Below are 49,161 nucleotides of genomic sequence, written 5' to 3'. Positions count from 1 at the left end.
GGGTGGAGCAGCCCGGTAGCTCGTCAGGCTCATAACCTGAAGGTCACAGGTTCAAATCCTGTCCCCGCACCCAAGACCCCAAAGCGAAGCTTCTGAACGCATGCCGACGTGTGGCGCGAATGCCACTTCCGGTGGCGTTTCGGCCGCTATCGACCCGTGTCACGCGAAAATTTATCGCCCGGACCGGCCTTGGCTTGAGATTCTGCAATGAAACCCCGTAGCGCGTTCCTCGGATTTGCGTCATGAGAGCAGGATGGAAGGACGCGGGTCGGCAACTGGCCCGCTGAATGAGGTTTTGAGGATAAGATGGCGAACGGTGTCGTTAAGTGGTTCAACCCGGCCAAGGGCTTTGGTTTCATTCAGCCCGAGGACGGCGGCCAGGACGTGTTCGTCCACATCGCCGCGGTTGAACGCTCGGGCCTGTCGGGCCTGAACGAAGGTGACCAGGTGGCTTACGAGCTGGAAGAGGATCGCCGCTCGGGCAAGACCTCGGCCGGCAATCTGCGCGTGACCGGCCAAGGCGCCGCTCCGTCGGCTCCGCGCCGTCCGGCCCGCGACTTCGGTGGCGGCGGTGGCTCGCGTGGCGGCTATGACGCTCCGCGCGGCGGCGGCTATGGTGGTGGCGGCGGCGCCGGCGAAGCCGGCACCGGCGTGGTGAAGTGGTTCAACAGCACCAAGGGCTTCGGCTTCATCCAGCCGGACAACGGCGGCGGCGACATCTTCGTGCACATCTCGGCCGTCGAGCGCGCCGGCCTGCGTGGCCTGAACGAAGGCCAGCAAGTCGGCTACGAACTGGAACAGGATCGCCGCTCGGGCAAGACCTCGGCCGGCAACCTGCGCATCCTCTAAGGATCGATCCGGGCGCGGAGCGCCCGATCGCCTCCTGAAGGACGAAAATCGGGCCCCGCCGGGGCTCCTCCTCCGTCGCAGAGACGGAGCGGGAGCTTCTGCGGGGCCTTTTCGCGTTCGAAATCGTCCCTTCCGACCGGCGGAGAGCGTCCATGCAAGCCGTAGCCTTCGTCGACGCGATGGGCCAAGCGATAGTGGAAGGGATCGTCGGGCCGGTGCCGTGGTGGAGTTTCACCAAGACGGTGCTGGCCATCGCCGCGTTACGCTTGGTCGAGCGCGGAGACCTGGCGCTGGATGCGCCGCTCGCCGGCCCGCCCTACAGCCTGGCGCAGTTGCTGCGGCACGAGGCGGGCCTGCCGGACTATGGCGGCTTGGCGCGCTATCACCAGGACGTGGCGGCGGGACGGCTGCCCTGGCCGGTCGAGCGCCTGCTGGCGGCGGTCGAGGCCGATCGTCCGCGTTATGAACCCGGCCAAGGCTGGGCCTATTCCAACATCGGCTATCTGCAGGTGGGGCGCCTGGTGGAGGCGGCTTCGGGCCGCGACCTGGCGGGCGCCCTGGCCGACCTGGTGTTCGCGCCGGCGGGCCTGGCGACCGCGCGGCTGGCGACCAGGCCGGAGGATCTGGCCGAGGTGAGCATGGGCGCGGCCGCCGGCTATCACCCGGGCTGGGTCTATCACGGCTTGGTGGTCGGCGAGGCGATCGACGCCGCCCGCCTGCTGCGTGCCCTGCTGACCGGCGTCTTGCTGCGCCCCGAAACCCTGGCGCGGATGACCCAGGGGCGGGCGCTGCCCGAGCATCGCGACGCCCTCTATCCCGATCCGGCCTACGGCCTGGGCCTGATGCAATGGGCGCATGACCCGTGGGCCCATCCGATGGGCCACACCGGTGGCGGGCCGGGCAGCGACATCGCCGTCTACGGGCGGGGCGGCCGCGCCTGCGCCGTCTGGAGCGACGCGGCGACGGGACCCGGACCTGTGGTGACGGCGGCGTTCGAGCGCCTGGCCGCCGGGCCGACCTAGCCCTTCCGCCCCTCGCGCTCGACGGCGGCCTGGTTGACGGCGATGGCGGTCATGTTGGCGATGCCGCGCGCGGTGACGCTGGGCGTCAGCACGTGGACCGGGCGGCTCATGCCCAGCAGGACGGGACCGACCAGCAGGCCCTCGGTGGCGGCGCTAAGCAGGGTCAGGGCGATATTGGCCGCGTCCAGGGTGGGCATGACCAGGAGATTGGCCGAGCCCTTCAGGGCGCTGTCGTGCACCAGGCGGTCGCGCAGGGCCTGGGAGAGGGCGGCGTCGGCGTGCATCTCGCCGTCGACCTCAAGTTCCGGCGCGCGCTCGCGCACCAGGGCCAGGGCGTCGCGCATCTTGCGCGCGGTCGGCGAGTTCGAGGCGCCGAAGCTGGAGTGCGAGAGCAGGGCCGCCTTGGGCGTCAGGCCGAAGCGGCGCACCGATTCCGCCGCCAGCAGGGTCATCTCGGCCACCTGTTCGGCGGTCGGGTCGACATTGACGTGGGTGTCGCAGAAGAACAGCGTGCCGTTGTCGAGGATCAGGGCCGACAGGGCGTAGATGCGGCCGACGTTCTCGCGCTTGGGGATAATCGGCAGGACATAGGTCATGTGCTGCCACCAGTCGCCGCTGCCGCCCACCAGGGCCGCGTCGACATGGCCGGCCTGCAGCAGCATGGAAGCGGCCACCGTGCGGCGGTTGGCCACCCGGCGCTCGGCGGCCAGGGGCGGCACGCCGCGCCGGTTGACCAGGCCCTGATAGCGCTCGACCAGCGGGGCGAAGAGCTCGCGGTCGGCCGAGGGATCGAGGATCTCGACGCGCTCGCCGAACCGCAGGCCCATCTGCTCGGCCTTGGCGGTGATCGCCTCGCGGCGGCCGATCAGCACCGGTTTGCACAGGCCCTCGTCCAGCACGGTCTGGACCGCGCGCAGCACGCGCTCGTCCTCGGCCTCGGCATAGGCGACGCGCACGCCACCCGACTCCTTGGCCGCCTTGGTCGCCTTGCGGGCCCGCTCGAACACCGGCCGCATCAGCTGGCCCGAGCGGTAGACGAACAGCTCCAGCTCCTGGCGATAGGCGTCGAAGTCGGCGATGGGGCGAGTGGCCACGCCGCTGTCCATGGCCGCGCGGGCCACGGCCGGGGCGATCTGCAGGATCAGGCGCGGGTCGAAGGGCTTGGGAATGATGTACTGCGCGCCAAACATCGGGGCGACGCCGCCATAGGCGCTGGCCACCACTTCCGAGGCTTCGGCCCGGGCCAGTTCGGCGATGGCCTCGACGGCCGCCACCTTCATGGCCTCGTTGATCTCCGAAGCGCCGACGTCCAGCGCGCCCCGGAAGATGAAGGGGAAGCACAGGACGTTGTTGACCTGGTTGGGATAGTCGCTGCGGCCGGTGGCCATGATGGCGTCGGGGCGCTGGGCGACGACGAGCTCGGGCAGGATCTCCGGCTCGGGATTGGCCATGGCCAGGATCAGCGGATTGGGCGCCAGCAGCGGCAACCACTCGGCCTTGAAGACGCGGGGCGCCGAAAGGCCCAGGAAGATGTCGGCGCCGGGCAGCACGTCGGGCAGGGTGCGCGCGTCGGTCGGCCGGGCGTAGCGGGCCATGTTGTCGGGCATGTCGGGCTCGCGGCCGGCATAGACCACGCCCTTGATGTCGGTCAGGGTCACGTTCTCCACGGGCAGGCCCATGGAGACCAGCAGGTCCACGCAGGCGAGAGCCGCCGCGCCGGCGCCCGAGGTGACCAGCTTGACGTCCTTGAGGGTCTTGCCCTGCACCACCAGGGCGTTGCGGACGGCGGCGGCGCAGACGATGGCGGTGCCGTGCTGGTCGTCGTGGAAGACCGGGATGTTCATCCGCTCGCGCAGCTTGCGCTCGATGACGAAGCATTCCGGAGCCTTGATGTCCTCTAGATTGATGCCGCCGAAGGTGGGCTCCAGGGCCGCGACCACCTCGATGAAGCGGTCGGGATCCTCGGCGTCGACCTCCAGGTCGAACACGTCGATGCCGGCGAACTTCTTGAAGAGCACCGCCTTGCCTTCCATCACCGGCTTGGACGCCAGCGGGCCGATATTGCCCAGGCCCAGCACGGCGGTGCCGTTGGAGATCACGGCCACCAGGTTGCCGCGGGCGGTGTAGTCGCGGGCGCAGTCGGGATCGGCGGCGATGGCCTCGCAGGGGGCGGCCACGCCCGGCGAATAGGCCAGCCCCAGGTCCCGCTGGGTGGCCATCCGCTTGGTGGCCTCGATGGCCAGCTTTCCGGGCCGCGGCAGACGGTGATAGTCCAGGGCGGCTTTACGGAAATCCTCGTCCATCGGTCGTTCCTCGGTCTGCGCAAGGTGCAAGCGGCGCGGGTCGTCTTGTGTCGACTGCGACCCGTCAGGGCCTAGCTACCGGTGTTGGCGCGGCATTTCCAACCTTACGCCAAGGGTTTCGGCGTTTTTTGCGCATCAGGGCGCCTGACGAGCGATCGAGGATGGCTCCATAAGTAATAAAAGACTTATATAACGCCCAAGCGACGGGCGCCGGACGCCTGGGTCCCGGGCGGTCGCGGGTCTTCCGCGCGAGCCGGGCGCGCCGGACTGGACTTGCGGGCGAGGCGGTTCCAGCATCGTCCGTGAGCCCCTGGGTCTGGAACGGCCCCCGAACGAGGAACGACGACAGCATGAGCGGCCTGACCACCCATATCCTCGACACCGCCGCGGGGCGTCCGGCGGCGGGGGTGGTCGTGCGGGTCTCGACGCGGCGCGACGGCGTCTTCGGCCTGCTGGGCCAGGTGCGCACCGACGCCGACGGCCGGGCGCGGCTGATCGAGGGGCAGGACCTGACCCCCGGCGGCTACCGGCTGGAATTCGCCGTGGCCGACTATTTCAAGGCTTCGGGCGCGAGCCTGAGCGATCCGCCGTTCCTGGACGTGGTGACGATAGACTTCGCGGTGGCCGATACGGCCCAGCACTATCACGTGCCGCTGCTGGTCTCGCCGTTCGCCTATTCCACCTACCGGGGCAGCTGATGGCCGGAACCGTCCGCTTCCTGCTGAACGGCGAGGTGGTCGAGGCCAAGGGCGTCGATCCTACCCGCACCCTGCTGGAACATCTGCGCGGCGACCTGCGGCGCACCGGGACCAAGGAAGGCTGCGCCGAGGGCGACTGCGGCTCGTGCACCGTGCTGGTGGGCGAGCTGGACGGGCAGGGCGACACCGCGTGGCGCGCGGTCAACAGCTGCATCCAGTTCGTGCCCATGCTGGACGGCAAGGCCTTGATCAGCGTCGAAGGCCTGGCTTCCGACAAGCCCCATCCCGTCCAGGCGGCCATGGTCGAGCATCACGGCTCGCAGTGCGGCTTCTGCACGCCGGGCATCGTCATGTCGCTGTACGGCCGGGCCGTGGCGGCCAAGGGGACGGACGCGCCGGTCGACGAGGTGCTGGCCGGCAACCTGTGCCGCTGCACGGGCTATGGCGCGATCATCGCGGCGGCGGGTGACATTCCCAGCGAGGCCGCGCCCGACGTGTCCGAGGGCCTCCTGGCGCTGCGGCGCGAGACGATGCTGGAGCTGGAGCACCGGGATGTCGTGGCCGGCGTCACGCGACGCTGGTTCGCGCCCCAAAGCGTCGACGAGCTGGCCCAGACCTATGCCGCCCATCCCGACGCGACCCTCGTGGCCGGGGCGACCGACATCGGCCTGTGGGTGACCAAGCTGCGCAAGCCGCTGAAGACCCTGATAGACATCGGCCGGGTGGGTGAACTGAAGACCCTTGTCCACGAGGACGGCGGCGTGCGGATCGGCGCGGGCGTACGCTATGTCGACGCCCTGGAGACGCTGGCGGGGCTCTATCCCGACCTCGGCAGGATGATGCGGCGGCTGGGGTCCACCCAGGTGCGCAACAGCGGTACGATCGGCGGCAACATCGCCAACGGCTCGCCCATCGGCGACATGCCGCCGGCCCTGATCGCGGCGGGCGCCCAGCTGGTGCTGCGCCAGTGGAACGCGCGGCGCACGATCCCGCTGGAGGATTTCTTCCTGGCCTATGGCAAGCAGGACCGCCGGCCCGGCGAGTTCGTCGAGGCGGTGATTGTGCCCGAGCCGAAGCCCGAGACGATCTTCAAGGTCTACAAGCTGTCCAAGCGCTTCGACCAGGACATCTCGGCCGTCTGTGGAGCTTTCGCCATCGAGGTTCGCGACGGCGTCGTGGCTTCGGCCCGCATCGCCTTCGGCGGCATGGCCGGCACGCCCAAGCGGGCCACGGCCTGCGAGGATCGGTTGATCGGCGAGCCCTGGAAACCGTCCACCATCGACGAGGCCGTGAAGGCCCTGGCGGGCGATTTCACGCCCCTCAGCGACGCCCGCGCCTCGGCGGCCTATCGCGCCCTGGCGGCCGGCAACATGCTGCGCAAGGTCTTCATCGAGTCCGCCCAGCCGGAGGTGGCGACCCGCGTGCCGGAGGCCGCGCATGGCTGATTCCGGAACCACGGTGATCGAGCCTGTCGTCTTCCAGGGCGTCCACGCCTCGCTGCCGCACGACAGCGCCCTGCGCCATGTCTCGGGCACGGCGATCTATGTCGACGACATTCCCGAGCCGCCCGGCACGCTGCATGTCCATCTGGGCATGAGCAAGAAGGCGCACGCGCGGATCGTGTCGATGGACCTGTCGGCCGTGCGCGCCTCGCCCGGCGTTGTGATCGTTCTGACGGCGGCCGATATCCCCGGCGAGAACGACGTCAGCCCGGTGATCCACGACGACAAGCTGTTCGCCGACGGCGAGGTGGTTTGCGTGGGCCAGAGCCTGTTCGCCGTGGCCGCCACCTCCATCGCCGCCGCCCGCGCCGCCGCCGCCAAGGCGGTGATCGAATACGAGGACCTGCCGGCCGCCATCGACATCGCCGCCGCCCGCGCCGCCGACCTGAAGATCGAGGCCAGCCAGCGCATGGCGCGCGGCGACGCGGCGGCCGCCCTGGCGGCCTCGCCCCGGCGTCTGCAAGGCGGCTTCGCCATCGGCGGCCAGGACCATTTCTACCTCGAGGGCCAGGTGGCCCTGGCCACGCCCCGGGAAGGCGGCGATGTCCACGTCTGGTCGTCCACCCAGCATCCCAGCGAGGTCCAGCACCTGGTGGCCCACGTGCTGGCCGTGCCCAGCAGCGCGGTGACCGTCGAGGTGCGCCGGATGGGCGGCGGGTTTGGGGGCAAGGAGACCCAGGCCTCGCTGTTCGCCGCCGCCGCCGCCCTGGTGGCGGTCAAGACCGGCCGTCCGGCCAAGGCCCGTCCCGACCGGGACGAGGACATGGTCATGACCGGCAAGCGGCACGACTTCGAGGTCGGCTACGACGTCGGCTTCGACGACGAGGGCCGGCTGACGGGCCTGAAGCTGGAACTGGCGTCGCGCTGCGGCTGCAGCACCGACCTGTCGATGGCCATCAACGACCGGGCCATGTTCCACGCCGACAACTGCTACTTCCTGCCGGCCGTCGAGATCGTCTCGCACCGCTTCAAGACCCACACGGTGTCCAACACCGCCTTCCGGGGTTTCGGCGGGCCGCAGGGCATGGCCGCCATCGAGCACGTGATGGACGCCGTCGCCCAGGCCATGGGTCTGGACCCGCTGGAGGTGCGCCGCCGCAACCTCTATGGCGGCGAGGGCCGGAACCTGACGCCCTACGGCCAGACTGTGGAAGACAACGTCGCGCCGCAGCTGCTGGCCCAACTGGCCGCCTCCTGCGACTACGAGGCTCGCCAGCGCGACATCGACGCCTTCAACGCCGGCAGCCCGATCCTGAAGAAGGGCCTGGCCCTGACGCCGGTGAAGTTCGGCATCTCGTTCACCACCACCCACCTGAACCAGGCCGGGGCCCTGATCCACCTCTATGCCGACGGCTCGATCCTGCTGAACCACGGCGGCACCGAGATGGGGCAGGGGCTGTTCGTCAAGGTGGCCCAGATCGTCGCCGAGGCCTTCAAGGTGCCGGTCGACCAGGTGAAGGTGACCTCCACCGTCACCGACAAGGTGCCCAACACCTCGGCCACGGCGGCCTCGTCGGGCACGGACCTCAACGGCATGGCGGCCCTGAACGCGGCCAACACCATCAAGGCGCGGCTGGTCGAGTTCGCGGCCAGGAAGTGGGGCTGCGAAGAGGCCGAGGTCGAGTTCACGCCCGAGGGCCTGCGGGCCGGGACCGAGCTGGTGCCGTTCAACGTGCTGTGCCGCCAGGCGCATCTGGGCCGGGTCTCGCTGTCGGCGACCGGCTTCTACGCCACGCCCAAGATCCACTACGACCGCAAGACCCATACGGGCCGGCCGTTCTACTACTACGCCTATGGCGCGGCCTGCAGTGAGGTGCTGATCGACACCCTGACGGGCGAGATGAAGGTCACCCGGGCCGACATCCTGCACGACGCCGGGCGCTCGCTGAACCCGGCCATCGACCTGGGCCAGATCGAGGGCGGCTATATCCAGGGGATGGGCTGGCTGACGACCGAGGAGCTGGTCTACGCCGCCGACGGCCGCCTGCTGACCCACGCCCCCTCGACCTACAAGATCCCCACCTGCGGCGACCGGCCGGCGGTGTTGAACGTCGAGCTGTGGGAGGCGGGCCGGAACGTCGAGGAGACGATCCACCGCTCCAAGGCCGTGGGCGAACCGCCCCTGATGCTGGCGCTGTCGGTGCTGTCGGCGGTGAGCCGGGCGGTGGCCAGCGTGGCCGACCACAAGGTGTTCCCCGACCTCGACGCCCCGGCGACACCGGAGCGGATTCTGATGGCGGTGGAAGACGTCAAGCGGCGGGCCGCGTCGTGAGCAACTGGGCCCGCCAATCCCTCGCGCGCCTGGCCGAGGACCGCCCCGTCGCCCTGGTCACCATCCTGGCCACCGAGGGCTCGGCCCCGCGTGACGCCGGGACCAAGATGGTGGTCTGGGCCGAGGGGCAGGCGGGCACCATCGGCGGCGGCAATCTGGAGCACCAGGTCGCCGACCAGGCGCGCAAGCTGCTGGCCTCGCCCGTGCATTTCGCCCTGCAGGACTATCCGCTGGGCCCGCTGCTGGCCCAGTGCTGCGGCGGCCGGGTGCGGCTGCTGATCGAGCGGCTGGACAGGACGGCCGTCGACTGGCTGACCGAGGCCGCGCGCCGGCTGGACGCGGCCCAGCCCTTCGAGGTCCGTACCCGCTTCAATCCCGGCGCCCTGGTCAAGACCATCGCGCCGGTCACCGCCCTGCGCCCCGACGGCGCGCCGATCACCCTGGCGGGCGAGCCGGCCACGGCGCGCGGCGCGCGACCGGCGGTGGGCGACGAACTGGTCGAGCCCCAGGATCTGCCGCGTCCGCCGGTGCTGCTGTTCGGCGCCGGCCACGTGGGCCAGGCCGTGGCGCGGGCCATCGAGCCGCTGCCGTTCCGCCTTCAATGGTACGACACTCGGCCCGAGACCGTCGACCTGCCCGGGGTCACCATCGGCACGGCGGCCGAGCTGGCGGCGGCGGCCATGGGGGCGGGCCAGGACGCCTATGTCCTGATCATGACCCACGACCATAATCTGGACTACGCCCTGACCTCCTCGGCCCTGGCCGGCGGCGGGTTCGGCTATCTGGGCCTGATCGGGTCCGACACCAAGAAGGCCCGGTTCCTCAGCCGCCTGCGCAAGGACGGCTTCGGCGAGGGGACCGTCGGGCGCGTGACCTGCCCGATCGGCCTGCCGCACCTGAAGAACAAGGCCCCCGAGGTGATCGCCGTCTCGGTGGTGGCCGACCTGCTGCTGCGGCTTGAGGCCGCTCGGCGTGAACACTCGAAGGAACTAAAGATTGCAAGCCTATAGGGCGTCGATCCTCCATCTGGAGGCCGACCCGAGCACCACCGACGGAGAGGCGCACGCCTTCCACGCCGACGGCCTGCTGCTGGTCGAGGACGGCCGCGTCACAGCCTGCGGCGACTACGCCAAGCTGGCCGACGAGCTGGGCGACACGCCGGTGGAGAACCTGACCGGCAAGCTGATCGTCCCCGGCTTCGTCGACACCCATATCCATTTCCCGCAGGTCGACATCATCGCCGCCCATGGCGAGCAACTGCTGGACTGGCTGGAGCGCCACACCTTCCCGGCCGAGGCCGCCTTCGCCGATCCGGCGCATGCGGAGGAGACCGCCGAGTTCTTCGTCGAGGAGCTGCTGCGCAACGGCACGACCAGTGCCCTGGTGTTCGGCTCGGTGCACAAGGGCTCGGTCGAGGCGCTGTTCGCTTCGGCCCTGAAGCGCGACATGCGGGTCATCGCCGGCAAATCGCTGATGGACCGCAACGCCCCGCCGGGCCTGACCGACACGGTCGAGACCAGCCGCGCCGACATGCTGGACCTGATCGCGAACTGGCACGGCAAGGGACGCCTGGGCTACGCCGTCACGCCGCGTTTCGCGATCAGCTGCAGCGACGAACAGCTGACCATGGCCGGCGAGATCCTGGCCGAGCACCCGACGGTGTGGATGCAGACCCACCTGTCGGAGAACCTGCGCGAGATCGTCGATACGGCCCGGCTGTTCCCGGAGGCCGAGGACTATCTGGACGTCTACGACCGCTTCGGCCTGGTGGGGAAACGCTCGATCTTCGCCCACTGCGTCCACCTCCAGGGCGACGCCTTCCAGCGACTGGCGGGGGCGGGCTCGGCCATCGCCTTCTGCCCGACCTCGAACCTGTTCCTGGGCTCGGGCCTGTTCCCGCTGGAGACGGCCTGCGCCCATGGCGTGAAGGTGGGGATCGGCACGGACGTGGGGGCGGGGACGACCTTCTCGATCCTCCACACCCTGGGCGAGGCCTACAAGGTGGGCCAGATGCGCGGCGAGGCGCTGGACCCGTTCCATGCGCTTTACCTGGCGACGCTGGGCGGGGCGCGGGCCCTGGGGCTGGAGGACGAGATCGGCAGCCTGGAGGCCGGCAAGATCGCCGACTTCCTGGTGCTGGACCTGGCGGCCACGCCGCTGCTGGCGCGACGGATGCCGGCGGCGAAGAGTCTGGAGGACCGGCTGTTCGCGCTGACGGTGCTGGCGGATGACCGGGTGGTGGAGAGGACGTACGTGGCGGGCGTGGAGCGGTATCGGCGTTAGTGGGCGCCCACTTGCCCCCACCTGACCGCTGCGCGGTCTGTCCGCCCCCGTAGGGGGCGGAGGACGAAAACTCCGCATCCTCTTCCCCCTCCGGGGGAAGGAGGGCCGAAGGCCCGAAGGGGGCAAGTGTTAGCCGCCTCAGGCCTTCATCGTCTCCGCATACAGCTTCAACAACCCAGCCTCGTTGACCCCAACGGTGATCGCCTGGATCGGCTGGTCGTCCCAGGCGCTCGGCCCGAACAGCTCGCCTTCGACCTTCTGGCAGGTCTGGCCCAAGGCGATCCCATCCGTGACCACCCGGATCGACCCACGCCGAACCTCGAACAGCGACGGATCGATCACATAGGCCACGGCCGCCGCGTCGTGCACGCAGCAGCCGACGATCCCGTCGCGCCCGCCGTAGAAGGCCGCGTAGGGCTTGGAGATGGCGTTGAGGAAGGCGCCGGCCGGACCAGCCTTGGCTTCCAGATCGTCCATATAGGCCGGGCTCATCACCACCTGGGTGGTGACGTCCAGGCTGACGGCGGTGACGAACCAGGGAGCGGTGAAGACCAGGTCCGCCGCCTCGGGGTCGTTCCAGATGTTGGCCTCGGCCACCGGCGTGACATTGCCCGGCTTGCCGGCCACGGCGAAGGCGCCGCCCATGATCACCACGCCCTTGAGCAGCTTGGCGACCTCGGGATCGGCCTGCAGCGCCAGGGCCAGGTTGGTCAGCGGCCCCACCGCGACCAGGGTGATCTCGCCGGGGTTCTCGCGGGCCAGGTCGATGATCGCCTGGTAGGCGGGCTTGGCCTCGGGCTCCGCCGGGACCAGGCCGGTCAGCTCGACGTCGCCCAGGCCGTTCTCGCCGTGCACGAAGGTGGGTGAGGGGTTGCGAGGCCGGGTCAGCGGCTTGTCCGTGCCCTTGAAGACCGGGGCCTGCAGGCCGAAGCGGTCCTTCAGATAGAGGGCGTTGCGGGTGGTGGTGTCGATGTCGGCGTTGCCGAACACCGTGGTGACGGCCACCAGATCGAGCGCGGGGCTGGCCTCGATGAAGAGCAGCGCCATGGCGTCGTCGATGCCGGGATCGGTGTCGAAAATGATCTTTTGCGTCGTCATTCGAAGGACTTATCTCATCGTGGGATGGAGGGGGAGACCCTCCGAAACGAACCATGCTCCCGACGCGGGCCGGGAGCATGGCTGGACGATGGCAATCCTTCGGTCTTCCGCCCGGCGGTGAGGCCGGGCGGGTCTTCTTGGGATTACCGCTTGGCGGTGATCGAGATGCCGATGATGCGGGGCTCGTTCACGAAGCCGGTGTTGTTGTCGAAGTCGATGCCGCCGCGCAGGTTCACCTCGTTGGTGATGTTGCGGGCGAACGCGGCGATCTCGTAGCTGCCGTCCTGCTTGGCGTAGCCGAGCTTCAGGCCGCCTTCGAAGTCGCCGTTCGTGTAGTACTCCTTGCTCTCGTAGAGGAAGATGTTGGTGTAGCCCTGGCGGAACCAGTCGGTGTAGGCGAACAGTTCGCCGTCGCCGATCGGATAGCTGTAGCGGGCCGTGAAGGTCAGGATCGACTTCGGCGCGTTCGGGAACGGGTTGCCGTTGATCAGGGCCAGGCCGCCGGTGGTGACCGGATCGGTGACCGTGCACTGGCCAGAGCCGCAGGCGGCGGTGGTCAGGTCGGCGTCCTTGATTTCGGTGTGGTTGTAGCTGTAGCCGGCCGTCAGCAGCAGGTTCTCGCTGACCGCCCACTCGCCGTCGACTTCGAAGCCGTAGGCCTCGCCCTTGTCGGCGTTGATCAGGCGGTTGGAGTTGCTGCCGCCGCCGATGGCGCTCAGCTGCAGATCCTTGACGGTGTAGGCGAACACCGCGCCGTTCAGGCGGACGCGGCGGTCCAGGAACTCGCTCTTCAGGCCCGCTTCATACGACATGATCGTTTCGGACTGGGCGATCGAGGAGGCGCTGCCGAAGGCGATGTCGCGGCCCTGGATCGACGGACCGCGGAAGCCCGAGGCGACCTTGGCGTAGAGGCTGACGTCCGGAGCGACGTCGTAGAACGCCGACAGGTCCCAGCTGACCTTCTCGTCCGACACCGAGACCGGCGCGGGGATGCCGAACGGCGAGCTCAGCACCGACATGTCCTTGTCGTCGCTGGTGTAGCGCAGGCCGCCGGTGACCTTGAAGTCTTCGGTGAACTTGTACGAGGCCTGACCGAACACGGCCCAGGCGGTGTTCTTGTGCTCGATGGTCGAGGGCGGGGCGAAGCCGGGGTCGCTGGCGACCGAGAACTTGGACTTGAAGTAGTAGGCGCCCACCTGCCAGGTCAGCGGCGAGGCGTCGTCGCTGGCGAGGCGGATTTCCTGGGTGTACTGGTCCAGGTCGATGGCGTCCTGCGAGGCGGAGTCGAACGGGATGAAGCCCGGGCCGACGCCGGCCACGCCGCCGTCGATGTCGCCGCGGCTGTAGCCGTTGGTGGTCTCGTAGGCCGAGATCGAGGTCAGCTTGGTGCTGCCCAGATCGTAGTCCATCTTCAGCGAGGCGCCGTTGCCGTCGAACTTCTGCGGGTTGTTGTTGCCGCCGTTGTAGAAGACCTTGTCGCGGTCGAAGTTGCCGTTGATCTTGTTGCTGCCGGTCGTGAGGATGTTGGCGCGGAAGATCGCGGCGGTGCCGTCCAGCGAGCGGTTGTGCAGGTTCAGCAGGGCGCTGAACTTGTCGGTCGGCGTATAGAGCAGTTGGCCGCGGATGGCGTATTCGTCATAGCCGCCCAGGGCGTTCTTTTCGCCGTTGAAGCCGTTGTCGATGTAGTCGTTGCGGTGCTGGGCCAAGACCGACAGGCGGCCCGACAGCACGTCCTTCACCAGCGCGCCGCCGATACCGCCGTCGAACGTGGCGGTGCCGTAGGTGCCGTAGGTGGCGGTGCCGATGGCCGAGAAGTCCTGGCTCGGCTTGACGCTGTCGAACTTCACGATGCCGGCGGTGGTGTTGCGGCCGAACAGGGTGCCTTGCGGGCCGCGCAGGATTTCAACCTGCTGGACGTCGAAGATCGGGGTGCTCTTCAGCACGACGTTTTCCATGACCACGTCGTCGATGATCACCGACACCGGCTGCGAGGCGGCCAGGTCGAAGTCCACGTTGCCCAGGCCGCGGATGTAGAAGCGCGGGGCGGCGCGGCCGTTCGAGGATTCGATGTAGAGGCCCGGAACGCGGCTCGACAGGCCCACGATGTCCTCGCCGGCGGCCAGGACGTCGCCCAGCTTCTCGCCCGACATGGTGGCGACCGAGACCGGAACGTCCTGGACGTTTTCCGAGCGCTTCTGGGCGGTGACGATCACGTCGTCCAGGGTGACGGAGGCTTCCTGGGCGAAGGCGGGCGCGGCGGCGCCGACGGCCAGGGCCAGGGCGGTGAGGGCGGCGCCGCGGTGGAGGCGGCTGCGCAGCTTGGTGGCGGTGGTCATTGAAGTATCCCCTTCATGCGCCGACGGCCCGGCGCTTGAGGGTGCAATGCACAATGCCGAAGGCGAATCCAAAGGTTTGATGACGCTGGCGCCGCCGTTTGGTGAAGTTTTTGCCCGGGATGTCACTATTTGACCACGCCGCAACAAGACTGCCCAAAAGCAGATCAGAAGTCAGAGGATTATTACTTATCGTCATGGGGCGGACGATCTGTCGCTTACGGAACAAGGCGTTGGTCGACGCCGTCCTGCAGCAGCGAAACGTGGGCCGAGACGATTTTCCAGCCGATTTCGGTGCGCAGCCAGGTCTGGCTCTGGCGGCCGGTGCGTTTTGCCCCTTCGCGTTGGAATTCGACATTGGCGATTGCGAAATCTCGCCCAAACGTAGTGATTTCGGTCCTTAGGCGCGAACGCTGCGGCGACCCGCCGGCCCGACCGATTCGAAAGGCCGCGATGGCCTCGAAGCCGTAGAGGTTCTCGGCCACGCCGTAGCGCACGGTCTGGGGCGCGTCGCGGAAGAAGCCGTCCAGGGCTTCGACGTCGTTGGTCATCAGCGCCACTTCGTAGGCGTCGACGGCGGCGGTCACCTCGGCCAGGGTTTCGGGATCGTCGATGATCATGCCGTGGGCTCCGGAGGCGTGTACGCGGCGACCACGCCTGCCTGTTCCAGGCGCAGGGCGGCGGCCAGGGCCAGGTCCTCGCGCCAGGCCGGGGCGATGATCTGCACACCGATGGGCAGCTTGCCGGGGCGGTTCACCGGGGCGGCGACCACCGGCAGGCCGATGTAGCTGATGGGCTGGGTGTAGGCGCCCAGGTTCTTGCGCACCGACACCTGTTGGCCGTCCACCTCCATGGTCGCCTGGCCGATGCCGGGGGCGGGGCAGACCGAGGCGGGGGCCAGCAGGATGTCGAAGTTCTCGAAAACCTCGCGGACCGCGTCGCGGAAGACCGGGCGATAGCGCCGCGCCGCCTCGGCCACGGCTTCGGGAACCAGGGCGCCGGCCAGCAGGCGGTCGCGCACGGCGGGATCGTAGTCCAGCGGGCGGGCCTTCAGGTCGGGCAGGTGTAGGTGGGCGGCCTCGACGGGAGTCAGGCAGAAGGCGGCGGCGCGGGCCTGCTCGGCGCCGGGCAGCTCGACGCCGCGCCGGGCCTGCAGGGCGTCGGCGACGATCTCCAGCGCTTCCAGCACCTCGGGGAAAGCGCCCTGCGCGAACCAGCCGCCCAGCACGCCGACGCGAAGGGGCGCGTCGAGCATGGCTTGCAGGCGAGGGGCGGCTGGTTCGGCGGGCCGACGGCAGAGGGGATCCAGCGGATCGGCCCCCTGCATCAGGTCGTAGGCGAGGGCCAGGTCCGCGACCGACCGCGCGAACGGTCCCACGTGGTCCAGGCTCTCGACGAAGGGAAAGGCGCCCTGGCGCGACAGGCGGCCCAGGGTGGGCTTGAGGCCGAACACGCCGCACAGGCCGGCGGGAATGCGGATCGAACCGTTGGTGTCCGAACCCAGGGTTAGGGGGACGAGGCCGCCCGAGACCGCGGCCGCCGAACCGCCCGACGAGCCGCCGGCGATGCGGGTCAGGTCATGCGGATTGCGGGTGGGGCCGTCATGGGCGTTTTCGGTGACGAAGCCATAGGCGAACTCGTCCATGTTCAGCGCCCCGATCAGCACCGCCCCGGCGGCGGTCAAGCGTTGGACGGCGGTGGCGTCGTGAGCGGCGGCGGGCGCGTCGCGGCGGATCTTGGAGCCGGCGATCGTGGTCCGGCCTTCGACGTCGAACAGGTTCTTGACCGCGAAGGGCGCGCCGGCCAGCGGCCCGACCGGGCGGCCGGCGGCGAGATCGGCGTCGAGGGCTTCGGCCTGAGCCAGGGCGCGCTCGGCGAAGACAGCGGTATAGGCGTTGAACGGATCGTTCGTCGCACGGGCTAGGGCCGCCTGGGTTTCCTCGCGGGCGGTGGTCTTGCCGCCCCGAATGTCGGCGGCGACGGTCGTGGCCGAGCGGAAATCGAAGCGGGAGCTCGGGGCGCTCATGGCTCGAAAGCCTCGGGCGCGGGCGGCGCATCGTCGAGCGCGGCGATGAAGGTCGCGGTCTGGCGGCGCAGCAGGATCAGGTTCTCGATCACCCCGGCGTGCGTCTCAGGCGGCAGGGACAGGCCCAGCGCGTCGGCGCGGGCGTCGGCATGGGCCGCCATCGCCTCGTCGTCGAGGGCCAGGAACGCCGAAAGCGCCGGATCGGTCGCCATGCGGAAGGGACTCCACAAGTAAGAAAATTCTTCATATCCGGGATATCCGGTGTCCGCCAGCGCCGCGCCGTCCGGATCGCCTCGACGCTCGCCCACACATCAGTGACGCGGTCGCGGCGCCCGCCGGATGGGCGCCGGCGGCTTCCGCGTCCCACCGCGATGGTCCAGGCTAGGGCGTCGCCGTCGGCGCGGGCCATTTGGGTTTGGTAATAGAGGGCTTACTTTATGCGACACCACCTGGCTTCGACTCCGCAGACTGTGCGCTTCGGGATTTTCGACGCGGCCTTCGATCCGGTGCTGACCGTCCAGCCCGGCGACACGGTGGTGATCGACTGCGTCTCGGGCGGTCCCGAGGTGATGCCCGAGCCGGATTCGGGGCTTTCGATCCCGCCTGCTCTGCAGGCGATCCACGACGCCAAGCTCGACCGGATCGGCCCGCACATCCTGACCGGCCCCGTGGCCATCGCCGGCGCCGAGCCGGGCGACACGCTGGAGGTGCGGATCGAGGCCATCGAGCCCAACAACACCTGGGGCTATTGCGCTGTCCGGCCGCTGGCCGGGACCCTGCCGGACGAGTTCCCCGAGCGTTATGTCAGCCACATCGCCGTCGACGCGGGAGCGGGAACCTGCAAGCCGGCCTGGGGACCGACCCTGCCGCTGCGGCCCTTCTTCGGCACCACCGGCGTCGCACCGCCGGCCAAGTACGGACGCCTCTCCAGCCGCGAACCCCGCGAGCACGGCGGCAACATGGACTGCAAGGAGCTGATCGCCGGCTCGACCCTGTTCCTGCCGGTCTGGGTTCCGGGCGCCAACTTCTCGGCCGGCGACGGCCATGGCCGCCAGGGCGACGGCGAGGTCTGCGTCAACGCCCTGGAGATGGGCCTGACCGGGACCTTCACCTTCGTGCTGCACAAGGCCGCCGACGTCGGCGCGCGCACCTGGCCCAGCGCCGAAAGTCCGACCCACTTCATCACCCTGGGCTTCGACGAGGACCTGGACCTCGCCATGAAGCAGGCCCTGCGCGGCATGATCGACCTGATCGTCTCGCGCTCTTCGCTCACGCGGGTGCAGGCCTATCAGTTCTGCTCCCTGGCCGTGGACTTCCGCGTGACCCAGACGGTCAACGGCGAAAAGGGCGTCCACGGCATGCTAGAGAAGGGCGTGCTGTTCTAGGCCTCACTCTTGCGGGCGGGGCATGTCGACCGACAGGGCCGTCACGATCGGCTCGGCGGCGTTGAACTGGCCCTGCGGCACGCCGGCGTCGTCGGGATTGGCGAAGATCACCAGGGCGCTGTCGAGGGTCTTGCGGCCGGGGGAGAGGTAGAAGCCGGTCTTGCCGCGCTCCTTGGCCATCAGGGCGCTGTGCAGCAGCAGCGCCTCGCCGGAGACCAGTGGCGTCGCGCCCGAGATATAGATCAGCTCGCCGCCGAACTTGGCGTCCTTGGGCTTGATCAGGTAGCGCGACTTGGTCGTGCGCCAGACGGGCTTTGTCACGGGGTTGAAATCGGCGGGCTTGAGCAGCGGCCGGATCGCGCCGTAGAGGCCGCTGGTGGCCTTGGGATTCTCGATCATGGCCCCGGCCTTGGCCGTCAGCCCGTCGGCGCGCAGCTGCTCGGGCGAGCGGGCCAGGGCGCCGGTCAGCTCGGACGGCTGGGCGCCGGCGCGCAGGCGCTCGGTCAGCGTGGCCACGGCGGGGGCGGTCGGCGCCATCCAGCGCGTACGGGCGGCGAAGGCCGTCCTCGCCTCCTTGACCCGGCCCTCGGCCAGGTCGCGGCCGACGGCCTGGAAGTCCAGAAGTTCCTCGGTCTGGCTGACCATGGTCTGGTCGTTCAGGCCCTCGCCGCTCTTGATCAGGGCGTCCACCGCCGTGCGGGCCTCGGCGGCCAGGGTGTTGGACCGCTCCAGGTCGCCGGCCAGCATGTAGGACACCGCCCGGCGCGCGGTGAACACGGTCGGGATGGGCGTGCCGTCCTTGACGAAAGCCTCCATGGTCGCGGTCAGGCTTTCCATGTCGCCCGCCGCGGCCTTGTAGTCGCCCGACCACAGATGGCTCTCGTAGCGGCGGTTCAGGCCCGGCGGATACAGGCGGCCGTAGCGTTCCAGGAAGACCTGCTTGGCCGGGGTCATCTCGGCCGTCAGCCCGACGTAGGGCGCGGCCAGCAGCTGGTTGTTCAGGTCGAACGGCGAGGCCTCGGCCATGCGCAGGGCCGCGTCCTCGGCTTCCTTGGGGCGGCCCAAACGCAGCAGGGCGGCGGCCTCCAGGTTGGCGCCCGACAGGCCCAGGCTGCGCTGGAAGCCGCGATTGGCGCTCTGGGTCGGGGCGATGGTGGGCAGCGACCGCGAATCGGCGAGAGCGGCCTCGAAGTTCTTGGCCTCGATCTGGTGGATGGCCCGGGCCAGAACCAGCTGGGCGCGGCGGGTCTCGTCCTTCTCGGCGGCGAGGGCGGCGGTGCAGGCCTCGACCCCGGCCGCCCCCTTGCTCTTCTTGCCGTCGTCGGCGGTCTCGGGCGCGCCGACCAGGCCGCCCACCACGCCGGCCGTGGCGGTGATCGCCAGCAGATAGCCGATGGTCTGGGCGGCAGAGAGGCCGGCGGGCTGGCCGTCGCAACGCACATGGACCGAGCCCTCGGGCTTGGCCGGTTCGGCGGTGGCGGCGGTGGTCGTGGTCGGAGCGACGGCCACGGGCGGGGGGATCGACTTGTCGATGACGGGAACCGGAGCCGGCGGCGGCGGGGCCGCGTCCTGCGCCAGCACCTGGCCGCCATAGGCCAACAACGCCGCCGTACAGACAGCGACCCGCAACGCTCCGCTCATGAACTCGTCTCCCCCAAACTCCCGGCATAACAGCCGAAGGTTGCGGCGGGCGCAACGGTCAAGGTTGGAGCGGCGCTACGGGCGCTTGGTCAGATAGCCTTCCAGCAGGTCCAGCGCATGGGTCAGGCGCGCGCGGCGCCATTCCGGCTTGCTCATGTCGGTGTCCAGCGTCACCGACAGAGAATAGCCGTTGGCCAGGTGGAAGCGGCTCATGGCGGCGATGGTCACGTAGATCTGGGCCCAGTCCAGGTCGTCGCGGAACAGGCCCTGCTGCCGGCCGCTGTCGATCAGCCGCTCGATGGTGCGGCGCAGGGGAAAGGCCGTCTCGGTGACCTTGCGAGACTGCGAGACGAACTTGCCCTGCAGCAGGTTCTCGTTGCGCAGCAGGCCGTCGATGCGGGGGTTCTTCTCGAAATAGTCGAAGGTGAAGCGCTGCAGGGCGAAGAAGCCCTCCAGCGGCTTGTCGAAGTCGATCTTCAGCTCGGCCTCGCGACCGCGCAGGTCCTCGTAGGCGGCTTCCAGCACCGCCAGGTACAGGCCCTTCTTGTCGCCGAAGTAGTGGTACAGCATGCGGATGTTGCACTTGGCGGCCTTGACGATCTTCTCGATCCGCGCGCCGGCGTAGCCCGCCTGGGAGAATTCCTTGAGCGCCGCGGTCAGGATCGCCTTGCGCGTCCGCTCGGCGTTGCGTTTTCGCGGCGCCGGGGCGGCGGCGTCGTCGGTCGTGGTGTCGGCCGGTGGCGTCTCTGCCGCGGTGGTCACTGGGTTTTTGCTCCCGCCTTGATCCAGGCGCCCAACTGGGCGCGTTCGGCATCGGTAATGTGAGTCTCGTTTCCGAGGGGCATGCTGGTGGAATCAACCGCACGTTCGCGGATCTTGCCCGCATAGCGGGCCATGCCGGCCGGGGTGTCGAAAGCCGCGCCGTTGGGCGGGGCGGTGAAGCCCGGATGGGTTGGGACCGCCGCGTGGCACATCACGCAGTGCTTTTTGACGATGGCCTGGGCCACGGGGAAGGGGACGTCCGCCATGGTCTCGGCCGTCTTGGGCTTGATGCTGGCGATCATGCTGACGGCGAAGATCAGGAACGCCCCCAGGATCAGGTAGTCCGGCTTGATGATCCCGTGGTGGCGCAGGATGAAGAAGTAGCGGATCGACACCCCGCCCGCCGCGATCAGCGCCAGCAGCAGCCAGGCCAAGTGGTGCCCCGTCACCGCCGGATAGTGGTTGCTGATCATGATGAAGATGACCGGCAGGGTCATGTGGGTGTTGTGCACCGAGCGCTGCTTGCCCATCGCGCCCAGGCGTGGGTCGACCGTGCGGCCGGCCAGCATGTCGGCGACGATCTTGCGCTGGTTGGGGATGATGATCAGGAACACGTTGCCGACCATGCAGGTGCCGATGATCGCGCCCACGTGGATGAAGGCCCCCCGGTCGGTGAAGATCTGGGTCAGGGCCCAGGTCGCGGCGACCAGAACCAGGAACCACACCACCCCGAACAGGCGCGGCCTGTCGCCCAGCGGCGAGCGGCACAGGCCCTCGTAGACGGCGAGGCCCCCGAAGATGAAGGCCAGGCCCGTGGCGATGGCGGCCGGCTGGCTGAAAGCGTGCCTGGCCGGGTCGATCAGATAGACCGGCGCCTGCCAGTAGTAGAGGACGATCAGCAGGGCGAAGCCCGACAGCCAGGTGGTGTAGGCCTCCCATTTGAACCAGTGCAGGTGGTCGGGCATGTGGGCTGGAGCCGTCATGTACTTCTGCGAATGGTAGAAGCCGCCGCCGTGCACCGCCCACAGCTCGCCCTTCACGCCGTCCTTCTCGGGCACGGGGGCGCGCAGGTTGTTGTCCAGCCAGACGAAGTAGAACGAGGCCCCGATCCAGGCCACGCCCGCGATCACGTGCAGCCAGCGCAGGCCAAGGTTCAGCCAGGTCGTGACGTCGTATTCCATCTTAGGCGGTCACCGCGTCTTGCAGTCGAAGTTTGGAGATCAGGCCGATCTGCTTGACCGCTTCGGCGACCTCTTCGGCCGGGTCGGTGGCCAGGCGCGCCTGCATGGCGGCCAGGATCGAGGTCTTGTCGTTCAGCCGCACGGCGATGATGAACGGGAAGCCGAAGCGCTCGCCATAGGCGGCGTTCAAGGCATGGAAGCGCTCGAACTCCTCCGGCGTCAGCTTGTCGAGCCCGGCGCTGGCCTGCTCGGCGTTGCTCTCGGCGGTCAGGGTCTTGGCGATGGCGGCCTTGCCGGCCAGTTCCGGGTGGGCGCGGATCAGGGCCAGCTTGTCGTCGATGGAGGCCGCGTCGAGCACGGCCATCATGGCGGCGTGCATGGCTTCGACGCTGTCGAACGGGGCGGCGTCGTAGGCGCGCTCGACCACCCACGGCGACAGCTCGAAGGCGAAGCCCAGGGTGGTGGCGAAGCCGGTGCGGTTCATCCGGTTCAGGTCGGCGAGGGTCAGGGACGGAGCGCTCATCGGGCGGCGGCCTCATAGGGATGGGTCGCGATCCAGTGCCGCGCGACGTCGATGCGCTTGGCCACCCAGACCTTGTCGTGGGCCGTCACGTGCTCGAGGAAGCGGCGCAGGGCCATGATCCGGCCGGGCTTGCCGACGATGCGGCAGTGCAGGCCCACGCTCATCATCTTCGGCGCGGTCTCGCCCTCAAGGTAAAGGGCGTCGAAGCTGTCGCGCAGATAGGCGAAGAACTGGTCGCCGCTGTTGAAGCCCTGCGGCGCGGCGAAGCGCATGTCGTTGGCGTCCAGCGTATAGGGCACGATCAGCTGGGGCTTGCCGTGCTGGTCGTCCCAATAGGGCAGGTCGTCGGCATAGCTGTCGGCGTCGTAGACGAAGCCGCCTTCTTCCACGACCAGCCGGGCGGTGTTGGGGCTGGTGCGGCCCTGGTACCAGCCCAGCGGGCGCTCGCCGGTCAGGGCCTTGTGGATCTCGACGGCCTTGGCGATGTGCTCGCGTTCCAGGTCTTCGGGGAAATGCTGGTAGTCGATCCAGCGATAGCCGTGAGTGGCGATCTCCCAGCCGGACTTCAGCATGGCCTCGACGGCGTCGGGATTGCGCTCCATCGCCTGGGCCACGCCATAGACGGTCAGCGGCAGGCCGAATTCCTCGAACAATCGCCGGATACGCCAGAAGCCGGCGCGCGAACCGTATTCGTAGAGGCTCTCCATCGACATGTGCCGGGCGTCGGGGATCGGCTGGGCGCCGACCATCTCCGACAAGAAGTGCTCGGCCTGCGGATCGCCGTGCAGCACGCTGCGCTCGGCGCCTTCCTCATAGTTCAGCACGAACTGCACGGCCACGCGGGCGCCGTTCGGCCATTGGGCGTGGGGCGGGTGCTCGCCGTGGCCAATGAGGTCGCGGGGGTAGGTCATGCGCCGCAAGCCCCCTCAGTCGCTCCGCGACAGCTCCCCCAGAGGGGGAGCATCTGGGCCTTAGATCCTCCCCCTCTGGGGGAGGTGGCCCGAAGGGCCGGAGGGGGTAGCCGCAGGAAGCTCATGCGAACACCTTCGCCGCCGCGTCCACGCCCGCGCCGGCCGGCGCCCCAAAGCCCTCCCAACGCAGCACCGCCTCCAGCGCCGCCAGGGTCTGGAGCACGGCGTGCTTGCGGGCGTTCACGCCCATCGCCCCGATCCGCCAGACCTTGCTCGCCAGCGGCCCGAAGGCGGAACCGATCTCGATCTCGAACTCGGTGCGCATGCGGGCCTTCACCCGGTCGTAGTCGACGCCCGCCGGAGCCAGCACGGCGGTGACATTGGTCATCTTGTGGGCCTTGTCGCCGTAGACGGTCAGGCCCATGGCCTCGACCCCGGCCACCACCGCGGCGCCGGCCTGGGCATGGCGGGCGAAGCGGGCTTCCAGACCCTCCTCCAGCACCACCCGGGCGCATTCGCGGGCGGCGAACAGCATCGAGGCGGCTTCGGTGTGGTGGTTCAGGCGCTTGTCGGACCAGTAGTCCATGATCATCGCCAGGTCGAAATAGTTGGAGGCGATCCGCCGGCCATTGCCGTTCACCGCTCCCGGCGTGGCGATGCCGGCCTCGACGTGCTTGCGGCCGTTGATGTGCTCGGCCGCGCGGTCGCTGATCGTGATGGGGCCTGAACCCGACGGACCGCCCAGGCACTTCTGCAGGCCGCCGGTGACGATGTCGGCCTGCCAGGCGTCGACCGGGACCGACATGCCGCCGATCGTGGCTGTGGCGTCGACATACAGCAGGGCGTCGTAGCGGCGGCAGATCTCGCCGATGGCCTCGATGGGCTGGGCCATGGTGGTGGAGGTGTCGCCGTGCACGCAGGCCACGAGGCGCGGACGCACGCGCTTGACCGCGTCCTCCACGGCCTGAGGGTCGACCACCGTGCCCCAGTCGCCTTCGACGAAGGTGACCTGGGCGTCGCAGCGCTCGGCGATCTCGGCCAGCAGCAAACCGAAGCGCCCGGCGTTGACGATCACCACGTCGTCGCCCGGCGCCAGGGTCGAGACCAGGGCCGCCTCGATGGCCGCCCGTGACGTGCCATCGATCAGGAAGGTCCAGCGGTTCTGGGTCTGGAAGACCTGGCGGTAGAGCGCCATGGTCTCGTTCATGTAGCCGGTGAATTCGGGGTCGAACTGGCCCAGCAGCTGCACCGACATGGCGCGCAGCACGCGGGGGTGCACGTTGATCGGGCCGGGGCCCATCAGCAGGCGGGCGGGGTGGTCGAGTTCGCCGAAGGTTTGGGTCATGCGCGTTCGCGTCGTTCTAGCTGGTCGATGAAATGGAGCATGGCCCGGGCGGCCAGGGCGCAGTCGGCATCGGTCACGGCCTCGCGCGGGTTGTGGCTGATCCCGCCCTCGCAGCGGATGAACAGCATGGCGGTGGGGCAGAGATCGGCGATGACCATGGCGTCGTGGCCGGCCCCGCTGGGCAGGCGGCGCGGCGCCTGGCCAGCGGCGGCGACGGCCTCTTCCAGCAGGGCGGTCAGGCCGGGATCGCAGGGGCTGGCGTCCAGGGCCTGCATCAGGGTGACCGAGACCTCCAGGCCGCGCCGCGCGGCGATGGCTTCGATTTCGGCGGTGACCGCCTCGACGGCCGCGTCGCGCGTGGCGGCGACCTCGGACCGGATGTCCATGGAATATTCGACCGCGCCGGGGATGACGTTGAAGGCGCCGGGCAACGCCCCGATCCGGCCCACGGTGCCGACCAGCCCGTCCTGGCCGCCCGCGCAGATCCGCTCCAGCGCCAGGATCGCCTCGGCGGCGGCGGGACCGGGGTCCTTGCGCAGGTTCATCGGCGTGGTGCCCGCATGACCCGCCATGCCCGTGAACCGCACCATCAGCCGCTTCTGGGCGGCGATAGCGGTGACCACGCCTAGTGCGAGGCCCTCGGCCTCCAGGACTGGTCCTTGCTCGATATGGGCTTCGAGGAAGGCGAAAACCTCGCCGGGCTTGCGCGCGGCTTCCTCCAGGCGGGTCGGGTCGAGGCCGAACTTCGCGAAGGCTTCGGCGAGCGAAACGCCGTCGCCGTCCACCATTTCCATGACCATCGGATCGACGGTCCCAGCCACGGCGCGGCTGCAGGCCATGGAGGCGGGAAAGCGCGAGCCTTCCTCGTCGCCGAACGCGATCACCTCGACGGCGAAGGGCAGGCGGCGGCCGGTGGCGCTCAAGGCCTCGACCACGTCGACGCCCAGCATCACCCCCAGCGCCCCGTCGTAGCGCCCGCCGTTGCGGACGCTGTCGATGTGCGAACCGATCAGCAGGGCCGGGGCGCCGGGCGTGTCGCCCTCGTAGCGCCCGACCAGGTTGCCGGCGGTGTCGCGGCGGGCGCTCATGCCGGCCTGTTCCATCCAGAAGGCCAGGGTCTTCAGGGCCTCGTCGTGGGCGGGGGTGAGGAACCGGCGCACCAGCATGCCGTCGGCCTCGCTGTAGGGCGCCGCGCCCATCAGGTCGCAACGCGCCTTGGCCCGCACACCGATTTCGAAGGCTTCCGCCACCCTGCCGGGCTCCCCTTTGCCGCACACGTCATCCGTGACATGCTTCGCCTAGCATCGGCGAGCGGCAAAGCCCGCGATGATCGGCGGCGCGGGGCGGCTTCCTGCGCACATGCCTTCACAAGCGCCAGACCGGACGGCCGGCGCCTGAAGCTAAGTCATAAATCACTTACTTAGCGAAAGACAGGCCGGACCCGCGCCGGGGCGCGCCGGGCGGAACGTCGATCCCGCCCGCGTCGTTGGACATCCCAAGTTGGGTCGCTTGGGGCACGGACGATGTCGACACCGCCGATCACCTTGCCGCGCAGCTGGATCAGGCGCGCCAAGCGCCTGGACGTCTCCAAGGCGATCGAGCTGGCGTCGCGGCTGGGCTATGCGGCGCGGGGCCTGGTCTATCTGGGGCTGGGATCGATCGTGCTGCTGGCGGCGCTCGACCTCACGCCGCGCGCGCACGGCGCCAAGGGCCTGCTGCGCGCCTGGGCGGAGTGGCCGCTGGGCTGGGCGCTGATCGGCGCCGTCGGCCTTGGCTTGGCGGGCTTCGCGGCCTGGCGTTTCCTGCAGGCGGTGTTCGACGCCGACCGCCATGGCCGCTCGCCCAAGGCTTGGGCCGTGCGGGTCGGCCAGGCGGTCAGCGGCTTGGTCTATGGCGGCTTGGCCTTCTCGGCCTTCGAACTGCTGGACGAACTGGAGGACGTCGGCGAGCTCGACGAGGAGCAGGGCGTGCGCCACACCGCCCGGACCATCCTCGACCTGCCCCATGGCGACAGCCTGCTGATCGGCGCGGGGCTGGTGGTGCTGGCCTTCGGGATCGGCAATGTGATCCAGGGCGTGATGCAGGACTTCAGCAAGCGCCTGGACTGCGGCGACCGCCTGTGCCGGGTGGTCGTGCCGATGGCCAAGGTCGGCTACGGCGCACGGGGCCTGGCCAGCCTGCCGTTGGGCGTCTTCCTGGTGCTGGCGGGGATCGAGGCGAGGGCCGGCGAGGCCCGCAGCTGGGGCGGCGCGCTTCAGGCGGTCGAACGCCAGCCGTTCGGAAGCTCGGCGTTGTGCGTGGTCGCCGTGGGCTTGATCGCGTTCGGACTGTTCGGCCTGATCGAGGCCCGCTACCGCCGTATTCGTCCGCCGCCCGAGATCACGCCGTAAGGGGCGCGGCCTCCGACAACCCCAGCCGTTGCCGAGCCAGGGCCTCGGGAATCTCGTCGCGCAGGAAGGCCATCATCTGCTCGCGCACGTCGCAGCGCAGGTCGAAGGCCTTGGGGGCGCTGCGGGCGCTGACCAGGCAGCGGACCTCCAGCACCTGGGCCGTGACGTCGGTGACCTGAAGGTTCACCACCTTGCCGTCCCACAGGGGCGAGGCCTTGGCGATCTCCTCCAGCTTGGCGCGCAGGCGGTCGATGGGGGCGGTGTGGTCCACATAGAGCATGGCCGTGCCGATCAGGGCGGCGCTCTCGCGGGTCCAGTTCTGGAAGGGCGTCTGGATGAAGTAGCTGAGCGGCAGCACCATCCGCCGCCAGTCCCACAGGCGCACCACCACATAGGTGGCGTTGATCTCTTCGATATTGCCCCACTCCTTCTCGACGATCACCGCGTCGTCGATGCGGATCGGCTGGGTGATGGCGATCTGGATGCCGGCGATCAGGTTGGTCAGCAGCGGCTGCAGGGCCAGGCCCACGATCAGCGAGGCCGCGCCGCCGGCCGCCAGCAGGCTGACGCCCCACTGGCGCACGCCGGGGATGGTCATCAGCGCGAGACCCATGGTGACCAGGCCGACGATCAGGGCGCAGGCGCGGCGCAGAATCTTCACCTGGGTCAGGTGCTTGCGGGCCAGCAGGTTGTCCTCGACGTCGACCTTGAACTTGCGCAGGTGCAGGGCGGCGGCGATGTCGAGCGCCGTCAGCACGATCCAGCCGACCAGCACGATGAAGAGCAGCAGCAGAACGTGCTTGGCCGTGGCCGCCTGGGCGGTGGTCAGGGGCGCGACCGAGACGGCCAGGCTGAGGGCGGCGGCGATGAAGGCCAGGCGCGTGGGCCGTCGGGTGCGCACGGCCAGGGCCGACCAGAAGGCGTCCTTCTCCAGCGAGCGGCGAACGATCCGCACCAGCACGGCATGGGCGGTCAGGGCGGCCAGCACGGCGATGACGATCAGCCCCAGGCTGACGGCCCAAGGCGGCGCCCAGGCCAGGCGCAACGCGAGGTCGGCGATCCAGGGAGGAGAGTCGAGCATGCCTCCCCAACGCGCCGGCCTCGACGTGGCTCCGAGATCAGGCGTGATCGGTGGCGAGGGTCACCGCTTCCCAGGCGTCCATCTCGGAGATCTGGGCGTCGAGCCGCTCGCGCGCCCGCCTCAGGGCGTCCGAGCCCAGCAGCAGCTGGCGCGGCGGCGTTTCGGCGTCGACGGCGGCCAGGATCGCCTCGGCCGCCCGGGCCGGGTCGCCCAGCTGTCGCCCGGCCATGCCGTCGAACGCCTGGGCCGCCTTGCCCACCGAGGCGTCGTAGTCGCCGGACGCCGCCTGGCTCTTGCGGATCGAATGGCTGGACAGGAAGTCCGTGCGGAAGGCGCCGGGGGCCACGGCCGTGACGTGGACGCCGATGGGCGCCGCCTCTTGGGCCAAGCTGGCCGAAAGGCCTTCCAGGGCGAACTTGGCCGCCGCGTAGAGCCCCGATCCCGCTCCGGGGGCGCGGCCGGCGATCGAGGTGACGTTCAGGATATGGCCGTGTCCCTGCGTCCGCAGGTGGGGCAGGGCGGCGCGGATCAGGCGGAACGGGGCGAAGAAGTCGACCTCGAACAGGCGCGCGACCTCTTCGTCCGTCGCCGTCTCGATCGCCCCCAGCAGGCCGTAGCCGGCGTTGTTGACGATCACGTCGATCGCGCCGGCCAGGGCGAAGGCCTGGTCGACGGCGGCGGGCACGGCCTGGGCGTCGGCCATGTCCAGGGTCAGCAGATGCAGGGCGCCGGGGCCGGCGGTCAGGTCGGGCGCGCCGTTCCGCACCGTGCCGACGACGGTGTCGCCGCGCGCCAGGGCCGCCTGCGCCAGGGCCAGGCCGAGGCCGCGCGACACGCCGGTGATGAACCAGGTCTTCATGGAAGCTCTCCTTGTGAAGCGCCCTATATCGGCCTGGTGTCTGGGCTATATAATAGGCGAATTGATCATAAGACTTTTCAGGTGAGCTAATGAGTTCCGCCTCCGACGCGGTGATCAGCGGCAGCGACTTTGGGCAACTCCGGGCCTTCGTCACCGTCGGCGAGACGCTGAGCTTCAGCCGGGCCGCCGAAGCGTTGAACGTGTCGCCCTCGGCCCTGAGCCAGCTGGTGCGCGGCTTCGAGGAACGGGTCGGGGTGCGGCTGTTCAACCGCACCACGCGCAGCGTGTCGCTGACCGACGCGGGCGAGCGACTGCTCCAGCGAGTGCGGCCGGCGGTGGCCGAACTGGGCGCGGCGGTCGCCCAGGTCCGCCGCCAGGGCGAGCGGCCCACGGGCGTCGTGCGGGTGGTGACGTTCCAATCGGCGGTGGAGCTCTATCTGCGGCCCATGCTGGCCGGCTTTCACGCCGCCTATCCGGAGGTGGTGCTGGACGTCACGGTCGACGACGCGGTCAGCGATTTCGTCGGCGGGGGCTTCGACGTGGCCCTGCGCCTGGGCGAGGTGATCGAGAAGGACATGGTCGCCGTGCGGCTCGGCCCCGACCTGCGCCAGATCGCCGTCGCTTCGCCAAGCTACCTGGCCCGCCGGGGAACGCCGACCACGCCCCACGACCTGGTCGATCACGCCTGCATCCGCTGGCGCTGGCCGGGCACGGCCGCGCCCTACAATTGGGAGTTCTGGCAGGACGGCGACTGGTTCGAAGTCGCCGTCGACGGGCCGCTGATCGTCAGCGACAAGGCCCTGGCCGTGGCCGCAGCCCTGGACGGGATCGGCATCGCCTTCGCCGTCGAGCATCGCATCCAGGAGCATCTGGCCGAGGGACGCCTGGTCCCGCTGCTGGAGGCCTGGTCGGCGCCGTTTCCGGGTCTCTTCCTGGCCTATCCGCGCCAGCGCCAGATGGCGCCGGCGCTGCGGGCGTTCATCGATCACGTCCGCGCCGCGACCGGCCTCGGCGCTTAAGCCCGCGCGAACTTGCCCGCCGCGTGGATCGTGCCCGTCGGAGCGCCCGTCGGCGAGCCGCCCGGGGGTTCGTCGGTGACGGCCAGGGTGGCGGTATAGGTTCCGGCGGCCCGCAGATGGCGCGGGACGGCCAAGCGTTTGGGCGCGGACTTGTGCACCACGCCCAGCGAGATCGGCGCGGCGCCCTCGGGGATGATCCACAGCTCGGCGTCGCGCCCGTCGGGAACGTCCAGGTCCACCGGGGTGATCACCAGCTCGTCCGTCCCGTGGTCCAGCGTGGCCACGAAGCGGGTCTCCTGGGTGGTCGGATCGCTGATGACAGCCACCTCGCTCGCCTTGACCACCAACGGCGCGGGGGCGACGGCCGGCGGCGGGGCCGAACGGGGCAGGGCGACGAACACCAGGGCCGCGGCGGCCACCGCCACGGCGCCGGCCGATACGCCTTGCCACAGGCGGACATTGTTCAGCGGGCCAGGCGAGGCGGGCCCGCCGATCAGGTTGGAGATCCGTGGCCACAGGCCGGCCGAGGGCTGGACGGCGCCGATCTCGGCGGCCAGCGGGATCAGATGGTTCTCCCACCAGGTCACCGCGCCGGCGAAGGCCGGTTCGCTGGCGATGCGGCGCTCGGCCTCGGCGCGCTCGGCGGCGTCCAGCACGCCCAGCACGTACTCGCCCGCGAAGGGGCGCTCGTCTTCGGAAAGGGGGGCTTGGACGTCGGTCATGCTTCGAGGCACGCGCGCAGACTGATCAGGGCGCGCCGGATCCAGCTCTTCATGGTGCCCAGCGGGACCCCGAGGGTCTGGGCCAGGGCGTCATAGGTCAGGCCCTCGAAGAAGGCCTTGCGCACCGCGCCGGAATGCTTGGGGTCCAGTTGGTCCAGGCAGCCGTCCAGGCGGGCCTTGTCTTCGTCGGCTTCGACCAGGGCGGAGGCCAGGGGTGCGGCGTCCGGGAGGGCCTCGGCCTCCTCGACGCCGGCCATCACCCGCCCGCCCCGCGCCCGCAGCCGGTCGATCGCCCGGTTGCGGGCCAACACCGCCAGCCAGGTGATGGGACTGGCCTTGTCCGGGTCGAACCGGTCGGCCTTGTTCCACACCGTCAGATACACGTCCTGCAGCACGTCTTCCGCCTCCTCGCGATCGTTCAAGATACGGAGGACCACGCCGAACAGTTTCGCGGAGGTGTGGCGGTAGACGTATTTCAGGGCGTCTTCGTCATGCGCGGCGACCCGCGCCATGGCGCGAGAAAGCAAGGCGCGACTGGCTTCTACGTCCATCGGCAGAGGGTTTCCTTGGACCGTTTGCGACGGACGGTCGCACGGTGGTTTGCGGTATGCAATCACCTAGGATCGGCCAAGTTCACCCTATGCGTGATTTTTCGCCACAAACTCTCGGCTTGGTGATGCTACTCCGCGCCGCTCATCCACCCGTCCAGGTCCGCCAGGGCCCGGATGCTCATCAGCCGCTTCTTGGCCCGGCCGCGTTCCTTCAGCGGGATCTTCACGCCGTTCTCGTCGACCTTGGGGGTCTCCAGCGGCGGCAGCAGGCCGTAGTTGATGTTCATCGGCTGGAAGCTGGTCTTGCCGACTTCCGCGCCCTCGATGTGGCCGCCGGTGACGTGGTCGACCAGAGCGCCGAGGGCGGTGGTCGGGGGCGGCGCATCAAGGGTCTTGCCCAGGCGCTCGGCGGCGGCGAAGCGACCGGCAAGCAGGCCCGTGGCGGCGCTCTCGACATAGCCTTCCACGCCCGTCATCTGGCCGGCGAAGCGCAGGCGCGGGGCCAGCTTCATGCGCAGGGACCGATCCAGCAGGCGCGGGCTGTTGATGAAGGTGTTGCGGTGCAGCCCGCCCAGCCGGGCGAACTGGGCGTCCTGGAGCCCCGGGATCATCCGGAACACCTCGGCCTGGGCGCCGTGCTTCAGCTTGGTCTGGAAGCCGACCATGTTCCACAGGGTGCCCAGGGCGTTGTCCTGGCGCAGCTGGACGATGGCGTAGGATTTCACCGTCGGGTCGCGCGGATTGGTCAGGCCCACCGGCTTCATCGGGCCGTGGCGCAGGGTCTCGCGGCCGCGCTCGGCCATCACCTCGATCGGCAGGCAGCCGTCGAAATAGGGCACGTGCTCCCAGTCCTTGAACTCGGCCTTGGGGCCATCGAGCAGGGCGTCGATGAAGGCCTCGTACTGGGCCTTGTCCATGGGCAGGTTGATGTAGGCGGCCGCGTCGCCGCCGGGGCCTTCCTTGTCGTAGCGCGACTGGCGCCAGGCGATGTCCATGTCGATGGAGTCGACGTGGATGATCGGGGCGATGGCGTCGAAGAAGCTGAGCTGGCCTTCGCCGGACAGCTCCAGGATCGCGTCGGCCAGGGCGGGCGAGGTGAGAGGGCCGGTGGCCACGACCACGTTGTCCCAGTCTTCCGGCGGCAGGCCGGCGATCTCCTCGCGCACGATCGTGATCAGCGGATGGGCCTGGATGCGGCGGGTGACTTCCTCGGAAAAGCCGTCGCGGTCGACGGCCAGGGCCCCGCCGGCGGGCACCTGGTGCTGGTCGGCGGCCGACATGATCAGGCTGTCCAGCTTGCGCATCTCGGCGTGCAGCAGGCCCACGGCGTTGAACTGCCAGTCGTCGGAGCGGAACGAGTTGGAACAGACCATCTCGGCCAGGCCGTCGGTCTGGTGGGCGTCGGTCAGGACCGGGCCTTCGGGAAGGTTGCGGCGCATCTCGTGCAGGATCACCGGGACGCCGGCCTGGGCGATCTGCCAGGCGGCCTCGGACCCGGCCAGGCCGCCTCCGATGACGTGGACGGGGGGAACGGAAGAGGGGGAAGTGCTCATGGGCGCCCTCTTACCCCCGCTGGTCACGCGGCGAAACCTGCGTATAGGTTGTCGGCTTATCCAGGGGCGAGCCGGGGGGCATGCGGATGTCGAGGTTTTCGGTAGGCGGCGCGGCGACGTCCGGTTTCGGCCTGATCGGTCGCGAGCCGGTTGCGGTGCTGGTGTGGGGACTGGTGGTCCTGGCGACCCTGGTGCTGCCGTGCGTGGGCCTGGCCTGGACGGTGATCCCCGACTTCGCGGCGTTCGCCCGGTTGGCCGAGGCCCAGACCGATCCGTCCGGCCAGGTCGCCATGGGCCAGATGATGCAGCTGCAGAGCAAGATGATGCTCTTCAACCTGTTCTACTGGGTGGGCGGCACGGCGGTGAAGGCGGTGCTGGCCGCGGCGGTGTTCCGCGCCATCCTGGAGCCCGGCCAGAAAGGCTTCGCCTATCTGAAGCTGGGCGCGCAGGAGCTTTGGCTGGCCCTGGTGTCGCTGGTCATGGGCATTCTGGCCTACATGGCCTGCATGGCGGCCACGATCGTCGTCGCGATCTGCGCGGCCGTGGCCTATTTCGTCGGCGTCCAGTCTAGCCAGGCGGCGGGGATCGGGGCCTGCATCCTGGTGGCCGTAGTGTTGGGCCTGGCGGCGACGGCGGTGGTGGTCTGGGCCGTCCTGCGCCTGTCGATGGCCGGGCCGATGAGCTTCGCCGAGCGCAAGTTCCTGCTGTTCGAATCCTGGACCTTCACGCGCGGCCAGGCCTGGCCGCTGCTCGGCATGGTCCTGCTGCTGGGCGTGATCATCGTGGCCCTGGAAGGGGTGCTCTACGGAGTGCTGGGCGTCGGCTTCGTGGCCTTCGGCGTCCAGCTGATCCCGCAGCTCCAGGCCATGCAGGGGCAGCCGCCCGAGGCCTTCGTGCGCCTGCTCTGGCCCTATGCCGCCGCCATCGGCGTGATCGGTTCGCTGTTGTCGGGACCGGCCATGGCCCTGGTCTTCGCCCCGTGGGCGAGCGCCTATCGCGACCTGAAGGCCTCGGCCTGACGCGGCGCCGGGGCCACGCCCCGGCGAAATTCAGCGTGACACCCGCCGCGACTCGTCGCCAAGCCGGGGGACAAGCGCTTATGAATCCGACCGTTCGGGTTCGCGCGGACGCGAACGGGAGAGGGGCTTCATGAGCGAGGGATCGGCGGCGATCGGGCGCACCGTCCGCGCCGGGCTGTCGGGTTGGACGCCGGGCGTGCGGACCTGCTGGGCCGCGCTGCTGGCCGGCGCCCTGGTCGGCCTGTTGCCGCGCCTCCTGTCGCCCGGCCTGGCCTTCCTGGCCCTGCCGCTGGAATTCGCCGCCACCACCCTGGCCTATGGCGCGCTCTACCGCGCCGCCTTCGCCGGTCCCGCCGGCTGGAAGGGCCTGCGCTGGGGGATGGCCGAGTGGCGGCTGCTGGCCGTCCAGGCCCTGATCACCGTCATCCTGACCGTGGTGGCCGCCGTGCTGGCGGTGCTGGTCGGGGCGGTGGTGGTGGGCGTGGCCAAGGTCAACGCCCCCAGCCTGGACATCACCTCGCTGGACGCCTGGCGCGCGGCCCTGGACGGTCCCAGCGCGGTGCCCGTCGGCCTGGTCCCGCTGCTGTCGATGATCATCATGATCTGGCTGTTCCTGCGCTTGTCGCTGGCCCCGGCCGCGACGGTGGACCTGGATCGGATCCAGGTGCTCAGCGCCTTCGGCCGGTCGCGCGGCGCGGTGCTGACCCTGGCGGCGGCGGGCGTGGTGCTGGCCGCCCCGGCCGTCATCCTGGTGATCGCCGTCGGCTACGTGCGGGCCGTCGCCGGCTTCTCGGAAGGCACGCTGGTTCCGCAACTGATCAGCGTCGCCCTGCTTTTCTTCTATCTCATCCCGGTCTGGACGGCGGCCCTGGTCGAGGTCTATCGCCGCCAGCCCGCCCCGATCCCTGGAACCCTGCGGACATGACCACCTTCTCGCCCGTTCAAGCCGCCCTCGAGGGCCTGCGCCTGACGCGTCGCAAGCCGCTGGTCGTGCTGGCCTGGGCCGCCTGCTACTTCGCCATGCTCGTGGTGCTGGGCCTGATCGTGGCCTTCGCGTTCGGCGGCACGGTGCGGGCGGACCTGGCCCTGCTGTCGCGGACCAACGACCTGCGCGAGCTGTTCGACATCGTCGCCCGGCGCAAGGGCACGCTGCTGCCCCTGATCGCCCTGGCCGTGGCCCTGCAGTCGGTGATCACCGTGGCGATCATGCGCACGGTGGTGCGGCCGCAGGAACATCGCCTGGCCTATCTGCGGGTGGGGGCCGAGGAGGGGCGGCAGTTCGTGGTGGCCCTGGTCGGCTGGGCCGTGGCCCTGGTCGTCACCGCCCTGCCCAGTGCGGTTCTGGTGCTGATCGGCGCGGGCCTGATCAGCCTGGGCGCGGTCGAGACCAACCGCTGGGTCGAGGTGCTGGGCGCGATCGCCGTGGCCGGCCTGTCGATCTGGTTCGGCATCCGCCTGTCGTTGCTGTCGATCACCACCTTCGCCGAGGGCAAGCTGTCGCTGCGCCGCACCTGGGCCCTGACCGACCACCACTTCTGGCACCTGCTGGGCATGTACGCCCTGGCCTTCGTGATCACCTTCCTGGTCAGCGTGGTCCAGACCGTGGTGGCGGGCCTGATCCTGGGCTTTTCGGGCGGGGCGACCAACCTCGTCATGCTGGCCCTGAGCGGCCTGGCCAACCTGCTGCTGGCCCCGTTCTTCTTCACCGTCCAGATGGTGATCCTGACCGCCGCCCCGGCCCGCGCCTATTACGACCTGCACGAAAGCGAACTGGCGCCGGCGGCCTAGGTTTTCCGCGCGCTTAAGACTGTCGCGCCGCCGCGAACCTTGTTAGGCGTGATACGGAATTTCAGGGACCACGAAGACGCCATGCAACAGTTCTCGGCCACCGACGCGGCTTTGGCGGGTTTCCGCGTGGCGCGGGAGCGGCCCAAGACGGTGGGCGTCTGGACCCTGCTGATGGGCGTGCTGTCGTTCGCGGTCTCGGCCGTCGCCATCCTGACCTTCGGCGAGAAGCTGACCGCCCTGGCCGAAGCCCTGGCCGACCAGTCCGATCCCCAGGGCGCGATGACCGCCATGAGCGGCATGTGGCCCCTGTTCCTGGGCTCGACCTTCTACGTGGTGGCCACCAACGCCGTGCTGCTGGCGGCGATCAACCGCCTGGTCCTGCGTCCGGAAGACAGCGCCAGCGCCTATCTGCGGTTCGGCGGCGACGAACTGCGCCAGGCCGGCGCCCAGGTGCTGCTCTATCTGGTGCTGTTCAGCGCCTATCTGATCGGCGGCGTGGGCGCGGTGATGCTGGGCGCGATCGGCGCGGCCATCGCCGGCGCGCCCCTGGGCGTGATGCTGGGCGTTCTGGCCTTCATCGGCGTGCTGTGCGGCCTTGTCTTCCTGTCGGTGCGGCTGTCGTTCGTCAGCACCCTGGCCTTTGACACCCGTCGCATCGACCTGGGCGCGTCCTGGGCCCTGACCAAGGGCCGGTTCTGGCCGCTGTTCGGCACCTATGTGATCGCCATCGTGCTGGGCGCGGTGGTCTATCTGCTGCTCATGGTGATGATCTACGCGGTGGGCGTGATCGGGGCCCTGACCATGGGCGCCGACCTGGCGTCGGTGGGCGAGACCCTGCAGCACGAGGCCAACACCCTGGCCAGCCTGCTGACGCCGGCCGGCGTCATCAGCGCGTTGCTGTCGGGCCTGACCGCCGTGTTGCTGCAACTGATCGTCAGCGCCCCGGCGCCGACCATCTACGCCCAGCTGAACGGCCGCGCGGTCGCCGACACCTTCGGCTGACACCGGGTCGGGCGGGGGCATGGGCCGGACCTTCTCCTGGTCGCGCGCGACCCTGGCCGGCTTCGGCGTCCTGCGCCGCGAGCCGGGCCTGCTTCTGACCTGGAGCCTGGTGGGGCTGGTGCTGACCGTGGCCCAGCAGGTGCTGGCGGTGAACGCCGACATCTTCCGCAAGGTCAATTCGGCCAGCCTGACGGCGCCTCTCCTGGGCCTGGTCGGCGGGGTGATCGGCCTGGGCGCCCTGGCCATCTTCTCGGCCGCCGCCTATCGCGCCGTCCTGCTGCCCGAAGACCGGACGCGGGCGCGGCTGCGGTTCGGGCCGGAGGAGATCCGGCTGGCCCTGGTCTGGCTGGTGCAGGGCGTGCTGATCGTCGTGTCGTTCTTCGTCTCGGTCGTGCCGGCGGTGATCGCCACGACGGGAATGGCCAGGCAGGGATCGATGATCCCGGCCTTCGTCACCCTGGCCGCCTCCCTGCTCGCCGTGTTCGTCAGCGGCTTCCTGCTGGCGCGGTTGTCCGTGGCCGGGCCGATGTCGCTGATCGAGGGCGGCTGGAGCCTGCCGGCGGCCTGGCGGCTGACGCGCGGCCGGGCCTGGAAGATCGCCGGCGTCCACCTGTGCGTCATCCTGATGACGGCGGCCGTCTATTGGGCTGTCCGCCTGGCCTACACCCTGGTGGTCACCGCCCTGGGCGGACACTTCTGGCTTTCGCCGGTCCGGGGCGGGACCTCGGTCGCGGCGGTGTTCCAGCCCGAGACGCTGATCTTCACCATCCTGGCGGCCGTGCTGGGCGCGGCGAGCATGGCGGTGCTCTACGCCCCCGCCGCCGTGATCTACCGCGATCTGAAGGGCCTGACGCCCGACGACCAGGCCGCCGTCTTCGACTGACGTTTCGAGAAACGTCGGTTTTCATCTCAATCGCAGCTTAACCTTGCTAACCCATATTAGGGTTCGACCGGGGGGTCTTTCAGGACGGGTTGGGGCCAATGATGCGGCTGATGGGTAGGCGGGAGCCTATTCCGGCGAACGAGATCGTCGGATCCTACGTGCCTATTCTGCGCGGCTATCTGGTGGCCGCGGCGGCCTATTACGCCCTGATCAGCCTGTCGCATCCCTTCTACGAGAAGGGTTCGGCGCTGATCGTGCTGGAGGGCCTGGCGCTGGTGGCTTCAGCCGTCGGCCTGTGGCTGTGGCGTCGCCTGAAGACGCATCCGCCCGGCATGCCGGTCCTGGAAGCCGCCGCCCTGGTCATGAACAGCCTCTTCATGGCCAATGTGCTGGTCTATCAGCTGCTGCACTTCGAGCCGGCCAAGCTGGTCTATTTCGTGCTGATGGCCCTGGTGTTCGCCACCTCGGCCCCCACCCGGCGGGTGGCGCTGGTCAGCGTCGCGGCGGCCATCGCGGGCCTGGTCTACATGGCCCGCCAGGCGCCCGATGACCTGGTCGGCCAGTACGGCTTCATCGGCACGGCCGGGGCCTTCGCGGCCTTCGGCATGTCGACCCTGATGCGCGGGGCGGTGATGCGCGAGCTGCGCGCGCGCCTGGCTTCCGACGCCCTGAACCGCAAGCTCCAGGCCGAGCTGGAGGAGAACCGCCGCCTGCGCACCGAGGCCCAGGAGCTGGCCGTGGTGGCCCAGACCGCCAGCCGCGTGAAGACCGAGTTCCTCGAGACCATGAGTCACGAGATCCGCACGCCGCTGAACGGCGTGCTGGGCATGGCCCAGGCCATGGCGCGCGACCCGCTGTCGGCCCGCCAGCGCGACCGCCTGGCCGTGATCCGCGACTCCGGCGGCGCCCTGCTGGACGTGATCAACGCCGTGCTCGACATCTCGCGGATCGAGGCCGGCAAGATGGAGATCGTCCGCGCGCCGTTCGACCTGGACGCCGTGGCCGACACCCTGGGCCGGCTCTACGGGGGTCTGGCCCACGACAAGGGCCTGGACTTCGCCCTGGAGATCGCGCCCGAGGCTCGCGGCTGGCGCGACGGCGACGTCCAGCGTCTGCGCCAGGTGCTCAGCAACCTGATCTCCAACGCCGTCAAGTTCACCGACGCGGGGGGCGTCGTGGTGCGGATCGGCGGTGACGCCAAGGCTCTGGTCTGTTCCGTCACCGACACCGGTGTCGGCGTGCCCGAGAACCGCCGCGCCCAAATCTTCGAGAAGTTCGTCCAGGTCGACGGCTCCAGCACCCGCCGCACCGGCGGCAGCGGCCTGGGCCTGGCGATCTGCCGCGAACTGGTGACCCTGATGGGGGGGCGCATCGATTTCGAGAGCCCGGAAGCGGGCGGCGCCTGCTTCACCTTCCAGATCCCGTGTCCAGCCCTGACGCCGGTCGCGCCCGTCGCGACGCCCGGGGCGTCCGAGACGGCGATCGACCGCGCGGGCGGCGAGCTGCGACTGCTGGTGGTCGACGACAACGTCACCAACCGCGCGGTCCTGCAGGCGATGCTCGGCCACCTGGGCGCGACCTGCGGTCTGGCCCGCGACGGCCACGAGGCGGTGGCCATGTGGGACGCCGGGGCCTGGGACGCGATCCTGATGGATATCCACATGCCGGGCATGGACGGACTGGAGGCCGGCCGCACCATCCGGGCGCGCGAGGCGGCCCAGGGCCGGGCCCGTACGCCGATCCTGGCCGTCACCGCCAGTGTTCTCAGCCACGAGACCGATCGCTACCTGGCCGCCGGCATGGACGGCTTCGTCGCCAAGCCCATCGCCGCCCACCGCCTGGTCGAGGCCCTCGACGCGGCGCTGAGCGGCTCGTCCGACGAGGCGGCGACGGCGGCGCTGGGGTAGCTCACTGGGAGTGTCATCCCGGACAAGGCCCGAAGGGCCGCCGATCCGGGACCGACCTGGAGCTCTGAGTTCACGCGTCGGTCCCGGATCTTCGCGCTACGCGCTCGTCCGGGATGACAGGATTTTCGCTTAGAAGCTCTGAGCGCCCAGCGCCACGATGGCCTTGAAGGCCCAGAAGACGCAGAGGATGCAGACGCCCAGGGTGATGATGTCGTCGATCTCGGAACGCTGGCGCGCGACCTTGGCGGCTTTGCCGCCCTTGCCCTTGGCTTCCGGGGCCGCAGCCTCGTCCGCCTTCGCCGCTTCCTTCGCCGCCTTGGCCAAGTCCGTCGTTCCCGTCCGCCGCGCCCGACGCGCGACCTGCCGGACCTATAGACACCACGGGTGCTGAAGGTTGCCCTTCCAAAGGCGGTTTATCGTTGGTGAACGCCCTGCTGACACCTGATGTCAGCAGTCTGCCGCCACCAGCCGCCAACGCGACATTTGTTCGCACCTTGTTCTTGTGTTAATCGCGCGCTTGCGCCCTACATATAGCCGTCGCGCCGTGGCTCCTCCCACGGCCTCGAGCGTTCCGGAAAACATGGCTGAACAACTGAACTTCATCCGCGTGCGCGGCGCGCGGGAGCATAATCTCAAGAACGTCAGCGTCGATATTCCGCGCGGCGAGCTCGTCGTGCTGACCGGCCTGTCGGGCTCGGGCAAGAGCTCGCTGGCGTTCGACACCATCTATGCCGAGGGGCAGCGCCGGTACGTCGAGAGCCTGTCGGCCTACGCCCGCCAGTTCCTGGAACTGATGAGCAAGCCGGACGTCGACCTGATCGAGGGCCTGTCGCCGGCCATCTCCATCGAGCAGAAGACCACCAGCCGCAATCCGCGCTCGACCGTCGGCACGGTCACCGAGATCCACGACTACATGCGCCTGCTGTGGGCGCGGGTCGGGATTCCCTATTCGCCGGCCACCGGCCTGCCCATCGAAAGCCAGACCATCAGCCAGATGGTCGACAAGATCACCGCCCTGCCGGAAGGCACGCGTCTCTACCTGCTGGCCCCGGTCGTGCGCGACCGCAAGGGCGAGTACCGCAAGGAGATCGCCGAGTGGCAGAAGGCCGGCTTCCAGCGGCTGAAGATCGACGGCGAGTTCTATCCCATCGAGGACGCCCCGGCCCTCGACAAGAAGTTCAAGCACGACATCGACGTGGTCGTGGACCGCGTGGTGACCAAGCCCGACATGGAGCAGCGCCTGGCCGACTCCATCGAGCAGGCCCTGCGCCTGGCCGACGGCCTGGCCGTGGCCGAGTGGGCCAATATCGAGGAAGGCGAGAAGGAGCCCAAGCGGCTGCTGTTCTCCGAGCGTTTCGCCTGTCCGGTCAGCGGCTTCACCATCGCCGAGATCGAGCCGCGGCTGTTCTCGTTCAACAACCCGGCGGGCGCCTGCCCGGCCTGTGACGGCCTGGGCGCTAAGCTGGCCTTCGACGCCGATCTGGTGATCCCCGACAAGGACCGCAGCCTGCACAAGGGCGCCGTCGCCCCGTGGGCCAAGGGGCCGTCGCCGCTCTACACCCAGACCCTGCAGGCCCTGGCCCGCCACTACGGCTTCTCGATGGACGAGCCCTGGTACAAGCTGCCCCAGAAGGCCCGCGACGTGGTGCTGCAAGGCTCGGGCGGCGATAAGATCAAGTTCGTCTACGACGACAACGCCCGCAAGTACGAGGTGGCCAAGCCCTTCGAAGGCGTGCTGCCGAACCTGGAGCGCCGCTGGCGCGAGACCGATAGCTCGTGGGTTCGCGAGGAGCTGGGCCGCTACCAGTCCGACACCCCTTGCGAGGTCTGCCACGGCAAGCGCCTGAAGCCTGAAGCCCTGGCCGTGAAGATCCACGGCATGGACATCGCCGCCGTCTCCAACCTGGCCATCCGCCCAGCCCGCGACTGGTTCACGGCTCTGGAAGGTCACCTGACCGACAAGCAGATGGAGATCGCCCGGCGAATCCTGAAGGAGATCAACGACCGCCTGCGGTTCCTGGTCGACGTGGGCCTGGACTATCTGAACCTGTCGCGCGGCTCTGGCACCCTGTCAGGCGGCGAGAGTCAGCGCATCCGCCTGGCCAGCCAGATCGGCAGCGGCCTGACCGGCGTGCTCTACGTGCTGGACGAGCCGTCGATCGGCCTACACCAGCGCGATAACACCCGCCTGCTGCAGTCGCTGCAAGGCCTGCGTGACCTGGGCAACTCCGTGCTCGTGGTCGAGCATGACGAGGAGGCCATCCTCACCGCCGACTATGTGATCGACATGGGCCCGGCGGCGGGCGTGCACGGCGGCGAGATCGTCGCCGAGGGCAAGCCGGCCGACATCATGGCCAATCCCAAGAGCGTCACCGGCATGTACCTGACCGGCGCGCGCGAGATCGCCGTGCCCGAAGAGCGCCGGCCGATCAGCAAGAAGAAGATGCTCCGCGTCATCGGCGCCAAGGGCAACAATCTGAAGGACGTGACGGGCGAGATCCCGGTCGGCACCTTCACCTGCATCACCGGCGTGTCGGGCGGCGGCAAGTCGACCTTCACCATCGAGACGCTCTACAAGGCCGCCGCGCGCCGCTTGAACAACGCCAGCGACGCGCCCGCCGCCCACGAGCGGATCGAAGGTCTGGAGAACTTCGACAAGGTCATCGACATCGACCAGTCGCCGATCGGCCGCACGCCGCGCTCGAACCCGGCCACCTATACCGGCGCCTTCGGTCCGATCCGCGACTGGTTCGCCCAGTTGCCGGAGTCAAAGGCGCGCGGCTACGGCCCGGGCCGCTTCAGCTTCAACGTCAAGGGCGGCCGCTGCGAGGCCTGCCAGGGCGACGGCCTGATCAAGATCGAGATGCACTTCCTGCCCGACGTCTACGTCACCTGCGACGTCTGCAAGGGCAAGCGCTACAACCGCGAGACCCTGGACATCCTGTTCAAGGGCAAGACCATCGCCGACGTGCTGGACATGACGGTGGAAGAGGCCGCCGACTTCTTCAAGGCCGTGCCGCCGATCCGCGACAAAATGGAAACGCTCAAGCGCGTGGGCCTCAGCTACATCAAGGTGGGCCAGCAGGCGACCACCCTGTCGGGCGGCGAGGCCCAGCGCGTGAAGCTGTCCAAGGAGCTCTCCAAGCGCGCCACCGGCCGCACGCTCTACATCCTCGACGAGCCGACCACCGGCCTGCACTTCGAGGACACCAAGAAGCTCTTGGAAGTGCTGCACGAGCTGGTCGACCAGGGCAACACCGTGGTCGTCATCGAGCATAACCTGGACGTGGTGAAGACCGCCGACTGGCTGCTGGACTTCGGTCCGGAAGGCGGCGACGGCGGCGGCCAGATCGTGGCCGTCGGCTCGCCCCAGGACGTGGCCAAGGTCGAGGCCTCGTGGACCGGCCGCTATCTGAAGGACGTACTGGCGCGTCACGAGGAGCGGCGGCTGGAGCGCGTGGCCGAGCTGAAGAAGAGCAAGCGGGCTTAGTTCAAATCCGCTCATCCCGGAGACGGGATGAGCGGATGTTGGTTGGGCGCTCAAGCTTGCCGCCCGGCCTCAACAGGCCTATCTCAACACCTCAACCCACCGATGGAGGCAATCATGGACCGCGTGATGGACGACTGCTTCGCCCTTCCCGCCGACCTGTCCGTGGTTTGTCATGCCCGCCTTCGTCACTCTGGATTCCGTTCGCGCCGCCACGCCTGACGGCCGCGTCCTCTTCGACAATCTGAACCTCTCGATCGGGGCCGAGCGCATTGGCCTGGTCGGTCGCAACGGCGTGGGCAAGTCCACGCTGCTGGGTCTGATCGCCGGGACCCGCGCGCCCGCCTCGGGCGCGGTCAGCCGCGCCGGCGTGGTCGGGGTGCTGCCGCAGCTGCACGCCCCGCCGCCGGGCGCGCGCCTGGCCGACCTGCTGGGCGTGGGGGCGGCCTGGGAGCGTCTCGAGCGCATCGAGGCGGGGGAGGGGAGCGACGACGATCTGGCCGAGGCCGACTGGGCCTTGCCGGGCGCGATCACGACCGCCCTGGCCGAGGTCGGGTTGCCGGACTGGGACCCCTCGCGCTCCGCCCAGGCCCTCAGCGGCGGCCAGATGACCCGCGCCGCCCTGGCCGGCCTGCTGATCGCCGCGCCCGACGTGATCCTGCTGGACGAGCCGACCAACAATCTGGACGCCGCCGCCCGCGACCTGCTGGGCCAGGTGCTGCGGCGCTGGAAGGGCGGGGCGGTGGTGATCAGCCACGACCGGGCCCTGCTGCGTGGCATGGATCGCATCGTCGAGCTGACCAGCCTGGGCGCGACCAGCTATGGCGGCGGCTGGGACCTCTATGCCGAGCGCAAGGCCCAGGCCGTGGCCGCCGCCGAACACGACCTGGAGGTCGCCGACCGCCAAGTGCGCCAGGCCGCGCGCGAGGCCCAGGTGGCTCGGGAACGCAAGGCGCGCCGCGACGCCGCCGGCAAGCGCTTCGCCGCCAAGGGCAGCGAGCCCAAGATCCTGCTGGGCGCCCAGGCCGAGCGGGCCGAGAACAGCGGCGCGCGCGAGGGGCGCCTGGCCGACCGCGCCGCCCAGGACGCCGCCCAGGCCCGCGAGGCCGCCGACGCCCGGGTCGAGCGCCTGCGCCGCCTGGCCTTCGACCTGCCGTCCTGTGGCCTGCCCGCCGGCCGGACGGTGCTGGACTTCGACGGTGTCGACTTCGCCTATCCGGACGGGCCGCCGGTGCTGTCGGGCCTGAGCTTTCGCCTGGCCGGGCCCGAGCGGACAGCGATCCTGGGCGGCAACGGCGCGGGCAAGTCGACCTTGATCCGGCTCGCGACCGGCGGGCTGGAGCCGACGGCCGGAACCGTGACGCGCGGCGTGCCGACGGCCCTGCTGGACCAGCGGGCGGCGATCCTCGACGGCGACCTGACCATCCTGGAGAACTATCGCCGCCTGAACCCCGCCGCCGACGCCAACGCCGCCCACGCCGCCCTGGCGCGGTTCCTGTTCCGCAACGTCGCCGCCCACCAGCCGGTAGCGTTCCTGAGCGGCGGCGAGCGCCTGCGCGCGGCCCTGGCCTGCGTCCTCACCGCCGCCCGGCCGCCCCAGCTGCTGATCCTGGACGAGCCGACCAACCACCTGGACCTCGACTCGGTCCAGGCGGTGGAGAACGCTCTCGCCGGTTACGACGGCGCCCTGCTGGTGGCCAGCCACGACGAGGACTTCCTGGAGGCCATCGGGGTGGAGCGGCGGGTGGTGCTGTAGGGGCGTTACATCGCCGGGACGGTTCTCGATGGCCCCCGGATAGCCGCCGCCGGATTTTGGATCGAAGGTGCGCCCCAAAATCCAGGGAGGAGCAGTCATGGCCCAGGCCCAACAGGTCGCCGTTGTCACCGGCGCCAGCTCGGGGATCGGCAAGGAGGCGGCCAAGGCGCTGGCGGCGCGGGGCTGGCATGTGATCGCGCTGGGGCGCGACGCGGGCCGGACGGCGGCGGCCGAGGCGGAGATCCGTGCGGCCTCGCAAGGGGGCAAGGTCGACGTGATCCTGGCCGACCTGTCGCGCATGGCCGACGCGGTCCGCGCGGCCGGGGAGATCGCGGCCCTGACCGACAAGGTCCACGTGCTGATCAACAACGCCGGCGGCATGACCAAGAGCCTGGTGGTCACCCCCGAGGGGCTGGAGGAAAACTTCGCCGGCAACCACCTGGGGCCGTTCCTGCTGACCGACCGCCTGCTGCCCCTGATCCGCCGCGCCGCCGCCGAGGCGCCGCGCGGCAGCGTGCGCATCGTCAACACCTCGTCGGACGGCGGCGAGATGATCCCGGGCCTGAAGTGGGACGACTTGCAGCTTCTGGAGGGCTTCGATCCCGGCCGTGCCTATTGCCAGGGCAAGCTGGCCAACGTGATGTTCGCGCGAGGCCTGGCCAAGCGCCTGGCCGCCGACGGGGTGGTGGCCCACGCGGTGCACCCCGGCACCATCGACTCCAACTTCATCAACCACGCCGGGGAGAAGACCCAGGCCTATATGCGCACCCTGACGATGATGTCGCCGGAGGAGGGCGCCAAGGCCCTGGTCTGGCTGGCGACGGGGGACGAACCGGGCCAGTCGACGGGTGGCTACTACCACCAGCTCAAGCCGATGCCGGCCAATCCGTTCGCCGACGACGAGGCCAACAACGACCGGCTGTGGGCCGAGAGCGAGCGGCTGGTGGCGACGGCGGGAGCGTGATGGACGGCTTTCACCCGGAGTTGCGCAAGGCGGCCAGATGGCTGCCGAGGTTCACCTTCACGCCGAGGTTCACGCGCTTCGTGCAGGCCGTCCAGAAGTGGCGCGGAACGCCCAAGCCGCCTGTCGTCGAAGGCGTCGAGATCCGCGACGTCTTCATTCCCAGCGAGGCGCGGGGCGCGTCCGTGCGCGTGCGCCTGTACCGGCCGCGAGAGGTGACGGGGCCGCGTCCGGCGATGCTGTGGGTCCATGGCGGCGGCTTCATCATTGGCACCCCCGAGCAGGACGAGGCCAGCAACATCGCCCTGTGCCGCGACCTCGGGATCGTGGTGGCCGCCGTCGCCTACCGCCTGGCGCCCGCCCACGCCTATCCGGCGCCGATGGCCGACGCCTACGCGGCCTTGCAATGGCTGTCGCGGCAGGCGGGCGTGGCGCGCGACCGCATCGCCATCGGCGGCAACAGCGCCGGCGGCGGCCTGGCCGCGGGCCTGGTGCTGATGGCCCATGATCGCGGGGAAGTGCCGGTCGCGTTCCAGATGCTGGTCTATCCGATGCTGGACGACCGCACGGCCCTGCGCACCGACATCGATCCGTCGACCCTGCGGATGTGGAACAACCGCAGCAACCGGTTCGGCTGGACGTCCTATCTGGCGGCGGAGCCCGGCGGGGAGCAGGCTCCGGCCTATGCCGTCCCGGCCCGGCACGAGGACCTGGCCGGTCTGCCGCCGGCCTGGATCGGCGTGGGGACCCGCGACCTCTTCCACGACGAAGACGTGGCCTATGCCCGTCGGCTGGAAGCCGCCGGGGCGCCCTGCATCCTGAAGGTCGTGCCCGGCGCGTTCCACGCCTTCGACCTGGTGTGCGGCGACAGCGCCGTGGCGCGGGACTTCGCCGACAGCTACCGGTCGGCGCTCCGCGAGGGCTTGGGGTTATCGACGCCGGAGGAGGCCCGCCCCTAGGAGGGCGGGTCCAGTCTCGCCACGACGCCGTCTGTCCAGAGTTCCAGGGGAGCGTCAGGCTTTGTCAAAAGCGAAAACCAGAACACATCGCCCCAGATCGCATCGGTCCCGCGCGTCAACCCACCCAGCTTCCAGGCGCCGTTCTGGCGCTCGAGGAAATCGACGGGCCAACTCAGCTCCACATCATCGATCCGCGCTCGAATGAGGCCGTTGTCGGCGTTCGGAGCGTAGCGGATGCAATAGGCGCCATGAGGTCCGCGGAACGACGCCTCGAACGCCTTGGGTTGGTCCAAGATCAGGCCCGCTGGTTCAGCGTGATCGCCGTGCCGTTCTGACGATAGGCCGCGCCGGAGGAGGCGCCGGGGCCGTAGCCCGAGGCCTGGGGACGCTGGTTGGCGACTTCTTCGGCGATGGCGCGGACCAGGCCCTCGGTCACCTGCTTGGCGGCCGAGACCGCGCGACCCTGGCGGGCCAGGACGGAGTCGAAGGCCTCGGTGGCGCGCACCAGGCGCTGGCGGCGCTGGGGCGAAGCGCCTTGCACCAGGGCCACGTTGCCCCGCACGCGCGCGGACTCGTGGCGATAGAGGTTGGCGAGCTTGGCCACCTCGTCGACATACTGCGCCGCCTCGTGCGGGCGGCGGGCTTCGAAAGCGCTGGACTGCTTGGCGATCAGGTCGGTCAGGCGCTCGGTCAGGATGATCAGCTGTTCGACGCGGTCGTCGCAATCGGTGGCGGCCAGGGCCATGGGCTACTCCTTCAGACCTTGCATCTTCAGCATTTCCTTCTGGATCGAGGCGGCCACGCCGATGCCGCCCGCCTTGACGACCTGCTTGGCCATCTCTTCGCCCAGGAGGGACTTGAACATGTCTTCGCCGGCCCCGCCGCCGCCGATCTCCGGCGTCTTCATGCCGGCCGTCATCGACTGCATCATCACCGACAGGAACGAGGCCTCGAACTTCTGGGCCGTCTCGCGGATCTTGCCGCGCTTGAGCAGCTCGGCGGTCGAGGCGGCGGTCTGGCCGACGGTGTCGATGGTCGGGGTCGTGATCGTCGAGAGGGCGCTCATCACATCACCTCGATGTCGGCTTGCAGGGCGCCCGAGGCCTTGATGGCCTGCAGGATGGAGATCATGTCGCGCGGGGTGACGCCCAGGGCGTTCAGGCCGCCGACCAGGCTCTTCAGCGAAGCGCCGCTGCCCAGGGTGATCAGCTTCTTGCCCTTCTCCTCGTCGACGCTGACCGTCGATTGCGGGACGACCTTGGTCTGGCCCTGGCTGAACGGGGCCGGCTGGCTGACAGCGGGGTTCTCCTGGACCGAGATGGTCAGGTTGCCCTGGGCGATGGCCACCTGGCTGATGCGGACGTCGTCGCCCATGACGATCACGCCGGCCACCTCGTCGATGATCACCTTGGCGGGAGCGTCGGGCTCGACCTCCAGGTTCTCGATGGCGGTGACGAAGCTGATCATGTCCATGCCGGCCGGCGGGCGGATGGCCACGACGGTGGGGTTCTGGGCCTGGGCGCAGCGCGCGAATTTCAGATTGATGGCGTCGGCGATCCGGCGCGAGGTGGTGAAGTCCGGATTGCGCAGGGTCAGGCGCAGGACGTCCATGTTCACCATCTGGAAGCCGGTCTCCTTTTCGATGATGCCGCCGGCGGCGATGCGGCCGGCGGTCGGAACGCCTTTCGTGACCGAGCTGCCCGAGGCGCCGCCGGCCGAGACCGAACCGGTCTGCACCGAGCCCTGCGCCACCGCATAGGTCTGGCCGTCGGCGCCTTGCAGCGAGGTGACCAGCAGGGTGCCGCCCAGCAGGCTCTTGGCGTCGCCCAGGGTCGAGACCGTCACGTCCATGCGCGCGCCGGCGGCGGCGAACGGCGGCAGGTTGGCCGTGACCATGACGGCGGCGGTGTTCTTGGTGTTGAGGTTGCCGTCGCGGACGTTGACGCCCTGGCGCTCGAGCATGGCCTCCAGGCTCTGCTTCGTCATCGGCGCGTTGCGCAAGGAGTCGCCCGAACCGTTCAGGCCCACCACGATGCCGTAGCCGACCAGTTGGTTGTCGCGCACGCCCTCGAAGGCGACGATGTCCTTGATCCGCGACTTGGCGTCGGCCGGGCTGGAAATCAGCGCGACGGCGGCGAAGGCGAGGCTCAGAACGGAGGCAAAGAATGAACGAGACATGGCTTTCCTACGGCGGGGCGACATCCCCGCGGGCTTCCATGCCAGAACCGGGCCAACCCGGAATTTCGGAAAAGCTCAATAAAATCAGCGCAAAATTGGTGCGGGCGAGTGGATTTTCTGCCTGCGACATTCCGCTTCGGCAGATTCTGCCCGGCATTAACCATACCGCAAGCGCGCGCCCCCAGAATGTGGTTAACGGGAAGGGGTGACTCCCTTGTTTCGTCGTCGGAGCAGCGTTTCGTCATGAAGGTTTCCAGCACGGGGAGCGCGGGTGCGGTTGGCGCGTCGCGGGCCAAACCGGCGGGCGGCGGATCCGGGTTTTCCCTGCCTTCGGTGGGGGGCGCCAGCGCCGCCAGCGGCGTGGCCCAGACGGGCGGCGTGGCCGGGGTCGGATCGCTGGACGCGCTCCTGGCCCTGCAGGCCGACATGGACCCGATGGAGCGTAAGCGCCGGGCCGTGAAGCGGGCCGGCGGCCTGCTGGACATTTTGGACGCCCTGAAGATGGCCACCCTGGACGGCGACGTCTCGACGGGCACCCTGGCCAAGCTGAAGGCGGCCGTGAAGGAGCATCGCGAGGCGACCGACGACCCCAAGCTGGAATCGATCCTGAACGAGATCGAGACCCGCGCCGCCGTCGAAGCCGCCAAGCTCGAACAGGCGCGGCTGGGCTGAGCGTGGCCCGTGAAACCCGATCTTAAAGAACATCGTTCACCGACTATCCCCAGGATCGTGGCGTCCGTGCACGACGCTGAACGCGTCGCTCATGCGAGGTTCATTGAACCGGGCTATCGTTTTGGTATAAGCAGCCCGCCTGATCTGGGCGGAGTTCATCGGGGCGTGAGGCGTTAATGCAAACGGCCACTGTTCTTAAGTTACCAGACTCGTATCGTCCTTCGGACGACGAGCCTTTCA

At 69.5% G+C, this 49,161-nt stretch carries 46 protein-coding genes and 1 pseudogene (1 of these 47 only partly in view); 24 read left to right on the top strand and 23 right to left on the bottom strand.

Annotated features, from left to right (window positions below; all coding sequences use genetic code 11):
• Window positions 1-306: 306 nt before the first annotated feature.
• From AC07OA_RS24390 to AC07OA_RS24380, 3 genes and pseudogenes are all read left to right on the top strand, one after another.
• Window positions 307-510, top strand: a pseudogene (locus AC07OA_RS24390) (cold-shock protein); the annotation flags it as partial.
• A 141-nt stretch (window positions 511-651) separates the two neighbouring features.
• A complete protein-coding gene (locus tag AC07OA_RS24385) occupies window positions 652-849 on the top strand; it encodes a cold-shock protein (protein ID WP_026171987.1) in 198 nt (65 codons plus the stop codon).
• 152 nt (window positions 850-1,001) lie between these two features.
• Complete coding sequence (locus tag AC07OA_RS24380; RefSeq protein WP_494666424.1) at window positions 1,002-1,871, top strand: serine hydrolase domain-containing protein; 870 nt, start codon at window positions 1,002-1,004, stop codon at window positions 1,869-1,871.
• On the opposite strand, the gene AC07OA_RS24375 is transcribed toward AC07OA_RS24380, so the two are convergent.
• Window positions 1,868-4,174, bottom strand: a complete 2,307-nt coding sequence (locus tag AC07OA_RS24375; RefSeq protein WP_494666423.1) for an NADP-dependent malic enzyme — start codon at window positions 4,172-4,174, stop codon at window positions 1,868-1,870. The two genes, AC07OA_RS24380 and AC07OA_RS24375, sit on opposite strands and share 4 nt — an antisense overlap.
• Before the next feature lie 350 nt (window positions 4,175-4,524).
• On the opposite strand from AC07OA_RS24375, the gene uraH reads away from it, so the two are divergent.
• From uraH to guaD, 5 genes are read left to right on the top strand one after another with little or no spacing between them, the layout of a single operon-like run.
• On the top strand, window positions 4,525-4,872 hold the full coding sequence (gene uraH / locus AC07OA_RS24370; RefSeq protein WP_494666422.1) for a hydroxyisourate hydrolase: 348 nt from the start codon (window positions 4,525-4,527) through the stop codon (window positions 4,870-4,872).
• The gene (gene xdhA / locus AC07OA_RS24365) at window positions 4,872-6,317 is read left to right on the top strand and encodes a xanthine dehydrogenase small subunit (protein ID WP_494666421.1); all 1,446 of its coding nucleotides are present in this window, start codon (window positions 4,872-4,874) and stop codon (window positions 6,315-6,317) included. The genes uraH and xdhA overlap by 1 nt, the downstream gene beginning before the upstream one ends.
• The gene (gene xdhB, locus AC07OA_RS24360; protein ID WP_494666420.1) at window positions 6,310-8,646 is read left to right on the top strand and encodes a xanthine dehydrogenase molybdopterin binding subunit; all 2,337 of its coding nucleotides are present in this window, start codon (window positions 6,310-6,312) and stop codon (window positions 8,644-8,646) included. Before xdhA ends, xdhB begins: the two co-directional genes overlap by 8 nt.
• The gene (xdhC, locus tag AC07OA_RS24355) at window positions 8,643-9,656 is read left to right on the top strand and encodes a xanthine dehydrogenase accessory protein XdhC (protein ID WP_494666419.1); all 1,014 of its coding nucleotides are present in this window, start codon (window positions 8,643-8,645) and stop codon (window positions 9,654-9,656) included. Before xdhB ends, xdhC begins: the two co-directional genes overlap by 4 nt.
• Complete coding sequence (gene guaD / locus AC07OA_RS24350; RefSeq protein WP_494666418.1) at window positions 9,643-10,929, top strand: guanine deaminase; 1,287 nt, start codon at window positions 9,643-9,645, stop codon at window positions 10,927-10,929. Before xdhC ends, guaD begins: the two co-directional genes overlap by 14 nt.
• A 138-nt stretch (window positions 10,930-11,067) precedes the next feature.
• Here guaD and AC07OA_RS24345 read toward each other — a convergent pair whose 3' ends face one another.
• Together AC07OA_RS24345 and AC07OA_RS24340 are read right to left on the bottom strand one after the other, a co-directional pair.
• Window positions 11,068-12,027, bottom strand: a complete 960-nt coding sequence (locus AC07OA_RS24345; RefSeq protein ID WP_494666417.1) for a nucleoside hydrolase — start codon at window positions 12,025-12,027, stop codon at window positions 11,068-11,070.
• A gap of 143 nt (window positions 12,028-12,170) precedes the next feature.
• Window positions 12,171-14,363 carry a TonB-dependent receptor gene (locus tag AC07OA_RS24340; protein WP_494666416.1) on the bottom strand — a complete coding sequence of 731 codons (2,193 nt, stop codon included), beginning with the start codon at window positions 14,361-14,363 and terminating at the stop codon, window positions 12,171-12,173.
• Here AC07OA_RS24340 and AC07OA_RS24335 point away from each other — a divergent pair.
• Complete coding sequence (locus AC07OA_RS24335; RefSeq protein ID WP_494666415.1) at window positions 14,347-14,496, top strand: hypothetical protein; 150 nt, start codon at window positions 14,347-14,349, stop codon at window positions 14,494-14,496. The two genes, AC07OA_RS24340 and AC07OA_RS24335, sit on opposite strands and share 17 nt — an antisense overlap.
• A gap of 82 nt (window positions 14,497-14,578) precedes the next feature.
• On the opposite strand, the gene hpxZ is transcribed toward AC07OA_RS24335, so the two are convergent.
• Genes hpxZ through AC07OA_RS24320 form a run of 3 tightly spaced genes read right to left on the bottom strand, consistent with a single transcriptional unit; the run spans window position 14,579 to window position 16,598 of the window.
• Complete coding sequence (gene hpxZ / locus AC07OA_RS24330) at window positions 14,579-14,980, bottom strand: oxalurate catabolism protein HpxZ (protein WP_494666414.1); 402 nt, start codon at window positions 14,978-14,980, stop codon at window positions 14,579-14,581.
• Window positions 14,977-16,386: an AtzE family amidohydrolase gene (locus tag AC07OA_RS24325; protein ID WP_494666413.1), complete on the bottom strand. Its 1,410-nt coding sequence runs from the start codon at window positions 16,384-16,386 to the stop codon at window positions 14,977-14,979. Before AC07OA_RS24325 ends, hpxZ begins: the two co-directional genes overlap by 4 nt.
• Window positions 16,383-16,598 (bottom strand): AtzG-like protein, encoded by a 216-nt coding sequence (locus tag AC07OA_RS24320; protein ID WP_494666412.1) that lies wholly within the window; start codon window positions 16,596-16,598, stop codon window positions 16,383-16,385. Before AC07OA_RS24320 ends, AC07OA_RS24325 begins: the two co-directional genes overlap by 4 nt.
• A 225-nt stretch (window positions 16,599-16,823) precedes the next feature.
• Here AC07OA_RS24320 and AC07OA_RS24315 point away from each other — a divergent pair, with 225 nt between their 5' ends.
• Window positions 16,824-17,771, top strand: coding sequence for an acetamidase/formamidase family protein (locus AC07OA_RS24315; RefSeq protein ID WP_494666411.1), 948 nt, complete (start codon window positions 16,824-16,826; stop codon window positions 17,769-17,771).
• A 3-nt stretch (window positions 17,772-17,774) separates the two neighbouring features.
• Here AC07OA_RS24315 and AC07OA_RS24310 read toward each other — a convergent pair whose 3' ends face one another.
• The 7 genes from AC07OA_RS24310 to AC07OA_RS24280 all read right to left on the bottom strand — a co-directional run bounded on the left by AC07OA_RS24310 (window position 17,775) and on the right by AC07OA_RS24280 (window position 25,384).
• Complete coding sequence (locus tag AC07OA_RS24310; RefSeq protein ID WP_494666410.1) at window positions 17,775-19,412, bottom strand: hypothetical protein; 1,638 nt, start codon at window positions 19,410-19,412, stop codon at window positions 17,775-17,777.
• 75 nt (window positions 19,413-19,487) lie between these two features.
• Window positions 19,488-20,174 (bottom strand): TetR/AcrR family transcriptional regulator, encoded by a 687-nt coding sequence (locus AC07OA_RS24305; protein WP_494666409.1) that lies wholly within the window; start codon window positions 20,172-20,174, stop codon window positions 19,488-19,490.
• Window positions 20,171-21,355, bottom strand: coding sequence for a urate hydroxylase PuuD (locus tag AC07OA_RS24300; protein WP_494666408.1), 1,185 nt, complete (start codon window positions 21,353-21,355; stop codon window positions 20,171-20,173). The genes AC07OA_RS24305 and AC07OA_RS24300 overlap by 4 nt, the downstream gene beginning before the upstream one ends.
• A gap of 1 nt (window position 21,356) precedes the next feature.
• Window positions 21,357-21,878, bottom strand: a complete 522-nt coding sequence (gene uraD / locus AC07OA_RS24295; protein WP_494666407.1) for a 2-oxo-4-hydroxy-4-carboxy-5-ureidoimidazoline decarboxylase — start codon at window positions 21,876-21,878, stop codon at window positions 21,357-21,359.
• The gene (gene puuE, locus AC07OA_RS24290) at window positions 21,875-22,789 is read right to left on the bottom strand and encodes an allantoinase PuuE (protein ID WP_494666406.1); all 915 of its coding nucleotides are present in this window, start codon (window positions 22,787-22,789) and stop codon (window positions 21,875-21,877) included. The genes uraD and puuE overlap by 4 nt, the downstream gene beginning before the upstream one ends.
• Before the next feature lie 121 nt (window positions 22,790-22,910).
• Entirely contained in the window at window positions 22,911-24,134 is a 1,224-nt protein-coding gene (locus tag AC07OA_RS24285) for a pyridoxal-phosphate-dependent aminotransferase family protein (protein ID WP_494666405.1), read from the bottom strand.
• The gene (locus AC07OA_RS24280; protein WP_494666404.1) at window positions 24,131-25,384 is read right to left on the bottom strand and encodes an allantoate amidohydrolase; all 1,254 of its coding nucleotides are present in this window, start codon (window positions 25,382-25,384) and stop codon (window positions 24,131-24,133) included. Before AC07OA_RS24280 ends, AC07OA_RS24285 begins: the two co-directional genes overlap by 4 nt.
• Before the next feature lie 273 nt (window positions 25,385-25,657).
• On the opposite strand from AC07OA_RS24280, the gene AC07OA_RS24275 reads away from it, so the two are divergent.
• A complete protein-coding gene (locus AC07OA_RS24275) occupies window positions 25,658-26,524 on the top strand; it encodes a DUF1206 domain-containing protein (protein WP_494666403.1) in 867 nt (288 codons plus the stop codon).
• Here AC07OA_RS24275 and AC07OA_RS24270 read toward each other — a convergent pair.
• Both AC07OA_RS24270 and AC07OA_RS24265 read right to left on the bottom strand, forming a co-directional pair.
• Window positions 26,514-27,605 (bottom strand): mechanosensitive ion channel family protein, encoded by a 1,092-nt coding sequence (locus tag AC07OA_RS24270; protein ID WP_494666402.1) that lies wholly within the window; start codon window positions 27,603-27,605, stop codon window positions 26,514-26,516. The two genes, AC07OA_RS24275 and AC07OA_RS24270, sit on opposite strands and share 11 nt — an antisense overlap.
• A gap of 37 nt (window positions 27,606-27,642) precedes the next feature.
• Window positions 27,643-28,464, bottom strand: coding sequence for an oxidoreductase (locus AC07OA_RS24265; RefSeq protein WP_494666401.1), 822 nt, complete (start codon window positions 28,462-28,464; stop codon window positions 27,643-27,645).
• Between the two features lie 89 nt (window positions 28,465-28,553).
• Between AC07OA_RS24265 and AC07OA_RS24260 the strand changes: the two genes are divergently transcribed.
• Window positions 28,554-29,483 carry a LysR family transcriptional regulator gene (locus AC07OA_RS24260; protein ID WP_494666400.1) on the top strand — a complete coding sequence of 310 codons (930 nt, stop codon included), beginning with the start codon at window positions 28,554-28,556 and terminating at the stop codon, window positions 29,481-29,483.
• Here AC07OA_RS24260 and AC07OA_RS24255 read toward each other — a convergent pair.
• From AC07OA_RS24255 to trmFO, 3 genes are all read right to left on the bottom strand, one after another.
• The gene (locus tag AC07OA_RS24255; RefSeq protein WP_494666399.1) at window positions 29,480-30,205 is read right to left on the bottom strand and encodes an anti-sigma factor; all 726 of its coding nucleotides are present in this window, start codon (window positions 30,203-30,205) and stop codon (window positions 29,480-29,482) included. The genes AC07OA_RS24260 and AC07OA_RS24255 overlap by 4 nt on opposite strands.
• Window positions 30,202-30,732 (bottom strand): sigma-70 family RNA polymerase sigma factor, encoded by a 531-nt coding sequence (locus AC07OA_RS24250; protein ID WP_494666398.1) that lies wholly within the window; start codon window positions 30,730-30,732, stop codon window positions 30,202-30,204. The genes AC07OA_RS24255 and AC07OA_RS24250 overlap by 4 nt, the downstream gene beginning before the upstream one ends.
• Window positions 30,733-30,884: 152 nt before the next feature.
• On the bottom strand, window positions 30,885-32,309 hold the full coding sequence (gene trmFO / locus AC07OA_RS24245; protein WP_494666397.1) for a methylenetetrahydrofolate--tRNA-(uracil(54)-C(5))-methyltransferase (FADH(2)-oxidizing) TrmFO: 1,425 nt from the start codon (window positions 32,307-32,309) through the stop codon (window positions 30,885-30,887).
• A gap of 86 nt (window positions 32,310-32,395) precedes the next feature.
• On the opposite strand from trmFO, the gene AC07OA_RS24240 reads away from it, so the two are divergent.
• The 6 genes from AC07OA_RS24240 to AC07OA_RS24215 all read left to right on the top strand — a co-directional run bounded on the left by AC07OA_RS24240 (window position 32,396) and on the right by AC07OA_RS24215 (window position 38,908).
• Window positions 32,396-33,328 carry a hypothetical protein gene (locus AC07OA_RS24240; protein ID WP_494666396.1) on the top strand — a complete coding sequence of 311 codons (933 nt, stop codon included), beginning with the start codon at window positions 32,396-32,398 and terminating at the stop codon, window positions 33,326-33,328.
• A gap of 130 nt (window positions 33,329-33,458) precedes the next feature.
• A complete protein-coding gene (locus AC07OA_RS24235) occupies window positions 33,459-34,253 on the top strand; it encodes a hypothetical protein (RefSeq protein WP_494666395.1) in 795 nt (264 codons plus the stop codon).
• On the top strand, window positions 34,250-35,116 hold the full coding sequence (locus AC07OA_RS24230; protein ID WP_494666394.1) for a hypothetical protein: 867 nt from the start codon (window positions 34,250-34,252) through the stop codon (window positions 35,114-35,116). The genes AC07OA_RS24235 and AC07OA_RS24230 overlap by 4 nt, the downstream gene beginning before the upstream one ends.
• Before the next feature lie 81 nt (window positions 35,117-35,197).
• Window positions 35,198-36,118, top strand: a complete 921-nt coding sequence (locus tag AC07OA_RS24225; protein ID WP_494666393.1) for a hypothetical protein — start codon at window positions 35,198-35,200, stop codon at window positions 36,116-36,118.
• A gap of 19 nt (window positions 36,119-36,137) precedes the next feature.
• Entirely contained in the window at window positions 36,138-37,001 is an 864-nt protein-coding gene (locus AC07OA_RS24220; protein ID WP_494666392.1) for a hypothetical protein, read from the top strand.
• Window positions 37,002-37,159: 158 nt separating this feature from the next.
• A complete protein-coding gene (locus AC07OA_RS24215) occupies window positions 37,160-38,908 on the top strand; it encodes an ATP-binding protein (RefSeq protein WP_494666391.1) in 1,749 nt (582 codons plus the stop codon).
• 129 nt (window positions 38,909-39,037) lie between these two features.
• Here AC07OA_RS24215 and AC07OA_RS24210 read toward each other — a convergent pair whose 3' ends face one another.
• Window positions 39,038-39,232, bottom strand: coding sequence for a hypothetical protein (locus AC07OA_RS24210; RefSeq protein ID WP_494666390.1), 195 nt, complete (start codon window positions 39,230-39,232; stop codon window positions 39,038-39,040).
• A 256-nt stretch (window positions 39,233-39,488) separates the two neighbouring features.
• Between AC07OA_RS24210 and uvrA the strand changes: the two genes are divergently transcribed.
• The 4 genes from uvrA to AC07OA_RS24190 all read left to right on the top strand — a co-directional run bounded on the left by uvrA (window position 39,489) and on the right by AC07OA_RS24190 (window position 46,071).
• Complete coding sequence (uvrA, locus tag AC07OA_RS24205) at window positions 39,489-42,398, top strand: excinuclease ABC subunit UvrA (RefSeq protein ID WP_494666389.1); 2,910 nt, start codon at window positions 39,489-39,491, stop codon at window positions 42,396-42,398.
• A gap of 172 nt (window positions 42,399-42,570) precedes the next feature.
• On the top strand, window positions 42,571-44,151 hold the full coding sequence (locus AC07OA_RS24200; protein WP_494666388.1) for an ABC-F family ATP-binding cassette domain-containing protein: 1,581 nt from the start codon (window positions 42,571-42,573) through the stop codon (window positions 44,149-44,151).
• 97 nt (window positions 44,152-44,248) lie between these two features.
• Window positions 44,249-45,115, top strand: coding sequence for an SDR family NAD(P)-dependent oxidoreductase (locus AC07OA_RS24195; RefSeq protein ID WP_494666387.1), 867 nt, complete (start codon window positions 44,249-44,251; stop codon window positions 45,113-45,115).
• A complete protein-coding gene (locus AC07OA_RS24190; RefSeq protein ID WP_494666386.1) occupies window positions 45,115-46,071 on the top strand; it encodes an alpha/beta hydrolase in 957 nt (318 codons plus the stop codon). Before AC07OA_RS24195 ends, AC07OA_RS24190 begins: the two co-directional genes overlap by 1 nt.
• Here the strand turns inward: AC07OA_RS24190 and AC07OA_RS24185 are convergent.
• From AC07OA_RS24185 to AC07OA_RS24170, 4 genes are read right to left on the bottom strand one after another with little or no spacing between them, the layout of a single operon-like run.
• Window positions 46,068-46,364, bottom strand: a complete 297-nt coding sequence (locus tag AC07OA_RS24185; RefSeq protein WP_494666385.1) for a hypothetical protein — start codon at window positions 46,362-46,364, stop codon at window positions 46,068-46,070. The two genes, AC07OA_RS24190 and AC07OA_RS24185, sit on opposite strands and share 4 nt — an antisense overlap.
• 2 nt (window positions 46,365-46,366) lie before the next feature.
• Window positions 46,367-46,816: a flagellar basal body protein gene (locus tag AC07OA_RS24180; RefSeq protein ID WP_494666384.1), complete on the bottom strand. Its 450-nt coding sequence runs from the start codon at window positions 46,814-46,816 to the stop codon at window positions 46,367-46,369.
• Window positions 46,817-46,819: 3 nt separating this feature from the next.
• The gene (locus tag AC07OA_RS24175; RefSeq protein ID WP_494666383.1) at window positions 46,820-47,137 is read right to left on the bottom strand and encodes a rod-binding protein; all 318 of its coding nucleotides are present in this window, start codon (window positions 47,135-47,137) and stop codon (window positions 46,820-46,822) included.
• Window positions 47,137-48,249, bottom strand: coding sequence for a flagellar basal body P-ring protein FlgI (locus AC07OA_RS24170; RefSeq protein WP_494666382.1), 1,113 nt, complete (start codon window positions 48,247-48,249; stop codon window positions 47,137-47,139). The genes AC07OA_RS24175 and AC07OA_RS24170 overlap by 1 nt, the downstream gene beginning before the upstream one ends.
• Before the next feature lie 243 nt (window positions 48,250-48,492).
• On the opposite strand from AC07OA_RS24170, the gene fliX reads away from it, so the two are divergent.
• Together fliX and dksA are read left to right on the top strand one after the other, a co-directional pair.
• The gene (fliX, locus tag AC07OA_RS24165; RefSeq protein WP_494666381.1) at window positions 48,493-48,921 is read left to right on the top strand and encodes a flagellar assembly regulator FliX; all 429 of its coding nucleotides are present in this window, start codon (window positions 48,493-48,495) and stop codon (window positions 48,919-48,921) included.
• 176 nt (window positions 48,922-49,097) lie between these two features.
• Window positions 49,098-49,161, top strand: the 5' end (the start) of a protein-coding gene (dksA, locus tag AC07OA_RS24160; protein WP_494666380.1) for an RNA polymerase-binding protein DksA. Its footprint extends 365 nt past the window's final position; 64 of the gene's 429 nt are visible here — the first part of the coding sequence; the start codon lies at window positions 49,098-49,100; its stop codon lies off the right edge, out of view.

The sequence above is a fragment of the Caulobacter sp. GW821-FHT09B08 genome (assembly GCF_059418225.1).
This window is presented reverse-complemented; position numbering and strand designations above follow the sequence as displayed.

What these genes read in the sequence shown, in the direction of transcription:
- AC07OA_RS24380 (WP_494666424.1), top strand. Translation starts at nt 1,002, where the DNA reads ATGCAAGCCGTAGCCTTCGTCGACGCGATGGGCCAAGCGATAGTGGAA.
- AC07OA_RS24375 (WP_494666423.1), bottom strand. Translation starts at nt 4,174, where the DNA reads ATGGACGAGGATTTCCGTAAAGCCGCCCTGGACTATCACCGTCTGCCG.
- uraH (WP_494666422.1), top strand. Translation starts at nt 4,525, where the DNA reads ATGAGCGGCCTGACCACCCATATCCTCGACACCGCCGCGGGGCGTCCG.
- xdhA (WP_494666421.1), top strand. Translation starts at nt 4,872, where the DNA reads ATGGCCGGAACCGTCCGCTTCCTGCTGAACGGCGAGGTGGTCGAGGCC.
- xdhB (WP_494666420.1), top strand. Translation starts at nt 6,310, where the DNA reads ATGGCTGATTCCGGAACCACGGTGATCGAGCCTGTCGTCTTCCAGGGC.
- AC07OA_RS24345 (WP_494666417.1), bottom strand. Translation starts at nt 12,027, where the DNA reads ATGACGACGCAAAAGATCATTTTCGACACCGATCCCGGCATCGACGAC.
- AC07OA_RS24340 (WP_494666416.1), bottom strand. Translation starts at nt 14,363, where the DNA reads ATGACCACCGCCACCAAGCTGCGCAGCCGCCTCCACCGCGGCGCCGCC.
- hpxZ (WP_494666414.1), bottom strand. Translation starts at nt 14,980, where the DNA reads ATGATCATCGACGATCCCGAAACCCTGGCCGAGGTGACCGCCGCCGTC.
- AC07OA_RS24325 (WP_494666413.1), bottom strand. Translation starts at nt 16,386, where the DNA reads ATGAGCGCCCCGAGCTCCCGCTTCGATTTCCGCTCGGCCACGACCGTC.
- AC07OA_RS24320 (WP_494666412.1), bottom strand. Translation starts at nt 16,598, where the DNA reads ATGGCGACCGATCCGGCGCTTTCGGCGTTCCTGGCCCTCGACGACGAG.
- AC07OA_RS24315 (WP_494666411.1), top strand. Translation starts at nt 16,824, where the DNA reads ATGCGACACCACCTGGCTTCGACTCCGCAGACTGTGCGCTTCGGGATT.
- AC07OA_RS24310 (WP_494666410.1), bottom strand. Translation starts at nt 19,412, where the DNA reads ATGAGCGGAGCGTTGCGGGTCGCTGTCTGTACGGCGGCGTTGTTGGCC.
- AC07OA_RS24300 (WP_494666408.1), bottom strand. Translation starts at nt 21,355, where the DNA reads ATGGAATACGACGTCACGACCTGGCTGAACCTTGGCCTGCGCTGGCTG.
- uraD (WP_494666407.1), bottom strand. Translation starts at nt 21,878, where the DNA reads ATGAGCGCTCCGTCCCTGACCCTCGCCGACCTGAACCGGATGAACCGC.
- puuE (WP_494666406.1), bottom strand. Translation starts at nt 22,789, where the DNA reads ATGACCTACCCCCGCGACCTCATTGGCCACGGCGAGCACCCGCCCCAC.
- AC07OA_RS24285 (WP_494666405.1), bottom strand. Translation starts at nt 24,134, where the DNA reads ATGACCCAAACCTTCGGCGAACTCGACCACCCCGCCCGCCTGCTGATG.
- AC07OA_RS24275 (WP_494666403.1), top strand. Translation starts at nt 25,658, where the DNA reads ATGTCGACACCGCCGATCACCTTGCCGCGCAGCTGGATCAGGCGCGCC.
- AC07OA_RS24270 (WP_494666402.1), bottom strand. Translation starts at nt 27,605, where the DNA reads ATGCTCGACTCTCCTCCCTGGATCGCCGACCTCGCGTTGCGCCTGGCC.
- AC07OA_RS24265 (WP_494666401.1), bottom strand. Translation starts at nt 28,464, where the DNA reads ATGAAGACCTGGTTCATCACCGGCGTGTCGCGCGGCCTCGGCCTGGCC.
- AC07OA_RS24260 (WP_494666400.1), top strand. Translation starts at nt 28,554, where the DNA reads ATGAGTTCCGCCTCCGACGCGGTGATCAGCGGCAGCGACTTTGGGCAA.
- AC07OA_RS24255 (WP_494666399.1), bottom strand. Translation starts at nt 30,205, where the DNA reads ATGACCGACGTCCAAGCCCCCCTTTCCGAAGACGAGCGCCCCTTCGCG.
- trmFO (WP_494666397.1), bottom strand. Translation starts at nt 32,309, where the DNA reads ATGAGCACTTCCCCCTCTTCCGTTCCCCCCGTCCACGTCATCGGAGGC.
- AC07OA_RS24240 (WP_494666396.1), top strand. Translation starts at nt 32,396, where the DNA reads ATGTCGAGGTTTTCGGTAGGCGGCGCGGCGACGTCCGGTTTCGGCCTG.
- AC07OA_RS24235 (WP_494666395.1), top strand. Translation starts at nt 33,459, where the DNA reads ATGAGCGAGGGATCGGCGGCGATCGGGCGCACCGTCCGCGCCGGGCTG.
- AC07OA_RS24230 (WP_494666394.1), top strand. Translation starts at nt 34,250, where the DNA reads ATGACCACCTTCTCGCCCGTTCAAGCCGCCCTCGAGGGCCTGCGCCTG.
- AC07OA_RS24225 (WP_494666393.1), top strand. Translation starts at nt 35,198, where the DNA reads ATGCAACAGTTCTCGGCCACCGACGCGGCTTTGGCGGGTTTCCGCGTG.
- AC07OA_RS24220 (WP_494666392.1), top strand. Translation starts at nt 36,138, where the DNA reads ATGGGCCGGACCTTCTCCTGGTCGCGCGCGACCCTGGCCGGCTTCGGC.
- uvrA (WP_494666389.1), top strand. Translation starts at nt 39,489, where the DNA reads ATGGCTGAACAACTGAACTTCATCCGCGTGCGCGGCGCGCGGGAGCAT.
- AC07OA_RS24200 (WP_494666388.1), top strand. Translation starts at nt 42,571, where the DNA reads ATGCCCGCCTTCGTCACTCTGGATTCCGTTCGCGCCGCCACGCCTGAC.
- AC07OA_RS24195 (WP_494666387.1), top strand. Translation starts at nt 44,249, where the DNA reads ATGGCCCAGGCCCAACAGGTCGCCGTTGTCACCGGCGCCAGCTCGGGG.
- AC07OA_RS24190 (WP_494666386.1), top strand. Translation starts at nt 45,115, where the DNA reads ATGGACGGCTTTCACCCGGAGTTGCGCAAGGCGGCCAGATGGCTGCCG.
- AC07OA_RS24180 (WP_494666384.1), bottom strand. Translation starts at nt 46,816, where the DNA reads ATGGCCCTGGCCGCCACCGATTGCGACGACCGCGTCGAACAGCTGATC.
- AC07OA_RS24175 (WP_494666383.1), bottom strand. Translation starts at nt 47,137, where the DNA reads ATGAGCGCCCTCTCGACGATCACGACCCCGACCATCGACACCGTCGGC.
- AC07OA_RS24170 (WP_494666382.1), bottom strand. Translation starts at nt 48,249, where the DNA reads ATGTCTCGTTCATTCTTTGCCTCCGTTCTGAGCCTCGCCTTCGCCGCC.
- fliX (WP_494666381.1), top strand. Translation starts at nt 48,493, where the DNA reads ATGAAGGTTTCCAGCACGGGGAGCGCGGGTGCGGTTGGCGCGTCGCGG.